Below are 51,913 nucleotides of genomic sequence, written 5' to 3'. Positions count from 1 at the left end.
ATGGCGGCCGATGTCTACCGCTTCCTGTCCTTCGACCAGATTGCCGAGTTCCGTGAAGCTGCAGCGAACGCCCACATTCCGGTCGTTCAAGCCTGACGCTGCAACGCTATAAAAAACGCCGCCCCTCGTTAGAAGGGCGGCGTTTTTTATAGCCCTGCGCCTGTAGTGCATGCACTACAACACTCTCGTGCTTCCCCGATCCTCCTCCACCCAGTCACGCCAGGAGAATGGGCCATCCGACCGATACATCCGGTCGCTGAACCCACATTGGCGCCGAACCTCGGTGCCCGAGGAGATTGATCATGAACAAGTGTTTTCGGGTGATCTGGAACAAGGCTCGGCATGCCTGGGTCGTGGCTTGCGAGTTTGCGTTGGGCAGTGGCAAGCCGGGACGTTCCAAAAGAGTCGTGGGTGCTTCGCTGGCACTGAGCATGGCGTTGCTCAGTGATCCCTCCGCCGCGTTGACCGCGGCGCTGGAAGAAGTGGAAGAGAAGAACCTCATCTGGATCATGCAGATGCACGACCCGGATGCAAGTCCGCTGGTGCAGATGGGCTTGCTCGGTGCCGGTCTGGCGGCTTATGAAGCCGGCGGCGGTTCGGCTGGCGCGCCTTACAGCATGGCCATCGGTGACGCTGCCACGGTCGACGCGGGTGCATCTGACGCCATCGCCATCGGCAAAAATGCACAGGTCACCGGTGGTGCCTACAAAAGCATCGCCATTGGTGCCGATGCCATGGTCGACGACGTCGCCGGTGGCATGATGGGTCATCAGAGCAGCAGCAGTATTGCGCTGGGTGACCGCAGCCGCGTCGGCAAGAATTCCTGGGACAGTGTCGCCGTCGGCTACGGCGCGGAAGTGGCGGACAACGCGGACTTCGGCGTCGCCCTCGGTTCCTTCGCCAAGGTGCAAAGCAGTGCCACCCGTTCCATGGCGCTCGGGCAGCATGCAACCGCCAACCATGCCAACAGCGTGGCGCTGGGTGCCTACACCAGGACCGACCGGACCAACAGTGTGGCGGTCGGTGGCAGGCAGATCACCAACGTCAACGCCGGTACCCAGACCAACGACGCCGTCAACCTCGGCCAACTGACCCAGACCAACCAGACCGTCAGCGGCCTGGCAGGCTCAGTGAGTACGCTGAATGCCAGCATGACCACCCTCACCGGCAATGCTTTGCTGTGGGACGCCGGTACCGGAGCCTACAAGGCCATGCATGGCGGCCTGCCCGGCAAAATCACCGACCTGGCGGCGGGCACTGCGGCCACCGATGCGGTGAACAAGGGCCAACTCGATAGCCTGGCCAGTACTGTAGACATTATCAACAACACCGGTACCCGCTACTTCAAAGCCAATTCTACCGGCACCGACGCCAGTGCGGCGGGTGTCGATGCCATTGCCATTGCCATCGGCGAGGCCGCCAAGGCGTCCACCACTGAAAGCCTGGCCGCCGGTGCCAATGCCCAGGCCAGCGGCATGCGCAGCACCGCAGTGGGCGGCAGTTCCATCGCCAGCGGCGAACGCGGCACTGCGCTGGGCCACAATGCCAGCGCCAGCGGTAACTTCGGCACGGCCATCGGTGCCCTGGCACGCACCAGCGCAGCAGCCTCCGATGGCGTGGCGCTGGGGTTCAACGCATCGGTAAGCAACGGCAACAGCGTGGCGCTGGGTGCCAAAAGCACCACTGACCGGGCGGACAGCGTATCGGTCGGCCATGGCCCCCTCAAACGGCAGATCACCAACGTCGCCGCGGGTACCTAGGACAACGACGCGGTCAACCTGCTGCAGCTCAAGCAGACCAACCAGTCTGTCAGCGACGTGGCCGATAGCGCCCTGCTGTGGGACGCCAGCAAAAATGCCTACACCGCCGAACGTGGCGGTGTGGCGGGTAAGATCAGCGGCCACCCGTGAGAGTGCCTGGGTTCGGATGGCGAGCCACCGCCGCCGCTGAGACCTTCAAAATCGTCCACAACTTCTCGAGTTTTTACATCAGACGTCATCAACGGGTCCGCCACCAGTACCAGCACCAGCACCAGCACCAGCACCAGCACTCGGTACTCGGTACTCGGTACTCGGTACTCAAGGATCATGCCGGCAATCTGACGAATATGGGATTCACTAAGCGGCGCATCCGCATAGAGATTCATTAGATTTTGAACCTGGGTCATTAAAAGCTGAATCGGGCCGTAGGAGCCCTACCCTTGACCTACATTACATTGCTTGGAGCTTCCATTTCAGAAGCTGCTCTTGATCGATTACCACCTGCTAACTGCAGAAATAAGCCAAACGCAGCCAGCCATGACCGGTAGAGAACGGCCAGAAGCGGTCACTGTGGATCTCCAGGGCAGTGCGAGCAATGGCCCTAATCGTCCTTCTGCAGATCAACTGCCAGTCCTGATCTTGCTCCAGAGACGGGTACGTACACGCTCCATTTTCATCGATATCGGCTCAAGCGGGAACAGAGTATCCAAAACCTGCTTCGACGGATAAACGTCAGGATTATTGCGAATATTCTCCTCGACCAGAGCGGTGGCGTCCTTGTTGGCGTTCGGATATGCCAAATAGTTGGAGGACTTAGCGATGACCTCAGGGCGAAGCATGTAATTGATGAAGGCCATTCCTTCCGCTGGATTCGGGGAATCGTTAAGCAGCACAAGGTTTTCCACCCAAACCGGAGCACCTTCGCGAGGAATGCTATAGATGATCTTGCGGCCGTTACCAGAAAGTCTGGAACTCTCTTGTGCCCCGAAAACTCCGCCAGCCCAGCCGAGCACAACACAGACGTCGCCATTGGCCAAGTCAGCGCTGAATTTAGATGAGTCGAAGTAACGGATGTACGGGCGCAGCTTCAGCAACAGCGCCTCAGCTTTCCGGAAGTCCTCAGGACTCTGACTGTTATAGGGCAGCCCAAGGTAATGCAGTACTATCGGAAAAATCTCACCCGGTGCGTCCAGCATGGCCACGCCGCATTGGCTTAACTTGGCGAGGTTCTCCTCTTTTAAAATCAGATCCCATGAATTGACCGGAGCATCCGGACCAAGGATCGACTTGACCTTGTCCGCATCATAACCAATCCCGGTGGTAGCCCACATATACGGAACTGCGTATCGATTACCTGGATCGTTAGCTTGTAACTTGGCAAGGATATCCGGGTTTAGATGGTGATAATTGGACAATTGCGCGCGGTCTATTTCCTTGAGGACACCGGCCTTTATCAGGTTCGGCAACAGCCCATCAGTAGCAATCACCACGTCATACCCGCTACGACCGGTCATGACTTTACTTTGCATGACATCGGCGTTATCGAACGAGTCATACGTCGCTTTGATGCCAGTTTCTTTGTGAAAATTTTTCGTCGCATCCGGTGCGATAAAGTCGTACCAGCTGTAGATATTCATCTGGGGCTCAGCCGCCTCAGTGCAGAGGATACTTGTACTCAACAGTGAGGCAAGGACTAGCTGTAAACCGACTTTCGGGTTCATCTGGAGACTCCGGAGCGATAGCGCTGTTTAAAAACCAGCGCTGCGCCTGCTGATTGTTAGATTTATAGGGCAGGGCCGACATCGGCAAGATCAACAACGTATTACCAAGGAAAAGAATTCGAGCGACTCAAGGAATCAGCAGCTCGCGACGACCGTCCGTATGCTCAAGTTGCACACCTGTTAGATGCAGGCGACGGTCGTTCAGGTAGTCGTAATCCCGACGGGACTCCTTGAGCTGGTCAAGGTCAAGTGTGACCACCTGCTGACACTCCTCGCGGCCGGCCTCAAACATTATTTGTCCGAACGGATTGACCACTGCGCTAGCCCCCGCGAACACCAGGCCGTCATCCCCTTTTCCCACCCGATTCACCATGACAGCAAACGCCTGGTTTTCCTGGGCACGGGCCATGATTGCCGTGCGATGGACCGGGCCATAGGGATCCATGTTGCCGTTAGTGACCAGTATCAACTCGGCGCCGAGCTGTCCGAGGGCGCGGGCGCTTTCCGGGAGTTCGATGTCGTAGCAAATCAGGATGCCTACACGCAGGCCCTTCCACAGTGCCGTGACATAGCGGTCACCCGGCTGGAACAGACCACGCTCCGATGGCCACAGGTGGGTTTTGCGATAGCGCAAGGCGATACCTTCGGGCGTCACCAGTACCGAGGTGTTGTAAAAAATGCCGCCATCATTCTCCGCAATGCCGACGACGACCGAGACATTACGTTTGCGCACCAGTTGCTCGATGGCCTGCAAGGTGGGGCCATCCAACGGTTCGGCCACACTCGCCAATTGCTCGGCATCGACAAATCCCGTCAGGTGGGTTTCCGGGAAGATCAACAGATCCGTGTCAGCCGCGCAGGTAGCGATGGCCTCCAAGGTACGCCCGAGGTTGTGAACGACATCACCATCACGGCCAGCCAGTTGCACCAACTCAATCTTCATCTCTGTTCCTTGCACAGTTAAGTAAGGGCCCAATCCGCCAGGGTTGGCCAGAGTATGGAGCGCGGTAGAGCGACGCGTAATTACCCCCCTGGGGTAACTACAAATGAGTAGTGACGTGAAAACGACATTGCAGGATAGGGGGCGACAATCAGTGAGCGCCCGCTTATCCAGACGGGGCTCGCCCCGTTTGTGATTGATTCAGTCGCTTTGCTGGATTCCACGTCCGCGTTAGGAAAGGCAGCTCCGAGTTGTTGATGTCCCTCGAGACAGGCAGCAATCGGCTAGGTCGAGAAGCAACTCGAACATGCGGCGTGCTTGAAAGGCCCTGCGCAAGGGTTAATTCAACTCAGACTGAACGCTGAGCGATTGTCAGTAGCATCCCGAAGCTCACGAGTAGGCCGCCAAAAATTCGGTCAATCCATTGTCGTGCAGCCACCAATTTCTCGCGCACCATCCCCGCTGAGAAGCAAAACGCGACGAGGCTGAACCACACCGCGTGCGCCCCAGCGATGAACAGCCCATATGCAATTTGGATTGTCAGGGCGGTGTCCGGTTGTATAACGCCCATGAACAGACTGACGATGAAGATCGATGTTTTCGGATTCAACGCGTTCGTGACAAATCCTGTACGCAGAGCTGCCAGATCTGACATGGCGGGAGGCGGTGCGTCCGGCTGTTCCATAGCTGGCTTGGAACGAAGCATTTGGATGCCTAGATAGACAAGATACGCAGCTCCAGCCAGCTTCAGCGCGTTGAACAACCAAGGCGATTGTTGAAGCACTAACCCTAGTCCGAGCAGCGTATAGCAGACGTGGACAATTACCCCCATACCAATTCCTACAGCTGTGAGAATGCCCGCACGTCGAGACAGCAGCAATCCATTGCGAGAAACCATGGCGAAATCTGGCCCAGGACTGATGCATGCGAGTATTGTAATGGTGATTACTGCTATCCATTCGCTCATGCGACACCCTTCAATTATTGGTAGTAGAAAGCGATTTTTACAGATCCTGCTCTTTGGTAATAACGATGGTTTCTGATGAACATAGTGACTTCAAATCACTAATCACCGAGGCTCGCCTGCCTTCTCTGCTCGCGTTGCGTTGCTTCGAATCCGCCGGACGGTTCGAAAACTTCGCACGCGCGGCTGACGAACTGCACCTGACACCAGGAGCCATAAGTCGAGCAGTGCGCTTGCTTGAAGAGGATCTGGGCGTTGACCTGTTCGAGCGGCGTAACCGAAGGGTTTTTTTAACTGACGCCGGCAAACGCCTGGCGAAAGCAGTTAGTGAAGGGCTTGGATTGATGAACCAGGCAGTTCGCGAGATACGCACCGACGCCCGTCGTACCCGTCAGCTTGTCCTGTCCTGCGAGCCAACGCTTTTAATGCGATGGTTGATTCCTCGCTGGAACGACTTCCAAACACAACATCGGGGGCTAGACATTCATTTAGTGGCCGGCGGCGGCATCTTTTCATTCGACCATGGCATCGACTTGGCCATTCGGCGGGACGATTTTCCTCGCCCCTCCGACTATCATGCTGAGACCCTATTCCCTGAGAAGATCGGCCCTGTATGCCGGCCGGAAAAGGTAGATCAATGGTTTGGCAAAAGCAGGAAATGCCTGCGTTCCTCGGCCCCGCTGCTTCAGACTAATAGCCGACCTACAGCTTGGGAGGAGTGGGTTATTGCAAAAGGACTGCCCGCTCCTGCCATGGAGATGCAATCTTTTGAGCACTTTTATTTCAGCATCCAGGCGGCTGTCGCGGGCCTGGGGGTGGCCATTGGCCCATGGCACTTAGTGCATGACGATATCCAGAGCGGCGTTTTAGCCGCGCCATTAGGATTTATTGAAGACGGCTCACGCTATTGCCTGTTATCTCCCAACCCCCCTCAGCCAGGCAGCTTGGAAATGGATTTACTTAATTGGTTGCAGACAGTGGGCTGAGTCTTGTCGAGGCGCAGCGCTTGTCAGCACTGGCGCCTCATCGCCAGATGGCTCGCCCCCTTCGGTGGAAGGCTATTGAAATTCCCCGTTATCGCGCGCTCTTGGATCCATCAGGTACTCCCGTGAGAAGTTGTTCACACGCTCGTATCGCTGCGTCATGGTGCGGCAACAAAGCTTGTTCCGGAAGATTCGCGACTGTGTTCATCCATGGATCCTCGACTGCGGTTCGCCGCCCTGCAAGTGTTTCAACCACGGCAAGACCGCAGAATGGTCCCATCAGCGGATCGTAGCCCCCCTCATGCACAGCGACGACCCGCGATTTGCACACTTCTTCAGCCAGATTCATCACCTGAGTCGTCAGCTCGCGATATGCCCCGGAGTACAAGAGTTGGCGGCCAAAGGGGTCCATCGCAGCGGAGTCAAATCCGCTCGCAATCACGATGAGATCCGGTTGAAAACGGCGGACCGCAGGCATTACGATACGCTCGAACGCGCCCAGGTAGGCCCCTCGGCCCGACCCTGCGGGTAGTGGAATATTCAGGTTGGCACCTAGTCCGGGACCCGTTCCGATGTCTTGTACCTTTCCGCGTCCGATGGGGTAAAGGTCGTCCTGGTGAAGAGAGATCGTCAGCACCGACGGATCGTCATAAAAAAGGGTCTCGGTCCCGTTACCATGATGAACATCCCAGTCGATGACCGCGACTCGTTTCACCGCTCCTGTTTGCTGCAGATGGCGGATTCCGACCGCGGTGTTGTGGAATATGCAATAGCCCATACCCTGATTGGCAATCGCATGATGTCCTGGCGGTCGAATGAGCGCGTAGGCGTTCGTCACAGTACCCGATACAACTGCATTGAACGCCGAGATGACAGCGCCTGCTGCAAGTCTGGCAATGTCTGCCGATCCTGGTCCGACGGGCGTTTCACCGTCGCCTGCATCGCTCCAGACAGGACCGGTCGGGTTCAGGATTCGATCGACATACTCCGGAGTGTGTACCCGCAACAGATCGGCTTCAGAGGCCGGAGTGAAGGGTAGCGGAACAAGGTATTGATCGAGGCCGCTTCGCTTGACGAGGCTTGCAAAGCGTCGCTTGGTATCGCCCTTCTCAGGATGGTCGATGGGTTCCTGCCACGGTAGGCTCCAAGCCCGCGTGTCATGAGTCATAAATCTTTCGTCCCAAATCCAGCCGGTTGTCGTCATGGTTCTAACTCTACTTTTTCGTGTCGATAGGGATAAGTTCTTTGCCCGAAACATCGGGCTGCCTTCATAGCTCGCCAGCTATTCCTTCTTTTTCCACCAGGCTTCGCTCGTAGCTCAAATCAAGAGTCCGAGATGTGAGCAAATAGAGGAGGCTTGCGACTACAAGACCTACAAACATCGAGATGTCGATATCACCCATCCGGTGAGCTATCCATCCAGTGAAAGGCTCGGTGACAAAAAACGGCACCATCGTCACCAGTGCTCCGATATAGGCGACGTTTCCTTGCCATCCCCATCGGCCGTAAATACCCGCCGGATTGAAGAGTTCGCGGATCGAATAACACCCCTTGCGAACGATATAAAAGTCCACCAGGTTTATTGCAGTCCATGGTGTGAACAGATAGGCCAGAAATACCAATACGTTGCCGTAGAAAACATTGAATTGTTCCTCCCCGACCATTGCCGCGACAACGCCTACGGACAGGGTCATCGCGACGATTGTGATGCCCCTCAAAAACAACGATGGCCGGACCCGACGGAAACAGTCAACGATCGAGATCAGGGTCAAGCTGCCTCCGTAAGCGTTGAGCGCCATCACCACCAGAAGACCGATGAACAACAATGCGACGGCTATTCGACCACCTCCTGCCATCAGGGCGTCGCCACCTTGCGCGATCGCCATGATGACGGAGACGCCGGGGGTCGCTGCCGCGAGTAAGGAGCCAAGGCCGATCACCCATAGCGCTGATATCGCTGAAGGCAGATAGGTCCACAGGAACGACGATCGAGTGGAAACGGTGGGTGGGAGGTAGCGGGAGTAGTCCGATACGTATGGCGCCCAACCAAGCTGGAAACCTGCGACGATTACGAAGGTGGTCGCGAACGAATGCCATTGAATGGGCCCCGGAGTGAAAGCCCCCGAAGGAATCCCGCCCCGCGCCACTGCAGCAAAGGTGAGTATCACGACCGTCAAGGCCAGCGGTGCGACCAGGAATCGGTTAACCCGATGGATCCACCGGTAGCCATACAGCGCCAAGGTGCCGGCGATCAATACCGCGATTGGGAACCCCCAGGAAGTTGGAATCCCGAGGAGGAAATGCAGACTCGATCCTGCAAGGATCGCGTCGGCGACGTTGTAGTTGAAGTAGTTCACAAAGGCGAAGACCCACACCGTGATTGCGGCCCCTAAAAATCCGAACTGTGCTCTGGACTGAACTAACTGCGGTAGACCCAGGTGAGGCCCCTGCGAAGAATGCAGAGCCATGAAAAGGGTTCCGAACAGTGAACCGAACACGGTGGCAACCAGAGTCCAGAACAGTGAACCGCCAAGCGCCAGTGTGGTAACGCCGGTAGCCATTGCGGTCAGGTTGATGTTGGCAACTAACCACACCGCACCGAGATGTCGCACCGTGCCATGGCGCTCCGACACCGGTACGAAATCTACAGAGCGCCGTTCCGCACCATCGAGTCGGCCCTGCTGAATAACAGGCGTCACCGTGGCTGTTTTCCCGTTTGATGTCGTTCCCATTTTCTTGTTTTCCTAATTGAGATTGATCGGGGCTGAATCACTGAGGCTTCATTCATCAAGCTTTCTGGGGCACCCTCCAATTGCTGGTCAATCGCAGTAACTTTTATTACCTGTACAGCTGAAAGCAGAACGAAAGCTCGATTATGCGAAGCTTCGTTGCCCGGTAACGCTGTGACTCAACCCGCCACCATCGGCAGCTGTTGTCCCTTGGCATTTTCCAATAACGCGGCCGCTAGCCGATTTCGCTCGCTGGAATAGTCTCGGGTGATATTGGGGCCGCGTTGCCGGGTGGCCCATTGCGGATCTGCCAGTAACTCGGCGCCCTGCGCCTCCGGCAGGTGGCGGCCACGGATCAAATCGGACAGCCGCTCGGCCAGCATCAGTGTTGGTGCCTGCAAGTCGCCAGCTGTGGCAGCGGGCATCAGCGAGGCATCTACCACCCGCAGCGCCTCCACGCCGCGCACCCGACCGTCGGGGAATGTCACCGCAGCTTCGTCGCTGCCCATACGACAAGTGCCGCAGGGATGGTAGGCGCTTTCCAACTTCTGCTTGAGAAAGGCATCTATGGCCGCATCGTCCTGCACTGCCGCGCCCGGGGCCAGTTCTCGGCCCCGATAAGGGGCGAAGGCCGGCTGGGCAAAGATCTCCCGCGTTAGGCGCACGCAGGCCCTGAACTCCGTCCAATCATCGCTATGGGTCATGTAGTTGAAGCGTACTCGCGGCAAACTTTCCGGACGGGCGTCACGCAGCCTGACCCAACCGCGGCTCTTCGAACGCTTTGTGCCGACATGCACCTGAAAGCCGTGCCCGGCGGCGAGTGTCTGCCCGTCATAGGAGATGGCCAGCGGCAGGAAGTGAAACTGGATGTCGGGATAAACGATGCCCGCCCGGCTGCGAATATGACCGCCGCTCTCGAAGTGGTTGGTCGCACCAGGCCCGCGCCGGGTAGCGAGCCACTCGATACCGATCTTGGCCTTGCCCAGAAGGCTCTGGGTGGGAAACAGGCTAACCGGCTGGGTGCACTCCATCTGGAGGTAGAGCTCCATATGATCCATCAGGTTTTCGCCCACTTCGGGTGAGTCATGGATCACCGCAATACCCTGCTGCGCGAGCTCCCTCGCAGGTCCCACGCCCGAGCGCTTGAGGATCACCGGAGACATGATGGCCCCAGCTGACAGGATGACTTCCCGCGTGGCCATGGCTCGGGCAGGCTTGCCCGCTACCGAAAACAAAACACCGGTTGCTCGTCGGCCATCGAACATCACCCGGTCAACTAGGCCGCCCTTGATTACACGTACGTTCCCCCGGGCGATGGCAGGCCGCAGATAGGCCCGGGCAGCGCTCATGCGGCGCCCGTCGCAAACGTTCATTTCCATCGGTCCGAAGCCTTCGTGCTGCCGATTGTTCATGTTGTCACTTAAAGCGTAGCCGGCCTCGTTCCCGGCTTTGACGAAGGCCCGATAGAGTGGATTGGTTTCCGGCCCCCGCTTGATGTGCATCGGCCCATTGAACCCGCGCAGAGAGCCTCCGCCCTCGACGTTTTCCAGACGCTGGAAGTAAGGCAGCACGTTGGACCAGCGCCAGCCATCGGCACCCAGCGCCTCCCATAGCTCATAATCTATGGGGTTTCCGCGAACCCAACACATGCCGTTGATCGACGATGAGCCGCCCAGCCCTTTGCCACGGGGCAGGTTCACTTGCCGCCCATCCAGGCCAGGCTCCGGCTCGGTCTTCATGCCCCAGTTGAAGCGTTTGGTGTTCATCGGGATCGACAGTGCGGCCGGCATCGACACGAAGAGCGAGGCATCGCTGCCACCCGCCTCGATCACCAATATCCGCAAGTCCGGGTCTTCACCAAGGCGATTGGCCATAACGCAACCGGCTGCGCCGGCACCGACGATGATGTAGTCATAACGCCCTTCGTCTAGCGGGCTGGATAACGATGTTTGCTTAAGAGTCGACATGGTAATGATTCCCACAGACGTAATGCTGGAGGCAGACCCATTCACCCCGCTGGGCAATGTCCGCGCCAGGTTCAGGGTCCGGGTTGGTTTAAAGGAGTGATTGCTCAGCTTGGGCTTTGCGATTGATTGTTTTGACTCGCACCCACCTCTTCAGCTGGCTAACCGACAATCACATAAAACTTCAGCATCGGAACTGGCTGACGCCACACGCCACGAAACCCCTTGGGCACCAGAAAGGAATCACCTTGGGTATAGGTTTCGCAGAAACCCTCTGCTTCGAGAGTGACCTCCCCCTCCAGTACCACCATGAACTCATCAGCCGGATAGTTCTCGTAACGCTCGATGTAGGGTTCGCAGCGCCAGATACCCGACTTCACCGGTGGTTCGCTACGGCAGAAGTAGGCATGATCCAGGCCCATCGGGCGGCCTTCGATCAGCTCGGCATGTTCAAGAGCCTCGTTTGGCAATTGCTGCCAGTCAGTCGGGCCAGTGGAAGAAAAACGGATTGGCAGGAGCATTATGAAACCTCGCAATGGCGTGTTGGGATTGACGTCCAAGCTAAAGTCAGGCTCCTATACGGGCAAGTGACAAGATTTCAGCCTGAGTCACTTGAAGTTACGGAGCGCTTACTTGAGAAAACATCAATCGCTAACCGCGCTTCGCGCCTTCGAGGCCGTTGCCCGACTTAATAGCATCTCGTCCGCTGCGCAGGAGCTGCATGTAACGCGTCCAGCAGTGTCAAAACAGGTTACGCAGTTGGAGAGCGACATGGGCTGCGCCCTGCTCCAGCGTACGGGCAATGTGATCCGCCTGACGTCGGCGGGCCGCGAGTTGTTTGCGGCCTTGCAACAAGCCTTCGAGTTGATTCAGCTGACCACCGATACCATCAGCCGCCGGGCACGGCGGGGAGAGCATCTACGGGTGTTGGTATGCCGTGACTTCGCGTCAAGTTGGCTGGCCGGCCAGGTGGGAAAATTCCTGGTTGCCAATCCCGGCATATCCGTAGAAATCACCGCCGAAAACAACTTCAGCTTCCGCCTTGATGAAGATTTCGACTTCCGAATTTTCTATGGTATGCACGGAGCCAGGGTTGGCGCAGGACTGGAAGAAACTGAGCTGTGTCGCTGGGTCGATGTTCTAGTCTGCACCCGCGCCTTTGCAGAAACCTATTTAGGTGAAGGCCACAAGCCTTGCGAAGCGCCTTACCTGATCGATGCCAATTACGATGTCTGGGACGAGTGGTGCGCTCTAACCGGGCTGGATTCTGGCGGTCCGCGTCGCCAGCAGACAGTGTTCAACGAAACCACCCTGTGCCTATCGGTCGCCGCATCAGGTGGCGGTCTGACCATCGGCGACAGCTTCCTTGCACTGCCCGCCATCAAAACAGGCGAGCTGATCGTCCCCTACCCACTGGGCCTGGTCAGCGCGCAGAACTACAGTCTGTTCAAGACCAAGGCAAGACCCAACTCACCGGCTAGCCAAAAATTTGAGACCTGGCTACGGGGTGCAATAGATGCCTACCAAGTGACAGTGCGGCAAGCGCTCGCGGAAAAAGGCATTCGAGTAGTGGAGCGCACCGATGCTATCGACCAAAGCGCCCCTATCGGCTGAGCGTGCTGGACCAATTACGGGACTCACCGTTATTGGAGCGTCGCTTCTGGCCACGCCATGTCTGGCGGGCTTCCAATTCAGCAGTTTGAGCCGTGGTGACCTAGGTCTATTTCTTTTTTCTCGCGTCACTCATTAATGCTTGATGGGTGAGCGGGACAGAGTAACTCCCGCTGATGCTGTCCCGTCAACCGTCAAAACTCTATCTGATTTTCAATTGCATAGAGACAATTCTTGCCTTTGGCGCCATGCAGCTCTGGGCAAGCCGTCGCTCATGAACGTCCGCTTCTGGCCGATTCTGTTGAAAAAATCGGTTCTCCCAGACTGCCCCCCTACTGACCGCTGAAAACGTCTTTTTTGCGCGTCGATACGCGAAATCTGAGCCCCGAATCCCATGCTCAAAGTAAAGATTTCAATCTCAAGCGCGTACTTTTCTGTCGTGGAAACCATGGCCAACTTTTTCAACAGAATCGGCCGCTTTCTGCCGTTCGTGACAGGCAAAAAAAAACGGCCAAAAGCAGCCCCCCAAGAGAGGCTGCTTTTGGCAAGCGGAATTCAATCACCGCTGCATTTCACTCGAATGCAAAAATCTTCTTCCAGTCCTTTTTCATGCTGATCACAGTCCAGCCTTCATTTGTCGCTTGGGTATATAACGATTCGGTGAAGGTGCCTACCTTAGTATCTGGTAGTCCTTGCGCCGGGCCATAGGCGTACTCACGTTCGGCGTCGTCGTGCAGCACTAGCATTGCCAATCGCGCCCCCTTGCCGGCCTTGGTGTACTCCAGCATTTGCTTGTCACCGGTGGAATTGCCGAAAGCGGCGTAGGGCTGACGCCCGACCAGTAAGTAAATATTCTCTGGCTTACCGGCATCGTTGTCGTTGAGCAATATTTTGGGCTGCTTGATCAACTGCGGCTTGCCGCTTTTGTCATAGCCATATTCGGTGGCCCCGGCACTGCCAACTACCTGTTCGGGAGGAACACCATAGATCTCTTCGGCATAGGCGCGAACGAAGTCCTGCCCTCCGCCGGTGACGATGTAAATTTTGTAGCCATTGTCACGCAGGTATTGCATGACTTCCTTCATCGGCTGGTACGTCAGCTCGGTAAAGGGGCGCTTCCAGCGAGGGTCTTTGGCGTTCGCCAGCCAAGCGTTAACCTGTTGCTTGAACTCGTCCGTGGGCATGCCGCTGAAAGTTACCATGGCGATTTTCAGATAGTCATCGAGAGTCAGTTTCGCCATGGCGGCACGATCACCTGACAGCACCGTTTTGAAGGGCTCAACCTGAGCCAACTCGGGTTTGGCCTCGACGGCGGCCGGCACGCGACTCAGGCAATAGAACAATTGACCGTAGGCTGGGTGCTCGACCCACAGGGTGCCGTCCTGGTCAAAGGTTGCGATACGCTCAGCCGGCGATACGTACTGAGCACCGCCTTGCTGGGTGGTCGCTTTGACGAACTCTACAATGGCTTGCTTGGCCGGCCCTTCATTCCAGGACGCTAAAGGGTCAGCAGCGAACACCGCCGTTGACGCGATCAGACTCATACCAATTACAAGGGGCGCGCCATAACGTCGCTTGAGGTAAGAGCAAGAACGGTTCGAAGAGGCAAGGGAGTTCCAAATACGCTGCACCAAGCTCATGAATACCATGATGTCTAGCTATGAGGGATCTGGTTGATCGTCGGTGGTTACATGGCTGCTCACTCAGGCGATGACGACAGCAGTCAGTTGGGAATTCAGTGTAGTGGGTGTGGGAATACTTGCTATTTCCGCGCTCGTAGAAGGTTTTGCTCGATGAAGGCCCGGCACGGCATGGAGGATTTCTAAGAAGTACGTCTCGAAAAATGCAATACCGGGTAATCAGCTATACCCAATAAGGTAAGTCGGTCAACCACGCGCTTGGGTAGATCATCCATGAACGCCTACTTCACCCTGTTCTTCGGCATGTTCACTACCCTGCTGGTAATCATCAACCCACTGGAGGCCATTCCGGTATTCCTGGGTTTGCTGCAGAACAAGGACGCTGCCGAACAACGCCGCGTGGCGCGAAAAGCCTGTCTTTATGCGTTGCTGTTGATGTTTTTCTTTTTGATCTTCGGCAACCTGCTGCTGCGTTTGTTTGAAGTTCCGCTGAGTATGATTCGGGTGGTCGGCGGGGTGATCCTGATGCGGATCGGCTTCGAGCTTTTTGCGCCCTCACCCAACAGCAGCCTGATTCCAAGCGGTGGCAAAGGCGACGAGGACGTATCCTTCATCCCCATGGCCATGCCGATCATGTTCGGCCCCGGCGCCATTGCCACGGTGATTGGCCTGACCAGCACCATTAAAGACTCCGACCGCGCCGTACTGTCCTTCGCCGTCGTGGCGCTGGCGATCTGCGCCACCATGCTGGTCACTTACCTCTCGCTGGCCTACGCCAACACCATCCTCAAAAAGATTGGCCCGCAAGGGATCGATGCCGCGACGCGCATCGTCGGTTTCTTCGTTTCGGCGATGGGCGTCGGCCTGATCTTTCACGGGACGGTGGAATTTCTCCAGTCGTATGGGGTGTTGCTCAACGGTGTAATAAAGTAGGACTGCAAATCATGCAGAACGGGCGCCTGTTTGGGGCGCCCCGTCGTTTAGGACAACTAACCCGCCACGATGTTAATCGTGTCCGTTATGACCGTTCTGCCGCATGGCTTTGAGAATGCCGTCCAGGTTGTAGGTTTCCGGCGCCTGCATGGGCGGGAAGTCCTTGTATGACATCAGTTCCTTCTCCCAGAGCAACTGCCCGATCGGCAGCATGTTCCAGTTGTAGACATAGGCATTGCCCGGTGAGCCCAAAGCACCGCCATAGCCCGTGATGGACTTGGCGTCGGCACCGACCGTTGTTTCGAAAGGGTCGCGCTTGAGGTTGAGCAGTTGGGTCCAATGAAACGTGGTCGCACCATACAGCCCGCCCGTCGCGGTATCCGGCACCATGGTGTAGTACATCTTCCAGTTCTTGTAGCGCACCGCCGAAGGTTGCGAGCCGGTGTAGTAGAAGAATGTATCGCGCGCCGATTTGTCGGTTTTACCCGTCAGGTAGTCAGTCTGGTCCACCCCATCGAGCTTGGTCTTGACGATGCCTGGGTAGCTGCCCGCCATGATTTGCTCGTTGAGTTCATTGCCCTTCTTGCCACCAGCGATATTGACCAGCGTCGGCACCCAGTCGAGTGAGGCAAAGATGTCAGTCAGGACGGTGCCAGGTTTGATTTTTCCAGGCCAGCGAATGACCAGTGGAGCGCGCATGCCGCCTTCCCAAGTGGTCAACTTGCCGCCCTTGAACGGGGTCGTACCGCCGTCCGGGAAGGTAATGGTTTCCGCGCCGTTGTCGGTGGTGAAGACGACAATGGTGTTGTCCAGCTGGCCCATGTCCTGAAGTTTCTTCAAGACATAACCAATGTTGTCATCGAGTTGCTTCATGCCGGCTTCGTTGGTGCCCCAGTCTTTTCCACCGGGCTCACCGACCATGGCGTCGTATTTGGGTGGCAGCACCGTGGTGATGTGCATGCGCGCCGGGTTGTACCAGACGAAGAAAGGTTTGTTGGTTTTCTTCGGATCGTTGCGGTCGAGGAAGTCGATGACCTTGGCGGAGATTTCTTCATCCACGGACTTCGAGCGCTCCAGCGTCAGCGGACCTTCGTCCTTGCACGTGGTGTTCTTCTGCGTTCCGTCGCTGGAAACGCATGACATGACCGGACGAGGTGGCGTCAGGCAGGTGCCTTCCCGCGGATCGATGGCGCCGGGAGCGTCCGGCAGCCCATTGATCGGTGTGGCCTTGCACGGTGGTGCGATGCCCTGCACTTGCGGCGTCTTGTTGATGTCGACAAAACTCACGCCCTGCATCGCGTCGAGGTGATAGAGGTAACCCCAGAACTCCTGGAAACCATGGGATGTCGGCAGTGCTTCAAAGTTGTCGCCGAGGTGGTTCTTGCCGAACTCACCCGTGGTGTAACCCAGATCCAGCAGAAACTTGGACAGTGCGGGTGTACCAGGGCGCAGCCAGGATGGGCTGCCGGGCAATTGCGGTGGGATCATGCCGGTTCGCAGCGGGTGCATCCCGGTAAAGAAAGCGTTACGTCCTGCCGTGCAACTCTGCTCGGCATAGTAGGTCATGAACTTCGCGCCTTCCTGGGCGATGCGATCGATGTTCGGCGTCTCACCGACCGCCAGACCCTGGTGATAGATGCTCGGCTGCATCCAGCCGATGTCGTCGGCCATGATGAATACGATGTTGGGTTTCTGATCGGCAGCTTGAATCACTGTCGACAGGCTGGCTCCTGCTGCCAGACTGCTCAACGCCAATCCCGTTAGTACAAGTTTTCTGAGCTTCATGTATTTGATCCTCTAGCAGTTGATTCACAGAACTACCCGTCTCGGATACGTCGTGCTCTCATCTCTCAAGGCTCAAAAACTGCAACTACCCCAATCCCTATACCGACGGTCAGCCACGTGTTTGCTGCAATCGCTCGCCTATCTGCGACCTGCGGTTGAAGTAAGGATCCTCACGCAGGACGGCCCCTCACCATCAATTGCGCTGCACCTGATGCTAGGAAATCCCTAACTTTCCCTCCCAAGTTACTTTCTCTGCCTCGAAATCAAGGAGAGATCGACCACACGGCTAGCTCATAGCAATCTGGGTCGCCTATGCTGTCTCTTCGATGAGGCAAAACCTGACCTTGAAGGACAAGGCGCGTGAACGTGAACTGGGAAGGAATGCGGCCAATCGAAGGTACGGTGATCGTTATTGAGGATGATCCTACCCTTCGAGCACTGATGACGGACATCCTGGCCGAGATTGGCGCCCAGTCTCTGGCTTTTGAGACTGCAGACGACGCGCTGACGTACTTTTTGCAAAACACTTTCCACTGCCCGCTGGTGATCGTGGATCATGCGCTACCTGGGCAGATACAAGGGTTGGAGTTTATTGAGATGATCCAGAGTCGTCTCCCCTGGATCGCCTCCATTCTCACGTCCGGTTATTTGATCGATCCTAGCGACCTACCCGTCCATACGATCTATCTGCACAAGCCTTGGTCACTGGATGACCTGGTGATTTCGGTGGCCACCCTGCTGCAGCCCGGAAACCCCATCATCAAGACGTCCCACTGAGTTGCTGGAGGTTTCTGTGACCCAGAAAGGCTTCATTGGCCTCCTCTTTGCGTTGTGTGCGCTATGGATTGCGATTGTTAGCGGGGTAATTGTTCTGGTCAGCTAGATCAGCACGACGGCTCTACAACACTCGGTGGTGTTATTGGTCTCCTAAATTCGCCCACCTTTGCCCACACGCTGCATTCACACCGAGCAAGTCATGGGAACGAACGACGTCCTACGCCTGCTGTTAACGATCTCTGCGTTGTGCGTTGCCGCCGCGCTCGCGAGCCTTGTGTTGTTCCTTTAGCCGTCTTCGCGAGCTACCGTCTTGGGCCGGTGCCTCCTGTGGCAGTCACGGCCTCAAACCAGTTCTGTGGGCTCTGGTATTTCAAAATAAGCACGACTGGGTTCGTGCTCGAGAAAAAAGGCCCCACACCTGGCTCATGTGTGGGGCCTATTGATCACGCCCCATTGTCGGTAGCGCCACCCTTAGCCTTTCGCCCAGGCGTACACACGGTGATTGATTTCACCGAGGCCGCCGTCGCGGGCGATCCACTCTTCACCGGCGCGCCGGCATTGCGCTTTTAATTCATCGACGCTGATGCCATGAAAAGCCGCGACGGCCGGGGCCAGATGCTCTGGGGCGTCGCCGCCGTCGCGCAGGGCCACAAACATCAGGTGATGCGCGGGCCAATTGGCATACAGGTTATTCGGTTCGGTCATGGTCATAGCTCCTTGTGGGAGACATCCCATTGTAGGCCTTACCAATCCCGGCATCGGATCATGGATAGATCGAATTGCTTACAGATGAGTCGTCGGTACGGAAAAAATTTCTGATTCGGGGTAAGGTTTTTCCATCACGGCCTCAGTGACAACCACGGCGGCGGATGACTCGAGAGTGATCATGGCCACCAAGGTCATCCTGACGATTGTCAGAGTGCCAAGCCCGTTGACGGCGACCCCGGCTGATCCACATGGCTCGAATCAGCTGGTGAATGCCAAAATGGCCCCCACGAAATCAAACTGGTTTTTATTCATCTTGAAGAGTCTTTCCCCATCCTGGGCTAACCTTCCATTCTTGAGTCCCATCATCCCTTTTATCCTTGCCTTTTGAGGATATGTAAACGTGAAAGGCAAAACGATTGGTACCTCTGCAGTCGTGACCTTCGGGGCTGCGGTGATGGATTTAGCACTTGGGGAGCCAGTAAGGATCAGCGAGAGGATGCACTGTGCAAGGTAGCGCAGGAGCATCTGAAGGCCGTCGAAATCCAGGCACGCGCCATGGCAACCGGTCTGTCTGTCGAAGGCTACGCCGAAGCGGAAAAAACCGAGGTGGGCAAGCTCATCAACGCGCTGGATACCGCTAAAACCAAGGAAGAGGCGGAAGCAGTAATTACGGAGCACTCCGCAAATGTCGAGGCCAAGGTCGCCGCAACCGACGCGGAAGTGAAGTCGCGAGGCAATCAACCCTTCCTAGTGCAACAGTTCAAGAAGCAGCGGATAACGACTGACGTTAAGCTGGAAATCCAACGCGCCGAGAAAGCGGTCAACATAGCGTGTGAATGAAGCTGACCAAGTGATTCGATTCGTATAACGATTGCCCTCCCCTGATCTTTCACTACATTTCGACCTGTGTACCCAACTCAATGACCCTGTTCAATGGCAAATTGAAGTACTTCAGGTTGCTGTTGGCGTTCTTGAGCAGGAACGCAAACAAGTACTCGCGCCACTTGGCCATACCGATGCGCTTGGTCGGGATGACCGTCTCCCGACTCAAGATATAAGTCGTGCGCATGGGACTGAAATCAAGCTCGGGCAAATGGCAGGCACGCAACGCGAGAGGTACATCCGGTTCTTCAGTAAAACCGAAGTGCAGACTGACCCGAAAGAAACCTTCGCCAAAAGAGTCAACTTCGAACCGGCGGTCGACAGGCACTCGCGGGCTGTCTTCGGAAACCACGGTCAACAGCACCACCTGCTCATGCAACACCTGGTTATGCAGCAGGTTGTGCAGCAACGCATGAGGAACAGCTTCGGCCTTAGCTGTAAGGAATACTGCCGTGCCTTGTACGCGGTGGGGAGGTTGTGTACGAAGGCTGCTGATGAAGAGCGGAAGCGGAAGCGCGGTTTCATCCAGCCGCTCAACAATAATCTTGCGCCCCCGCTTCCAGGTCGTCATCAAAATGAACAGGCCGATGCCGGCAATCACCGGGAAGGCCCCCCCCTGAAAAATCTTCGGCGCATTGGCCGCGAAATACAGACTGTCCACCAACAGAAAACCGAGCAACATTGGGATGGCCAACCAGCGCGGTGTTTTCCATAGGAGCAAGACTACAGCCGAGGACAAGATGGTGGTGATCAACATCGTTCCAGTCACAGCAACCCCATAAGCGGCGGCCAAGGCGCTGGAAGACTCAAAACCAATCACCAGTAGCACAACACCGACCATCAACGCCCAGTTAACTGTGCCGATGTATATCTGGCCCTGCTCTTGGTCGGAGGTGTGCTGGATAAACATTCGAGGGACGTATCCCAGCTGAATGGCCTGGCGCGTCAGGGAAAAGGCACCAGAGATCACGGCTTGAGAGGCGATGATCGTTGCCAGAGTTGATAGAGCAATCATAGGCAGTAGCGCCCAGTCAGGCGCTAACAAATAGAAAGGATTGCGCACCGCTTCCGGGTTTCCCAGGATCAAAGCGCCCTGACCAAAGTAGTTGAGGGCTAGACCGGGCAAGACAAGGATAAACCAGGCACGGGAAATTGGTTTGCGACCAAAGTGCCCCATGTCGGCATACAAGGCTTCAGCACCGGTCAGTGACAGGACGACAGCACCCAGAATCGCCACACCAATACCTGGATGAACCACAAAGAACTGCACTGCCCAAGCAGGGTTGAGCGCTTGCAGCACTTCAGGCCGCTGCAAAATCCCGTAGATCCCGAGCGCACCCAACACTACAAACCACAGCACCATGACCGGGCCAAACAAGATCCCAATTCGAGCCGTGCCGTGTTTCTGTATCAGGAACAATGCCACTAACACGATCACCGATAACGGCACCACCCAGTGCTCTATTCCGTCAAAGGCCAGCTGTAGCCCTTCAACCGCAGAGAGCACCGAAATGGCCGGGGTGATCATGCTGTCCCCGTAAAAAAGTGCCGCCCCGAACAGGCCGAGCAGAACCAGTACCTTGCTCATGTGCGGATAAGGTGCTGCCGCGCGACGAGCTAATGCCGTGAGCGCCATGATACCGCCTTCACCCTGGTTGTTGGCACGCAGGATGAACAGCACGTACTTGATGGAGACCACCCAGATCAGCGACCAGAGGATCAACGACAGAATGCCCAGTACACCATCGTGATTTAACTGAACACCGTAGTGGCCGGAAAAAACTTCCTTGAGCGTGTAGAGAGGGCTGGTGCCAATGTCCCCGTAAACCACTCCGACAGCGGCAATAAGCATGGCCACGCCTGACGTTTTAGTTTCGGAGCCGTCGTTCGCACTGGTCACTGTTTTGCTCAAGGGGGCTTCTCTCAAACTGCGAAAAGGAATTGCATGCCATCCTTGGGCAATACGGTTTGCCAGAGCCGTTGGAGGCTCGGACATTGGGTCGATAAAAATCGCGGCCAGTATCGTTGCGAACCAAAACAGCTACCGTAAAAAAAACGTAAAAAAATCTAAGGTGCGTACCTCGCTTGAGGAAGGCGGATTCAGTCGCTCGGTGAAAAAACCGACTTCGCTCAGCGAACGCAAGCCCACCAGACACCCGACGCAGCAACGAGCCAGGTCAAAACAACAACCATCGCAGCAAATCTGTTCACTGGCCGCTTTTCATGGTTTGCCTCCCACTCACTCGCCTTAACCTGACACGCCTGGAGCACTAGCTCAGGCATGAGCCGAATAGCGAGTAGAATGCCAAGCGGTAAAATAATCACATCGTCCAGATAACCCAGCACGGGAATGAAATCGGGAATAAGGTGGATTGGGCTCAACGCATACACCACGAGTATGAAAAATGCTAAACCGTCCCGACAAAGACTCGCTTCGTGCGATGCTCGAATCTCAGGTTCAACAAAAGCTACTGGACGATCCGGACGCGCTAACGACTTATGCAGCGCATCGAAACCCTGAGCGGAAGCCCTACGTTAGCAAACGCACAGTCCAGGATAAGGCTTTTGACAGAGAGCTCGAGCAGATGCGTGCAGACGCAGAGGCTGGAGTGATACATACGCCTAAGCGCGAACCGGAGGACGGAGGCGCTCCTAGCCTTAAGCTTGATGATTATCCTGATCTGTAAACGCGCCGCTGAGAATCTACAGACGGAAGCGGCTTGCCGGCTCATAGCAACGGAGACCAAATGTGAAAAAGCCACCTATGAAAATCATTATCGAAGAATGGGATGGTGACGGTGCGATTCGGATTCCGGACGAAGCGCTGCAGGAGCTCGAACTGGATGTCGGCGACGATGTGTACCTGATAGAAGAATTTGTCGGCAACACGCGCTGCCTTGTCCTATCAAAAACGCCTCAGATTGCGGATCGAATAGACGAGCTCACTGAAGCTTGGGATAGCACACGGCTTGGTAACGCCCAGGAGAAATGAGACAGCCGCAATGCGTTGTCTTGATCCACTCACAGAAGGCTGCGTGCAGTCGATTACCCGCCTAGGCGATAGCCGGGCCCAGCAGGCCCGAAGCATCGACTATTGGGAAAATGGCTCATTGAACAGTCATTCCTGCGATGAGAAAGCACGGTGCACCGTCATAAAAATTGTCTCAGCTTAAGCCCTCCCATTCTTGAAATCATCTCCTTTTGCCGGTACTTCTAAGTCACCAATGTCATGCACGGAAAGCAACCATGCACGAAAGATTCAGAGTGATTGAAACCACCACACTGGACGATGGCAGCAAGCGATATAGGGTCGTTGATCTTGTAGAGGGAGGGTCAGCCAGCAAACATGGCGTGTTCAAAGTCAGGGCGGAGGCAGAAGCTGTTTGTTCGCTCCTGAACGCCGAGCATCCGCGACAAAGTGGCTTAAGTCATACGTCCTTGAGCATCTGATCCACTCCTTGCCATAACTGGCCACCTTGTTTCTCAATGCCGTCAAACGGAATATTTTTCCTCTCCACACCTGACTGTAGCGGCCAATTCCATCCCCACTGTATCTGCTTCTGCCTGACTAACGCCGGGTAGCATGACTCCTCCACCCGAGGAGGTATTACCCTATGCCGGACGCCACTAACCTCTACCTATTCATTGTTGCCGCTTTGCTGTTGCTCCTCGTGCCTGGCCCTAACATGGCTATCGTCACCAGCCATGCGGTCGCCCACGGCTGGCGCGCCGGTTTCTCCGCCGCTCTGGGAATAACTCTGGCCGATGTGCTGATGACCGTCACGGTGAGCACCGGTCTCGGTGCACTGGTAATGAGTTGGTCTCCGGCGTTTGACTTGCTGCGCTGGGCCGGTGCTTGCTATCTGATGTGGTTGGCCTGGCAGGCATTGAAGGCTCCCTTTGCGGATACCAATACTCAAGCCACACAAGCTTCGATGCGCAAGATTTTCGCCCGAGCCACGTTCAACAGCCTGTTAAATCCCAAGGCACTGTTGTTCTTCATGGTGTTCCTGCCGCAGTTTGTTACTGTCGGGGGCAGCAGCGTCACCTCGCAATTGATGTTCCTGGGGTTGCTGCTTGCGCTGATCGCCTTGATCTTCCATTCCCTGCTCGGCTTTTGCGCCGGGCGGCTGCATGGGCGCCTTCGCGAAGGCTTTATCTTTAAACGCCTTGGCGCCTATAGCTTCGCGGCAGTAATGACGGCTCTGGCGGCGCGTTTGCTGATGCTCAACCGACCGGTTTGAAGGCACACCAGGATGGTTCGCCCTGTCTCTCACTGACTTTTTTGCATCGCCCCGTTTAACAAACGGGGTGATGCAAGTTCATCGTTACTGTTTGACCAGATCGCTGGGCTTCCAGCTCTGGTCGAAAAACGCCTGTTTCGGCCCATACAGCCGCACAATCACGAGGAAACCTTTGCCCGGAACGGTCTTGATCCAGTTCTTGCCTTCGCCCGGTGATTCGGGGCCAAAGTAGAGGTCGGTCGAGCCATCACTGTTTTGCGCCGGTTTGTCCATCTGATTGAGTGAGGGGAACGGCTGGCCGTTGTCCAAACCCGAAGCGGTGAGGTTGTCGTAAGCGGTTACCGACCAGAACAACGCCGCTGGCACATTGGCGGGTAGGTTGAGCTTGTAGGTGTGGGCACCGTCGAGGAACTTGCCGTCGGCATCGCGAGTGGTGGCCGGATACTTGGCGCCGGCACCGACCATGTTCATCACCATGCCCGGACTGTCCGAGTAGGCAGAGGTGAAGAACGCCACACGCTGCTCGAGGTTGGTGAATGTGCCGCTGGCCTGAAACTCGGTGTTTTCCCCGGCGAAGGTGTTCACGTACTGGCGATCTGTGTAGTACAGGCCGCCCGGCTCTTTCATCAGCAGATGACTGGTAACGACCTTGCTCATCTTGAACGCGATGCGCGCAGCGTCATCCAGCAGCTTGCGCCGTTGTGCATCCGGGGCGAAGGCCTTGCCCTTTTCGATGCCGATGGTGTGCAGGAAGCCGCGCATGTCCATGTCCGCCGGGTCGACCGCTTCGGCTTCAATGAAGCGCGACAGCAGATCGAAGTATCGGCCGTCCTCGGGGAACAGCATGTTGATCGGCGCACCGGTGGCATCGGGGAATCGCATCGGCAGCGCCGAATCCTTCTTGCCTAACGGATAGATTTTCGTGCGCTCGACTTCGGCCACCGGCACGCTCAGGTCTTTCGGATCCTTGAAGAAGGTGCGCCAGAACAGGAACACGTTGTTGGTGCGCGAGCGGTAGACGAAACCCTCGGTGGGTTCCGGACCGGTGTAGCCAGGCGGCAACAGCACATAGGTGCCACCCTTGCCCTTGTCGGGACCGGCCAGGCCGACGTCGCCGCGCCAGGTCTTGCCATCGATGGTCGGACCGACGATGGGCCGCTGGAAGAAATCGTCGAACATGCCCTGCACGCCGGGCGGTGCTTCCACCACCAGCGGACCGTACTTCGCTAGGTCCAGATAACTCATGGCGTAGACCAGGTCGGAGTTCGGCGTGGTCACCAGCGTCTTGGCGTTGATGCGTTTCTTCCAGGTCGGCAGGATGTTGTAGCCGGCGCCGAATTGTTTCTCCGACGCCTCCTTCATCGACCAGATGTTGATGGCCGGCAACGACCACAGATACGACTGCACGGCACGCTGGAAAATCAGCTCGTCGATCATGCTGCGTGCAGTGGCTTCGGTCGGGAAACCGTTTTCGAAGGGCTGGTTGGCAAGCTCTTCGTAACGCGTGGCGGCATCGGCGACGCCGCTGAGGGAGACCGCCACTGCCAGGGCGGTCAGGGTGTTGCGCAAGCTGCTCATGGGATGTCCTTATGGTGGCGCAGTTTGAAGGTAAATCTGGGCACGGCTTTCAGTTTGCCTTGACCACTGCCGGCGGCGTCCACTGGCCGTTCAATGCCGCCGCGTCAGGCCAGTAGGCTCGAACGTACAGCGAGAAGTCGGCCCCCTTCGGCGCGGGCAACCAGTTGCTTTCCTTGTCGGCACCTGGCGATTCGCTCTGCACGTACAGCGTCAGCGAGCCGTCGGCATTGGGTTTGAGCGATTTGTTCTTGGTGCCCAGGGAATAGCGGCCCAGTGGGTTATCCGCGAAAAAGTGCTGTTCGTTATACAAGGTCAGCGACCAGAAACCCTTGACCGGCGGCAAGGCATCTTTAGGGAAGGTCACGCTGTAGCGCTGGCCGCCGTTGAGCCGCGCACCGGACTGATCCAGGTCCTGGTAGAAATACTTGGTCTCGATCTGCTTGTTGACGAAGATGTTCGAGCGGGCCACCGCTGTGCGCAGGAAATAGTCGGTGCCGAACGCCGCGCCGTTGTCGATGGTGCTCCAGTGATTGGGCAACTGCTTGCCATAGTTGCGAAACTGCAACAGCGGCTTGACCACCTCGGCATCGGACTTTTGCGCCTCGTCGATCATGGCCTTTTTCAATTCTGGATCACGCTGGGCGATCTGCGCCAGCACCGACAGTTGCGCGTAACGCGCTTCTTCGCCGGGCAACGGCTTGGCGTCCTTGAGAAGTGCCGGCAGTTCATCGAAGAATTTTTCCGGGAGCACCCAGCGAGTTTCTTCCGCGCCCGCCGCTTCTGCCGGGAATTTCGGCGACTTGCTCCAGTCACGCTGTTTGAGTTTGCCGTCGTACTGGGACACCGGGTACATATCGATCCCGGACAGGTACGGCTGAATCGCTTTGCGATCCGCGGCGGTATCGTCCTGGAACACTCGTGGAATCACGAAACCGGTGTTGGTTTCGGCGCGAAAAACCTTTGTGATGCCTTCAGGCACCTTACCGTTCCAGTCCGGCCCGACCAGCAGGTAGAAACCGGGCTTGGTGCCATACATCTTGCCCAGCTCGGCGAAACTGTCGGAGCGCAGATCCACGACTTGATACACCCAGAACCGGTCGCCGAAATCCGGTACCTGCAAGACCACCGGTTCCAGATCCAGCGCAATGCTGCCGGCGCCGTAGACCACATCCTGGTTCGGACAGGCCACCAGGCGCTCCCCTGGCGAGATGTAATCGGTAAGCATCGACAGATGATTGATCGGCGCCACGGGCACGATGCCGCCCATCAGGCCGGCTTCGGGCAGATCCTTAAACTTCAGCCGCCGGTTATAGATATTGGCCATCGGCCAACCCCAGAAATACGCCTCGCGCGCCATCATGCGCACATAGGTTTCGGTCACCTTCACATCCGCTTCAGGGCCAGACACCTGAGCCACCGGCTTGCTCTGCGCCTGCACAGCAGGCGCACCGAGCAACACCGCCGTCGTGAGCAGGCAAAGAGTAAATAAAGGGGACTTATACATGAAGACGCTTCCTTGCTTGGAATTTTCGAAAGACCTGTTCTTGGCAGTAAACACATCGATAGAAAATCTAGCAGAGGAACCCGATTCGGCCAGAAGAGGCATGCAGTCGGTGACCGCGCTTCTCGCCGGCGCACTCACATTCACCAAGAATGGGGATTTAAATCAGGGATACTGCAATGATTCAGTTAGTAAACGGGGCATTGCTAGGCATCGCCCCTGATGGAAAGTTTATAAATTTGTCCCAGCTTTCGTAGGCATCGTGCTGCCTCTTGCTCGCAGCGTCCCAATCGGGGCCGGAAACACATCTGGCTGACACCAGCATCATCATTCTCATGGTGGCGGCATCCAGTTCCATTAAGAGATTATGTGACTCGATTCTGAAGTCATCGATAGATGCCATGATCTTTGCCTTGGGCGGATCTCACCGCCATTGAAGAACTGATGCTCCTCAGACGGTTGAGTGGGCTGCACAGAGATAGTTCACACTGGCTTGATCGCCGCTACCTCTGCACGCAAGATTCAGAGTGATGAAACTAGGCGACCTGGCTGTCCAACTCCGACCAACGCATCATCACAGCCTTCTTCCGCCAAGCGTTCTACAAGCGCGTCCATATCGCTCTCATCAGACGTCAGTTCGTGATTCAGGGTGAAGGTGAATACCATCTCTAACACTCCGCATCAGCAAGATCCTACGTGGCTTCGATTGTCGCACGACGCGTCGAGCCGGGCTTAAGCCCGAAGGAGCGATAGCCGTAATAGCTTCACTTCACAGCCTAACAAGGCGCCTATCGAATCTCACACAAGAACCACCGCTGCATTCGACCGATAAGATCGAGCACAGCGTTCGTCTCCACCCTCGTCCTCAGCATCTTCAGTGGACGCTTTGAACCGAGCCCTCAAGCCGGCGAGCTCATCATTCTGTTGCAGCGGCGACGTTGTCCTCGAACAGGGACATGCTTGCTCAAAGACAGCAAAGCGTATCGGAAGCGGAGTGAAGAACCGTAGTCATCAGTGATCAACGCGGCTGGCTTCGCCTTTTGCTGGCCACTCACCATCCGTAGCTTGACGAGTGGCCTCCGTCTCAAGCTGTTCCTGCGCAAGTCGCCAATAAAACTCTTCAGATCCTTCCCGACGACCATCTTTTTCCCACAACTCATATGCCCTTTCTCGGACTTTCGAATCGTCAATCATTGTCATTCCTCTCTGAGTCTCTAATTGATCCTGGTTCTTAAACTGGCTGATCCCAAAGGTATGGGCTCATAGCTCATCCTCAGCTTTGGCTAGCAGAGCGTCATCCGCGAGGGGTTCAAGCAGCGTCTCGGCAATCTCGCCGAGCTTGCCCAACGGGTGATCACAATTGCCCAGCAGTTCTGCTGTTGCAATCTTGTCGGCATGTCCTCGCTCGGTGGTAATGATCAGCCAGCCCAGCGCCGGGGTATGTACCTCGTTATCGGCAAGACGGTTGTTCACGTACTCATCCACTGCCAGGGCGAACTCTTCAGCAGTCACACCTTGCTGAGGATGCATGCGACGTTGGAATGACACGCTGTTGCCGCGCAGAAGTTCTTCCGCTGCGTTGTAGAGCCAGTCCGCTCGAGCGGCGTCCTGTGGGCTCTCGCTCACTAGAGGGGGATGATGACGAACATGTTTTAACGGGGAAAAATGTGTTGTGTTCATGATCGTATCCAGAGCGAGCAAGAAGGTTTGTCGCGCGTGGCTGACTGCTGAGGAATTAAATACCCCATATCCATTTGACCGCAGACGTTGCGGCAGAGTCCATCGGCGATGCGCCCTTACGTCAGTCCAATCGGCTGCCAAAACGATGCATACACACTCTCTAAACACCCTTTTACTGGTCGTCCTCTCCCTCGAACTCACGGATTCCATGGGAATCTATCAAAGCACACACCTAATGGTCTTTCGTGATGAACGACATTCGCAAAACCCAAGCACTGGCAACGTGGGAAAAACTGTTTAACCAGCCTGAGATTCGGATGGACGCAGAGGAGCAGTACGAGGCACTGCTGCATCTCGCGGACGAATTTGAAGATCAGGGCTTTATCAGTTCACAAGAACGAGGAAGGCTCATCGAGAAGGCAACGACCCTCTACACGCGATCTATCGAGGGTATAGGCGAAGGCACCTAGCGCTCGCCTAACTGAACTCCCCTGCCCCGACAAAAGGCTCGAAATAATTCGAACGTCAAATGCGGCCTGGACTGATGAGGCGCCGTACTGAACGGTGCAAACGGAATTTGCCAATCCGTCCTAGATCTTGGGGGTACAAGAAAGCAGCTTGGATTAAGGATGATGGGGTCGTCACTTGACGCCTGATTAGATGACCAGGTGCCTACCAAGCTGCTGTTATGAGAGCTAGGCCACATGCCTCTCTGTCTGCTTGAGACTAATCGCGAGCCGCCTTGCACACCCCACACCCCAGGCTAAAGCACGAGTCATTGATTCACCCGGTCTGGAATCAAATGCCTCTTCATGCAAAGCCATGCCGCTCGCCGCATACACTCCGATGAACATCTGGGTGCATCCCGAGGGCGATGGCCTCACTTGGACATCAATGAACGTGCCATCGTCTAACGTCTCATCGTGTGTCCGATGGTGAAGTGCTAGATCAGCCCATTGCCAAAACACATCCCCACGAATTCGCATTCCGCCTCCTCCTACGACTTTAGTCTTAGTTATCGGAAAACTCACCATAGCTCAGCGAGGCGGTGACGCAACGGGGTGCGTCAAGATTGATTTATAAATCGGACAATTGGCCATGATTCCTGTACACGGCTAGAGATTCTGTACAGGTCATCTGCGCTTCTTTTTTAAGGTCGAGGGCATGAGAGGGTTATGCCGAAAACTTCGGCATTAGGATCGATGGCAGCGTCAGTACCTCCATCAGTAAAATCTAAATCTTAGCCGGGCCCTGCTGGCCCGAAGCATCGACTATAGGAAAAATGGCTCAACGCGGATCCTGCTGTTTGTACCGTCGTTCCTGCGATGAGAAGCACAGTGCACCGTCATAAATTGTCTCAGCTTAAGCCCGCCCCGTTCTTGAAATTGTCTTGGTTTGCCGGTACTTCTAAGCCACCAATGTCATGCACGGAAAGCAACCATGCACGCAAGATTCAGAGTGATTGAGACCACCACACTGGGCGATGGCAGCAAGCGATTCAGGGTTGTTGATCTTGTCGAGGGAGGGTCAGCCAGCAAGCATGGCGTGTTCAAAGTCAGGACGGAGGCAGAGGCTGTTTGTTCGCTCCTAAATGCCGAGCATCCGCGTCAGGGTGGTGTAGGTCGTACGTCCCTGAGCATCTGATCTACGCTGACCTCTTCCACGGAGGAATCACAATGTCGAACGCAGACCTACTCCCTTCCCTACTCTTCAAGATCAATCAAATCCAACTCGCGCTCGAAGCCGCGATCATGGAACTGACACTCTGGGTCGAGCAGCGTGGCTCAGCGGAGGTCGCCGGCAACGTACGCGGTGCTTTGGACACAATCAGCAAGAATGAAGAGTTCATCAACATGACGCTTGCGGTGCTAATGACGCCTGAGTGAGTGCTCTCAAACTTTGGGCCTTTCTCACTATGGTCGGAGCTGGCGCTCTCTATGCCTCAAGGCACTTCCCCCCAAATATTTACATCCAGATGAAACATGAGATGGACAGCGGCGATGTCACATCTGCCCGGGCTACGTTATATCGACTCCTGCGCTGGATAAAAATGTCGAATACCCTCGTGTGAGTTCCAGCCTCCGACTTCGCCAAAGTCACGCGCACGAGACATCCCCTCGCTACCTTCCTATCGGCAATAACCTCTGTACGGAGCAAAACCAAGCGTCAACCGGTGGTCGGCGCAGCCTGATCAATGCATTGCGAAGCCGAAGGGCCAAGGGTCACGAAGTATCGGGTTGCAGGTGCTGATGCTAAGTCTTTTTGGTGCTTTGAACTCATTGCAGTTCACCGCCATGAGTACGCTGACCTGTTGGGGCCATGCCGAATTGACCCACGTGCCGACGCAAGACTGCCCCACCTCCAAGTCGGCACAAACCCTGCCTAGGGAACGTTTTTCGAGGAGTAAGACTGGGTCAGTGACATCTCGGCATCTGGGGCAATTCGGCGTCAGCGCCTACACTCAGAAATCATAGCAAGGGTTCGCGTAGGTGTTTTTACACACTCTGGGCCGAATTCTGCCGCTGCTGACCGGCAGCTATGGATCGATCATCGCCATCGACGGCAGCAAATTCAAAGCCGTCAATAATCGCGACCGCAACTTCACTCAGGGCAAAGTGAAGGCACGCAGTCACCGAACGGTGCGTCGGCCTCCACGTAGCGCACGTCAAACCGGCCAAGCGCGGGTCAAGGCCCGGCGTAACACCCGCGCCACGCCGTACGGGTGCAGGACCTCGGTGGACAAATTGCCCCAGCGGTCGATGCCACAAAACACTGGCCCTGCCTGCAACTGGCTGAGGCTCAGCCACACTTCATAGGCCTGCACCGGGCACAGACGTATTAACACCGGCACACTGACGCTGCGCCCCTGATGTCCACGGTCGGATTTGCTGCTGGAGAGGAACAGGCTCAGCCCTTCGCCCGGCACGAGCTGATTGGTTTCAATGCGCAGACGACATAAATCGTCACTGCGAAAGGCCCATCAAACCTTCTTTCACGTGCTGATGTCCAGTGCCCTGGTGCACCTGGAGCAACACGAGTTAGGGCTGACCGTGCACTACGAAGTGACCGCGGCGGCCGAGATCGACGAAACCCAGTCCGTCCACCTAGGCCTCGCCCTGCTCGCGCGCAATTTGCGAAACGACCTGTACCCGCAGTGGTCACCCGAGCGCGTGATGCTGCTTTGCCGGGAACCGCGCAGCCGCGTCAGCTATACCCGGGTGTTCAGCCAGAATGTGTTTTTCAATCAGGAGTGCAACGGCATGCTGCTCAGCCACCAGGTGCTGGCGCATCCACTGAACGAGAAACAGCGCTTCTCCCGTCCCGCCCTGCTTGACTACCTGCGGGAAAACCAACAGCGACGCAACCGAAGCCCGGCCTCGGCGACCGAAGACTCCGTGCGCAAATTGCTGGCCAGCAGTGGCGCGCCCCTGGAGGCCGTCGCTCTCAATCAACTGCAAAGCCGCCGAACCCTGCAACGCAGGCTGGCCGGCAGCGGCACCACCTTCCAGGCCATCAAGCAACAGACCAAACTGGACCTGGCCCGCAAATACCTGAGCCAGACCGACCTGAAGCTTTCGCAGATTTCCGAGGTGCTGGGTTTTTCGAGCCTGAGCGCCTTCAGCCGCTTTTTCCACAAAGCCCAGGGCTGCGCGCCCAAGGCTTACCGGGCGCAGGCAGCGGGCATCAACGAGCGGCTCAGTGCGCCTTAGGCAGCCTTTGGATAGTCGTTACTGCTTCACTCGGGAAAATCACTTGCCAATGTTCATCAGCGCCGTGCGCAACGGCGCATCGGAAACATGGATGATCCCGATGTAAGGATGCGCCATGTCGACCACCAGAAAGACCGCCGCGGCCACCGACAGGGAGCAAATGAGCATGACGCCTATCACGGTGGGATTGGCCGGCGCCTGCAGGCCGAACGTCGCGAATAGCCAGGCCAGCCAGCAGGTCAGGATCACGAGAAATGCCGTGGGCAGTCCCTCCGTATTGCTCTCGACCAGTATCCAGTGGGCTTCCGCCAGCTGAGAGCTGACCTCCAGTGCGCGGGCCTGCAGCATGCGTTGCGGTTCGTTGCCGGGCGTCAGTGCCCGCAGCACAACCTGCACCGGTTCGATCCCCGGAGACTCGTCAAATGGATTGACCGCAGTCGACTCGGTGGACGAATTGCCCCAACCCCGGTTCAACCGCGTTTCAATCAATTGACGCAGACGAGTTCGAGCCTGCGCGGTCTCCGGTCCGTACTGGGCCATGACCCTGTCGAGCAGGACGATGCGTGCGGCCGATGTCCGCACTTCAATCTCATTACTGTCGTAAACGTTTTTTGCAGACGCAATCAGCAACCCGAGCGCCAGTGCGGACAGCGTCCCCACGACGGCCGTTGCTAGGCGAATGACGTCCTTGGACTCGACATCCAGGTGATGATTCGGTAATCGCAAGCGCAACAGCATCCCCATCATCGCGGCAGCGAACAGGCAGGCGAAAACCATTCCGCCAATGATGATGGAGCTCAATGGCTGATCTCCCTGGTCATTGCCCGAATCAGCAGTACCGACATGACTGCGTGCAAGATGACCACCGGCCACAAGAGAACCCCACTCGCGTGTCCCATGAAGCCAGCATAGGAAAGATACAGCGTAACCGCTGCGTTATAGGTCAGCATGCCGAGCATGGGGGGGCCGGGCCAACAGGCAGCGGCCAATGCAATGAGGGCGATCCCGGCTATGCGGACGATGACACCGCTTAGTTCGATGCCAAGCAGCAGATGCCCGACCAGCGACGGGATAAGCAGTAGGCCCACGCCCGCGGCGGCCTCGATGATCGCGGCGAAAACCAACAGTCCTTTCATCAGATGGGCGCTCCAACCGGGCTGTGCCGGCGATTGACTGCATTATCCCGAGGAATCATTTAATCCGATTGCGACTAATGCTTAGTTCCTATCGTGATTAGCCTCGGTGGAAAGTTCCGGCCCAGCAGCAATACTCCACTCTACTTCGAAAACCATTCGAGTATAGCGTGGGGCACCAAGTCATGAACTTGACCGTGGGTGAAGCGAAAGCGTCTCGACTTTCGTTAATCAAACGATGCCTTCGCCAGCCGTTACTGCACTTTTTAATCGCCGGTTTTGCACTCTTTGGGCTGTATGGCGGTTTGCACCGTTCAACAGTCAATCAAGACCCGCAACGCATCGAAATCACCCCTGAAGTTGTTCAGTGGATCGCGATTTCCTGGCTGGCACGCTGGCAACGACCCGCATCAGAGCAACAACTGCAGGGTCTGATCGATGAATATGTGAAAGAGGAAATTCTTTATCGCGAAGCCCTGAAGCTTGGCCTGGATAAAGACGACACCATCATTCGCCGCCGACTGGCGCAAAAAATGGATTTTCTCGCTGAGGATGTTGCGTCGCTCCGCGAACCGGCACCCGGTGTACTTGAGGCCTGGTACAACCGGCATCCAGACCAATATGCCCCACCGCCACTGGCGACCTTCCACCATTTATTCTTCGCCCTGGATAAACGCGGTGCGGATGCGCGAGTCCAGGCTCAAGCCGCGTTAAGTAGCCTGACTGACAAGCACAGCGGTGATGGCGATGCCTTCATGTTCAACAGCGCCTACTCAGAGCAATCACAGGATCAAGTGGCGCGGGTCTTTGGTTCGAAGTTCGCCGTTTCATTGTTCAAGCAGGCGCCGGGGGGCTGGGTGGGGCCTGTGGAGTCAGGTTTTGGCTGGCACCTGGTGTGGATCGATACGCTGGCCAAACCGCCGGCACCGGCCTTCGAAACCGTAGCCCAACAGGTCAAGTCCGATTGGTTGTTCGAGCAGCGCAGCAAATCGAAACGCGCGAATTTCGATGCGCTCAAAGCACGCTATGAAGTGGTGGTGACGCTGCCTGCTTCCGCCGATGGAATTGCCGCCAGTCAAACGGAGCGGCCGCAATGAGGCGCAGGGTCTGGCGACTGTTGCTGCTTTGCTTGATGGGGCTGACCGCCATGGCCCATGAGTCGCGCCCCGCTTACCTGGAACTCAACGAAACGGCGGCCGGGCGCTATGACGTCCTTTGGCGCACGCCGGTGCTGTCGGGCATGCGATTGCCGATTGTGCTGCGGTTTGCCGAAGGAGTGCGCACTGTCGTCGAGCCCGTGGAAAGCGAGCTCAACGATTCACTGATCGAGCGCCGGGTCATTGATGCCGGCACCACGGGACTGGTCGGGCAGCGCATCGAATTCATCGGTCTGCAAGCTAGCATCACTGATGTGCTGGTGCGTGTCTCACGCCTGGACGGCAGCCTGACGACCACCCTCGTCCACCCCGCGCAACCCTGGCTGGAAATCGCCGCCACACCGGGAATGTTCTCGGTGGCCGGTGCGTTTCTGATCCATGGCATCCAGCACATCCTGGGCGGTTTCGATCACCTGTTGTTCGTCTTCGGCCTCCTGCTGCTGGTGAGTAATGGCTGGATGCTGGTGAAGACCATCACCGCGTTTACCCTCGCCCACTCCATCACCCTGGCACTCGCCGCCTTGGGTGCGGTGCGGCTTCCCGGCCCGCCAATAGAGGCGATGATTGCGCTGAGCATTCTGTTGCTGGCGGTGGAAATCGCCCGCAAAAACCGTGGGCAAAGCAGTTTTACGATTCAATGGCCATGGGTCGTGGCGTTTTATTTTGGCTTGTTGCATGGCTTCGGTTTTGCCGGGGCGCTGGCGGAGATCGGCTTGCCGCAGCGCGACCTGCCCCTGGCGCTGTTCAGCTTCAACGTCGGCGTCGAGATCGGCCAGTTGCTGTTCGTCGCCGTGGTGCTGAGCCTGCGCGCGTTGTTGCTGCGCTTTCGTCTGCCACGGCCTGCGCTGCTGTATGCCCGTCCGGTTGCATCGTACGCGCTGGGTACGCTGGCAGCCTTCTGGTTTTTCGAACGGCTGTCCAGCTTCTGGACCTGAATTGCACTCTGTCACCCCCGTATTCCCAAGAGGTGGAATATGAAACCCCCTACACACACCACCGTGCCGTCACTGTTGGGTTGCGCCGTGCTTGCTGTCAGCTCGCTGGCCCTGGCAGAGGGCAACCCGGATCGCGAGGTTTACTTTGGCCAGACGCACTCGCACAGCTCCTGGTCAATCGATGCCTACCTGATCGGCAACCATCAGGTCGATCCAGAGCAGGCCTACCAATACTCGCTGGGCATGCCGGTCAAGCATCCGATGGGTTTCGAGGTGCAACTCAAAGGCCGGCCGCTGGATTTTCATGGCGTGACCGACCATTCGGAATACGTCGGCGTGATCGCCCTGGCCAACGATCCGAAGTCCGACTTCAGCAAGCTGCCGATCGCGCAAAAACTGATTGCCAAGACGCCGGAGGACTTCAACCGGGTGTTCAAGTGGATCGCCGGCAGCTTGAGCCACCCGATCAAGGAGCTGATTGATCCAAAGATTGCCGGCAATATCTGGCAGCAGAACGTCGCCATCGCCGACAAGTACTACAAGCCCGGCAAGTTCACCACGTTTGTCGCCTATGAATGGACCTCGGCACCAAACAATCAAAACATGCACCGTAATGTGTTTTTCCGCGACTCGAAGAAGGTGCCGGACCTGCCCTTCACGGCCCTCGACTCGGACAAACCGGAGGATTTGTGGGGCTGGATGGACGATCAGCGCAAAAAGGGCAACGAGGTGCTGGCGATCTCCCACAATGCCAACCTCAGCAACGGCCTGATGTTTCCGGTGGATGTCGATGACCGTGGCCGTCCCATCGATGACGCCTGGGCCGAAACGCGGATGCGTAACGAATCTCTGACCGAAATTCACCAGGTCAAGGGCACCTCCGAAACCCATCCAGAACTGTCGCCGACCGACGAATTTGCCAATTACGAAATCATGAGTTTCCTGATCGGCATCGACAACAGCACCTCGAAACTCAATGGCAGCTACATCAGGCAAGCCTGGCAAAACGGTATGGCCTTGCAGGAAGCCCTTGGCTACAACCCTTACAAAATGGGCGTAGTCGGCGCCAGCGACTCGCACAACGGGGTGATTCCGTATTCGCAGAGCAACAACTTCGGTTCCCACGGTTTCACCGACAGCACCCCGGCGGCGCGTCTTTCCGGTAAACAGAACTCGGGCATGATGGCCCTGCAGACCAGCACGTCCGGCCTGGCCGGCGTCTGGGCTGAAGAAAACACCCGCGAATCGATCTTCGATGCCATGAAACGCAAGGAAGTCTATGGCACCAGCGGCGTGCGCATCCCCGTGCGCATGTTTGGTGGATGGGGCTTCGACAGCAGTGTGTGGAACGACAAAGATTGGGTGCATGCGGCTTACGCCAAAGGCGTTCCCATGGGCGGCGACTTGCCGGCAAAACCGGGCAAACAGGCGCCGTCCTTCGTGGTGTGGGCAGTCAAGGATGCCGACGATGGCAACCTCGACCGCATCCAGATCATCAAGGGCTGGACCAAAAACGGCCAGACCTTCGAGAAGGTCTACGACGTGGTCTGGTCCGGTGATCGCCAAACGGACCCAGCCACCGGAAAAGTCCCACCGGTAGGCTCGACGGTCGATGTGTCCAAGGCGACTTACACCAATACCATCGGTGCCACCGAGCTGAAAAAAGTCTGGGTCGATCCGGCTTTCGACCCTGCCCAGCACGCGTTCTACTACACCCGCGTGCTACAGATCCCGACACCGCGCTGGAGTACCTATGACGCGGCCAAGCTGCAAGTACCACCGCCGGCCGACGTCTCGCCCACCGTCCAGGAGCGCGCGTGGACCTCACCGATCTGGTACACACCGACAGCCGAGGACAGCAAGTCTGTCGCTGGCGGCAAAACCATCGATCAACTGAAAACCGAAGGCGCCAAAGCGCTCACCAACGAGCAATTGCAAGCCTTCGTAGTGGGCAAAACCATCAAGGTGCGCAATACCGTCACCGGCCAGACATTCGAAATCGTCTATGGCACCGACGGCCAACGCCTGGTCGCCAGCGTCGATGGCAAAGCGCCCGCAGAGGGGGAATACCTGAACATGCTGCACGGCGGCCAATTCGGCGTGCCGGCCAAATACGAAATCAAGGACGGGCATCTGCTGACAACCCTCGGCGGCTCGCCCTTCGAGGCCACGGTATTCGAGCAGAACGGCAAGTACGTGGCGGCACGCAGTAACGAGTTCGGTTATGTGAATTATGAGGTCGAGGAGCTCACTGAGGCCCCTGCCCCGTAGGAGCGAAGTTCCTTTTAAGGTGCATCTTGTATGCCATTTAAGCGAGACATCACCGCAATTCAGCGTGGTCATTAGTTGCAATCTGGAGGAGTGTTGAGCAATAAATGCACTCGCGAAGTGAGCTCATTCAGACTGAAGGGTTTGGTTAGTAATCGGGTTGTCCTGTCGACCGTGACCAATCGCGAACCACCAGCAAACCCGGTAATGAAAAGCACTTTGAGCTGTGGAAATTTTTTCCTGAGTTCCGCAGCCAGGCTGATCCCGTTCATCAATCCTGGTAAGCCTACATCGCTCAGCAGCAAATCCAAGTGTTCCAGCTTCTCTGCCTTTTTTGTTGCAGAAAGGCTATCCACGGCTTCAATGACGCGATAGCCAATTTCGGACAAAAGCTCCGACGCCATTTGCCGGATAGCCGCTTCATCGTCCACCAGCAAAATAGTTTCGTTCTGTCCCGATGTCATAAGCTGCTGAGTGTCGTCCAGCTCTACGTTTAGTTCTTCTGGCTGCGAATCATCTACCGGAAAATACAGCGTCACGGTGGTGCCGACACCAAGGCTGCTGTGGACTCTGACCTGGCCACCGGATTGCTGAGTGAAACCATAAATCATTGACAGACCCAGCCCGGTACCTTGGCCCAATTTCTTGGTCGTGAAGAACGGATCGAAGATGCGCGATAAAATATCAGGACTGATGCCAGTTCCGGAATCCGTGGCAGAAATGCCCACATATGATCCAGGCGGTAGCATTTTTTCGGATGAAGATGCCTCATCGATAATGCATCGCTCAACCTGAAGGTCGAGTCTTCCTCCATTGGGCATTGCATCCCGTGCATTGATCGCAAGATTAAGCAGCGCGTTTTCCAATTGGTTAAGGTCACACCTGATACAGTCGGTTGTTCTGAATGAGCACTCAACAACGATGCTCGGCCCAACAGAACGCCGAATCATTTCCTCAAGATCTGCTACCACTTTCCGAGGATCAAGGAGTTCAGGTTCGAGTGATTGCTGTCTGGAGAACGTAAGCAGTCGTTGCGTTAAGGCCGCCGCGCGAGATGCTGAGGTCATGGCCACCGAGTTGTATCGACCCAAATCATTGTAGCGACCCGCATCAATGCGTCGCTGCATCAGTTCCAGGCTGCCGATGATGCCCGCCAACAGATTGTTGAAGTCATGGGCAATTCCGCCAGTGAGTTGGCCGACCGCCTCCATTTTTTGGCTTTGCCTTAACTTGGATTCCGCCACAGCGCGTTCTCGCTGCTCCTCTTCCAGTTGTTGGGTGCGTTGTGCTATCCGTACTTCAAGCAGGTCGTTCCAGTCACGCAGCGCACTCTCTAGTTGCACCCTGTCGTCTATGTCCTCGATGGTGCCATACCATTGTTCGCATTTCCCTGCGCTGTCGAGACTGCACAGCGCACGGACTCTAAACCAACGGTAATCGCCCGTATGTTTTCGTAATCGGACTTGGAGGTCGAAAGGCTGCAGTGTGCCCAGAGATTGATCCCAAAGAGCGGCAATCGACACCTGATCCGCCTCATACGCAGCACTGGCCCATAGACGTCCCAGTGTCTGCTCGAGCGACAGGCCGGTGTATTCGTACCAACGCGGATCGATAGAAATAAGGTTGCCGCCCCTGTCGGCAGTCCAAGGCCAGAGTGGATTGAGCTCAGCTGCAATGCGGTAATGCCTTTCGCTTTCACGCAGCCGCTTTTCCGTCGTGCGCATAGCGTCCAAGGTTTTGAAGCGCTTCAAAGCCGCACCAAGTAGATTGCTATACCCCCGGAGGAAGTCGATATCGCTGTCCGTAAATTGACGAGGACTTCGACTGTCCACCTCAAATATTCCGAAAGGACGCTCTCCGTTGGCGCCGTGGACTAGAACGTTGACGAAAGCTTTTACCCCATTGTTCTTTTGAAAATCGTGATAGCGAAATCGTGATTCCGTTGAAATATCTGTCGAAATGACGGGAGCGTTGGTGTTGAGTGAGAATATTTCTGGACTGCCTTCGCATGCTTGCACCCGAACCTTTCCGACTACATCTGGTGCCCAGCCCACACCGTTTCTCACGAAGAACGTGATGCCGTCCTCTTCGAGCAGCATGAATTTGGCCAGATTGGTTTCGAGGGCATCACCGACTAATCGACATGCCTCGTCGAGGATTTGCTCAAGGTCATCTGACGTCAAGGCGAGCTCGCCAAACTTGGCAAGCACCTTACGCTGGCGCAGCAACGTATCCTCGATTTTCATAGATTCACCTGAGGCGGTTTCAATATCCGAGGTCTGGGTTGCAGCTAGGTTCAATCAGTCTGATTGAGCGCAATTTTCGCTGAACCACAGGGTAGTGTAGCGACAGGCTGCTTTTGGCCGATTCTGTTGAAAACGTCGGTCTGCCCAAACTGCCTGATCATTGACTGCAGAAATCGCCTTTTTTGCACGCTGCTACGTGAAATCTGGGTCCGGATCCCTCCGCAAAAGTAAAGATTTCAATCTCGGACGCGTACTTTTTTGATGCGCAAACCGTGGCCGACTTTTTCAACAGAATCGGCCGGATAGCGACGGTCTGGCTCAGACCGTCGCAAAGTTGGTCAAACTTCTGTCTGCTCTGCCATTTCCAGAGCGTCATCGACCTCGATGCCCAAGTACCTGACAGTGCTTTCGAGTTTCGTATGACCAAGCAGGAGTTGGACTGCTCTCAGATTCTTCGTCCTGCGATAGATCAACGATGCCTTGGTTCGCCGTAGCGTGTGAGTACCGTACATCGTTGGGTCAAGGCCTATGGCTGTCACCCACGCTTTGACTATTCGAGCGTACTGTCTGGTGGAAAGATGGTCTGAGTCGTGCAATCGGCTCGGAAACAAAAAGTCCTCGCTTCGGAGACGCGCCCGATGCATCCAAGCTTCCAATACCGTTCGGGTTTTCTCAGTGATTTCAAATTGCACTGGATGCTGAGTTTTCTGCTGCATCACGATGGCCCGTGACGACACATGCTCCTCATGGGCGATGTCTCGGACTCGCAGCTTGGTTAAGTCACAGGCACGCAGTTTGCTGTCGATGGCCAAGTTGAAAAGCGCCAAATCACGTGTTTTCTCTGCGAGCTGGAGTCTTATCCGAATGGCCCAAATATCTCTGACTCGGAGCGGGGCCTTCTGCCCGACAAGCTTTCACTTGTTCCAAGGCTGACGACGGGATCTAGTAGCTGTATTCATGGCGTGTCCTCCATGTTGATGGAGGACAAGGGTGGATCAGTCAGAACGAGCGGTGGTCGCAGTTCGACCCTAAGCGGCCGGTGGGAACAGGCAGCAACCGACCCAGGCTGTGTGAAAACGCACTGAACACTTCGAAAGCTGAGAGCTACGGGCGTTGCCTGCGAAACCAGCAGACGTAATCGCGAATTGCCCTAGTCAGTTACATAGGCGTTCGTTAATGCTGTTTGGGCCGCGTCAGCGGCCCAAACAGCAACTCACGGACGATCACGCGGGTGGATCACGCCCTGATCGCTTCAAGCAGTCCTGAGATACCGAAGATGCTCATCATTCGTTTGAGGTGTAGGCCAACACATGAAGGCTCATCTCGGTGCTTACCCTCGGCAGGGTTTTGGTCAGGAAGTGGGTACTCCCCATCCAGTATTTGAGCGTTCCAAATGGATGTTCAACGGTCTGTCGGCGGCGCCTCATCATCGTTGGATCATTTTCAAGCCGTACCTGCATTGCATCGGCTACGGCTTCATGTTCCCAGCGCTTTACCCGGCGCTCCTTACCAGTCGTACATTGCTTGTGCATTGAGCAGGACTGGCACCCCGAGAAGTAGTAACAATGCAATAACATGCCGTCTTCCACTGAAGAATGCCGCCGGGTCAGCAACTGTCCCGCAGGGCATCGATACTCGTCCGATGCGGCAAGGTAGATGAAGTCCTGCTTACCAAATCGGCCTTCGGCTTTGCTGCCTGATGTCAGAGGTTTCGGTACGAAGGTGGTGATGCCAGCCTGCTCGCAGGCAAGGATTTCCAGACCCTTGTAATAACCTCGGTCGGCTACCACCGTCAGCGACTCGGCACTGATCTCCTCACGCGCCTGGTTCGCCATATTGCTGAGTTGCGTCCGGTCATTGCCAACGTTGGTCACCTCATGGGCAATGATCAGATGGTGTTTGTCGTCGACGGCCGTTTGTACGTTATAGCCAACCGTTCCGGTGCCTCGGCCGCTCGTGGCCATTGAGCGTGCATCTGGATCGGTGAGGGAGATTTGCTGGTCTGGGCTGTCGTGAAGCTGCGCCTCGATGTCTTTGAGTTTCTGCATCTGCTGTTTCAGGGTTTCAATCTTTTCTTTTAGCCGCTCGGCTTTGGCCTCAGCCACTTCGGGCGTTGCCCGATCCGCCGAATCCATTGCCGCCAGATATCGATCAATGCTCTGCTCGATCTGCCGCATGCGTGCCTTCACTTTGCCCTGGGTGAAGTTGCGGTCGCGATTATTGACGGCTTTGAATTTGCTGCCATCGATGGCGATGATCGATTGAGAGAAGAGATTGAGGTTACGGCAAAGCACCACGAACTGGCGGCAGACGCTGCGAATGGCTTTGCCGTTGTCCTTGCGAAAGTCGGCAATGGTTTTGAAATCCGGAGCCAAACGCCCCGTTAGCCACATCAACTCGACGTTGCGCTCGGCCTCACGCTCAAGCCGGCGACTGGACTGAATACGATTGAGGTAGCCGTAGATATAGATCTTCAGCAAGACCGCTGGATGGTAGGCGGGGCGACCCGTTGCAGCAGGATCGACGCCCTCAAAACCAAGTGCACCCAGGTCGAGTTCATCGACGAAAACGTCGACCACGCGCACTGGATTTTCTTCGGCTACGTAATCGTCCAGGCACTCCGGCAGCAAGGTGACTTGCGTCCGAGACTCACCTTCGATGAATCGCTTCATGATCGTCCCCACCACGATCTAGACGATCAGAAGATTAGACAATCGCAGGAGTTTTCACACAGCCTGGGTCGAAAGCAGTCGATCGTGAACGACCGCTTTGGGTCGATTCTGTTGAAAAAGTCGGCCATGGTTTCCGCAGCTGAAAAGCACGCGTCCGAGATTGAAATCTTTACTTTTGGCAGAGGTTTCCAGACGCAGATTTCACGTAGTAGCGTGTAAAAAAGGGTTTTTCACCGGTCAATGATTAGGCAGTTTGGGATCACCGACTTTTTCAACAGAATCGGTCGGAAAGCGACGGTCTGGCCCAGACCGTCGCAATTGAAGATTACACGTCTGTCTGCTCTGCCATTTCTAGAGCATCGTCTACCTCAATGCCCAAGTACCTGACAGTGCTTTCGAGTTTCGTATGACCAAGCAAGAGTTGAACTGCTCTCAAGTTCTTGGTCCTGCGATAGATCAACGAAGCCTTGGTTCGCCGTAGTGTGTGGGTACCGTACATCGTCGGGTCAAGTCCAATGGCTGTTACCCATGCTTTGACTATTCGAGCGTATTGCCTGGTGGAGAGATGATCTGAGTCATGCAATCGCGTCGGGAACAGAAAGTCCTCACTGCGAAGATGTGCCTGACGCATCCAAGCCTCCAGAACTGTTCGTGTTTGCTCAGTAATTTCAAATTGCACTGGATGTTGAGTTTTCTGCTGCATCACGATGGCCCGTGACGAAACATGCTCCCCATGCGCAATGTCACGTACTCGTAGCTTGGTTAAGTCACAGGCACGCAGTTTGCTGTCGATGGCCAAGTTGAAGAGAGCCAGATCCCGTGTCTTCTCCGCGAGCTGAAGTCTGACCCGAATGGCCCAGATATCTCTGACTCGAAGCGGGGCTTTCTGCCCTACAAGCTTTCCTTTGTTCCAAGGCTGATGGCGATGTAAAGCGATAGTGTTCATGGCTTGCCCTCCAGGTTGAGGAAGGACAAGGGTGGATCAGTCGCAATGCGTGGAGGTCGCTAATCGTCCAAAAGGTGACTGCTTAGCTTGAACTGGTCGCGACACTTCGACGCGACCGTGCCGATCACTTTCTGGCGCTACGACATATACCAATCTTCCAGGTCGCCGGTCTGCTGGTGAATAGCGAACCGAGCGTATTCGCGTTCGCCGACGCTGGTTTCCAATGTCGCCAGGCACCAGGCGGTGTCAATTGCTTGAGTGAGGTTCAGACATGTAATGCCTGCCCTACTCCGGCCAGGGACGACCTCGGGTAAGGTCGCCCCGTTTTAGCGGGTTTGATCAATTACCGTTTGGCAGCGACAAGTTGATACCTTCTTTCTTCAGCGCATCACGCACGTATTGGAATTTCTGGTACTGCGACAGTTCGATCGGTCCGTCATAGCCCATGCTTTGCAGTTTGCGTGGTGGGTAATCAATGTACGTTTTCATCAGTTTCATGATCGCTGCCGAGATCGGCACCATTGTCCAGGTGCGCTCGGTGAAGTTGTTCATGAACAGGTCATAGCGCTCTTGCGGGTCCTGCCACAAATCAAAAACCTGTGGCACGGTAGCCACGTATTTTTGTGCGCCTTTCCAGCCCAGGTTCGAGTCCACGGCGAGACCACCGGTCTGGGCGCCATCATCGCCCCGCAGGTTGAATACCGCTTTGTAGTTCCCTACACGGGCCGCGCCTGGCGACAGTTCATTCTCGGTAAAGTAGAACCACTCCTTCCGTGGCGAAGGGGCGCTGCCGGTGAGTACGGGCGTCATGTCGTAACTGTCGAAGATGATCGGCTGCCCCTCGCGATCTTTCTCTGGCAGTTTCACGCCAGCCACAGAGGCGAAAGTCGCCATCAAATCCAGGCCGCCGAGCATCTCGTGATTTTTCGTGTTCGGCTTGATCTTTTCTGGCCAGACGGCAATCGCCGGTACGCGGTTCCCGCCCTCACGCACGGTGCCCTTGGTGCCGCGAAACGGGGTGTAGCCGGCATCCGGGTAAACGTCCTGCCAGGCCCCGTTGTCAGTGGTGTAAACCACCAACGTGTTCTTATCCAGACCGAGCGCTTTGAGCTTGTCCATGATGCGGCCAATATGGGTATCGAGTTCGACGACCGAATCGGCATATTTGGATTTTGACATCGACTTATGAACGAACTCCGGCGCCGGCATATTCGGCTGGTGTACTTTCATGAAGTTGACGTTGATGAAAAAAGGCTTGTCCGATTTTGCCGCTGTGTCGAGAAACTCCAGCGCTGCCTTTTCGACATAGTTATCAAAGAACGGAATGCCCACCACGCCTGGCTTGCCATCGACCACCGGCGTGTCTACGTATTGGCCGTTGATCTTGAATTCTTCAACCGGTTTTTCGCCGGCCTTGCCGGACAACGCACCTTTGGTCACCTTCTGGAACATCTCGCGGGTCTCCGGATCCATGTCGGGGAACCACGTCGGGTCGGCATAGGTATAGGCATTGAGGTGATACAGGCCGACGTACTTCATCACGTCATAACCCTGGGCATTGGGCAGCGCGTAGTCGGCTTCGCCCAAATGCCATTTGCCGGTGAAGTAGGTGTCATAGCCGCCAGTCTTCAACACGGATGCCAGCGTCCATTCGGCTGCCGGCAAGCCACCGCCCTGACCTTGAAACGCCACGGTGGTCATGCCGCTACGATTGGGGATGCGCCCGGTTTGCATGGCCGCCCGGCCAGGCGTGCAACTCGGCTGGGCATAGAAGGAGTAAAAGGTCACACCTTCTGCCGCCAGCTCATCGATTTTAGGCGTAGGCATGCCACGCCCGATCCCGCCTCCGTACGGCCCCAGATCGCCGTAGCCAGTGTCATCGGAAACGATGAACAGGATATTGGTTTTTTCTGTTTGAGCAGCGTGGGCAAGCCCGTTCAATGACAACAGTGCAGCAAACACGACAGACAACTTGAAACGATCCGATAGCTTATCCATACCAGCAACCTCGTTGTTTCATAATGTTGGCCGGTGATAAGTGCACAACTGCATTGGTCCTTGGTGCATTGACCACCGTGTAATTAACCCAGGTACTGCATACAGAATCATCCCCCCTTGTTGCATGAGCCCGTACGAATCAAGGCGCTCGAACGAGTCTAGTGCGGTTTTTGTCGCTCAGCGGTGTATTGCTCAAAGGTTGAATGCACTTGAAGCTGCAGTTCACTCAAACGCAAATACCTTCTTCCAATCCTTTTTCATGCTGATGACCGTCCAGCCATCCCGTTTTGCCTGGTCATAAAGGGGCTGGGTAAAGGTACCTACCTTGGTCTCCGGCAATGCTTGAGCCGGGCCATAGGCATATTCGCGCTCGGCGTCGTCATGCAGCACCAGCATCACCAGGCGCGCGCCCTGCCCGGCCTTGGTGTATTCCAGCATTTGCTTGTCACCGGTGGAGTTGCCAAACGCCGCATTTGGCTGACGACCCGTCATCAGATAAATGTTCTCTGGCTTGCCGGTATCGTTGTCGTTGAGCACTACTTTGGGTTGTTTGATCAACTGCGGTTTTCCGCTCTTGTCGTAGACATACTCGGTGGCACCGGCACTCCCGACGACCTGTTCAGGAGGCACGCCATAGATCTCCTCGGAATAGGCGCGAACGAAGTCCTGACCACCCCCGGTAACTATGTAGGTCTTGTAGCCATTGTCACGCAGGTACTGCATGACTTCCTTCATCGGCTGATAGGTCAGCTCGGTGAAAGGACGCTTCCAGCGAGGATCACGGGCTTCGCCCAGCCAGGCACGAACTTGCTGCTTGAACTCATCCGTAGGCATGCCGCTGAGGGTCACCATGGCGATTTTCAGGTAATCATCGAGGGTCAGTTTCGCCATGGCGGCGCGGTCGCCCGACAGTACCGTCTTGAAGGGTTCGACACTGGCCAGCTCCGGCTTCGCCTTGACCACCGCCGGGACGCGGCTCAGGCAATAAAACAATTGGCCATACGCGGGATGCTCGACCCATAGCGTGCCGTCCTGGTCGAAGGTCGCGATGCGTTCGGCGGGTGAAACGAACTGGCTACCCCCTTCCTGGGTAGTCGCCTTGACGAATTCCACGATGGCTTGCTTGGCGGGCCCTTCATTCCAGGAGGCTAAAGGGTCAGCCGCAAACACCGTCGTTGAAGCGATCAGGCTCAGCCCGAGTACGGCAAGGGGGGCGCCATAGCGACGTTCGACGTGCGAGCGAAGGAGGTTCGTAGTGACTGCGGAGTTCCAGGTGCGCTGCACCAGAATCATAAGCTTCATGGCGTTCACCTACGTGGATGGGGTAATCATTGGCGGTTACATGGCTGCTCACTCTGGCAATGACTACAGCAGTCAGTTGGGAGTCCAGTGTAGTGTGTTTGGGAAAAGTTGCCGTATGAGCACTCGTATTGAAGCTTTACTCAATGCCAGGCTAGCGCGGCATGGGGCGTTTCTGAGCGGTGCATTTCTCGACAAGTACAACTTGGAGTAATCAGCTATACCCAATATTCCATCCAGCGCTGCCGCCACCGATCGAGGCTGTCAATGAACTATACCGTCCCACTGACAGCACTACTGATTACCCTGAGTCTCTCGGGCTGTACCCGTTCATCCAACCAATCGGTGACAATTCCCCTGAAAGCCACCCACCAGAATGTCGGCCAGATCGCCAACGCGACGCTGACCGCCGTGAACAACGAAAGCGATTTCAACTTCTACATCTCTGGCGTCCCGACAGGAACCACCATGCCGTTGCGCATTTACACCTTCGTCAACAGAGGCAACTGCCAACAGCCCGGCCCGGTTGCCTACGAGATGAATGACAGGATTACCACTCAACGAACTGCACAGGCAGGGTGGACGTTCGAGCGGGTTGCACCGGTTTCTGTGGCGGATCTGTTGTCCGGTAAATATTCCGTGGTCGTGCGCACGACGCCAGAGGATGGCAGCGTCGATCTTTTTTGCGGGGATATCGCACAAGCGGCTCAGTGAACGTTTTCGCTGATCAGAAAGTCACGCGCCGCGTGTGTAAGTGCCGCTTAGTTTCAGCGGCACTTGCTCGGGCTTATGCAACCAGCTGTCTCTTCAGGACCTTACCCACCGAACTGCGGGGCAACGAGTCAATCATCTGTACCGATTTCACGCACTTGAAGCCAGCCAGGCGCAGGCGGCATGCCTCAATGATCGCGGCCTCACTGGTAGCACCTGGGGACGCTGCAACGACGAAGGCTACGGGTACCTCGCCCCATCGCTCGTCAGGCTGGCCGACCACGGCGACCTCGGCAACACCTGGCAACGAGGCAATAACCGCCTCCAGTTCTGCCGGATAGATATTCTCGCCCCCGCTGATAATCATGTCCTTAAGCCGATCCACAACGTGGAGAAATCCATGCTCGTCGATACGGCCAATGTCACCGGTTCTGTACCAACCTTTTTGAATAGCTACCTGGGTGGCTTGCGGATTACGCCAGTAGCCGGAAAACATCATCGGCCCTCGACACCAAACTTCGCCTTCCAGGCCGGGGGCCAATGGCTCCAGGCTGCATGGATCGACAATTCTGACCTCACCAAACATCAGCACCTTGCCGTGGGAGTGGGCATGGGCAAGGCCCATTTCGTGGGTCCAAAAGGTCACCGCGCCACAAAATTCGGTAATGCCGTACACCTGCTGCACTTTCACGCCAATGGCCAGACAGTCTTCGATCAGCCTGTAGGGGACCGCCGAGGCGCCGCAGGTCACGGAAACCAGGCTGCTGCTATCGACTGCCTGATTTTTTGCCAGGGCCAACAATGCCTGAAGCATCACCGGCACGGTCATCAGGCTGGTAATGCGTTCGCGGGCGATCATCTCCCAGACCTGTGTCGGGTCGAAGTCAGGCAGCAGCACCGTGGTGCAACCTTTGAACACGTTGGTCAGCATGGGTGAAAGGCCGCCGATATGGAACATCGGGGCGATCAGGAGAAAACGGTGGTCCTGGTTCCATTCCAGCGTGGCGCTGTTGCTTTGCGCGGTCCAGATCAACGCTGCATGGGAGAGCATCGCGCCCTTGGGTTTTCCGGTAGTGCCCGAGGTGTACATGATCACCGCCGGAGCATCGCCGCCACTGCCCAGTAATAACGGCGCGTCCAGGCTGGTATCGGCAGTGATGCGCTCGTAGGGACCTGGCGCTTGTTCGGTACCCGTGTTGATCAGGATCAGGCCTGGACGATCAGTTACCAAGTGCCGGACAGTCGGCGCGAACACGTCCTCGAACAGCAGCGCTGCCGGTTCGCTATCGGCCAGGATATAGCTCAGTTCGGGCGCCTGAAGACGCCAGTTGAGTACCACCAACGTGGCGCCGACCTTCGCTACGGCAAACAGCGCGCAGGAGAGAAATTCACTGTTCTTCGAATAGACCGCTACGCGATCGCCTTCGGCCACGCCCTGTGCAAGCAGGTAATTGGCCAGGCGATTACAGCGTGCGTCGAACTGGGCGAAGGTCCATCTTCCCGTGGGTGAAACCAGCGCTTCCCGGTCCGGCGTCAAGGCGGCGCGCTGCGCCAGCAACCGACCTAAATGTACGCTCATGGCGCTCTCCTTTTTATTGTTATGGCTGACAGGTGCCCATTCAAAGACGGGGCATGGCGCGCTCGATCAAGATGCTCAGCGGTGCAGTGGAATCGAGGCTGCCAAAGGCGAATCCACACTCGCCGCCCAGGCGTGCCCGGCAGTAGATGTCGGCAATCTCGTTATTGCCTGACTTCAGCAGCAGCCCCGCCTGGATTGCCAGCGCGGTGCGCTCCACCACCAGACGGCTTCGAGCCTCGAGGTTATCAACGTCCTGAAGTGCGTCGAGCAGCCACTGCAGGTGGCTGTCGTACAGCGGGTGCAGGCCTGCGGCGCTGTGCAATTCGGCAAACAAGGCCTCGCTGACCGCCGGGTCTTTTTGCAACGAGCGCAGCACATCCAGGCATTGCACGTTACCGCTGCCTTCCCAGATGGAGTTCAAAGGTGCCTGACGATACAGGCGCGGCAGGATGTTTTCTTCGACAAAGCCAATCCCGCCCAGACATTCCTGGGCCTCGTTGACGAACGCCGGGGTGCGTTTGCAAATCCAGTACTTGCCGACTGCCGTGGCGATACGAGCGAAGGCCGCTTCCTGCGGATCGTTCGGCGAGGCATCCACGGCGCGGGCGATGCGCATGGTAAAGGCCACGGCGGCCTCACTCTCCAGCGCCAGGTCGGCCAGCACATTGCGCATCAGCGGTTGTTCGAGCAGCACATGACCGAAGGCATGTCGTTGGCTGACGTGGTTCAGCGCCTGCACCAGGGCCTGGCGCATCAATGCCGAAGAGGCGATCACGCAGTCCAGACGGGTCAGCGCGACCATCTCCAGAATGGTCGCCACCCCGCGACCTTCAGCGCCAACCAGATAGGCAGTGGCGCCCTGAAACTCCACTTCGGACGAAGCATTGCTCCAGTCACCCAACTTGTCTTTGAGGCGCTGGATGCGCACGGCATTGAGCGAGCCATCGGGCAGGATTCGCGGCATCAGAAAACAGCTCACGCGCCCATTGAGCTGCGCAAGTACCAGGTGCGCATCGCACATGGGGGCAGAGAAGAAGAACTTGTGACCGACCAGTTTGAAGCTGCCATCGGCTTGAGGGGGGGCCTGGGTGGTGTTGCTGCGTACATCCGAGCCACCCTGTTTTTCGGTCATGCCCATGCCCATGGTGCAGGCGCGTTTTTGCTCGACGGGTAGCGGACGTGGGTCGTAGTCCCGGGCGGTCAGTTTGGGTATCCAGATTTTTGCCAGCTCAGGGGTGTTCAACAGTGCCGGAATCGCGGCGTGGGTCATGGTCAGCGGGCAGCAGGTGCCTGCATCTGCCTGGCCATTGAGATACAACAAGGCCGCGCGCACCACATGGGCTCCGGGTTGCCCCGAGTGGTTCCACGAAAAACTGTGCACCTCGCCGCGCATCGCGTTGAGCATCAGTTGGTGATAGGCGAGATGGAACTGCACTTCGTCAATCCGCCGGCCATAGCGGTCGAAAGCATGCAGTACGGGTTTGTTGCGATTGGCCAGCTCGCCCAGCTCCATTTGCTCGCCGCCACTCATGGCGCCATGGGCCGATAACTGCGCTTGAGCCCAGTCACCACCGTTCACTCGCACTGCCTCGCGCAGTGGGACATCACTGTCCCAGGCGTTGTAAGCTGGCAACGGCTGCGGCTGATTGAAGACTTCGTGAGTGGAAAACGGGGTGTCGATCTTTGGCTGGGTTGCGGCAGACATGAGCGGGTTTCTCCCTGATAGGTCCGGGGAAAATTACACTCAATGCATTTTTTATGTCAATCACTGTAATTTGCGATGAGTCATCAGGCGCGTCAGAATCGTGCCTGGAGGGAGGACTGTTTCTTGTTAGAACCCGCGTCAGACGAGCTCGAAAATCCGACGCCTACGCCGCGTCAGTTGATCCTCAAATTGCTCCTGGTTGTCGAAGGTGGTGAGCTGGATGTCACCAGCGCCGTGCGCGCCTGTGCTCTGTTTGGCCTGACTGCAAACAACACCCGCGTTGCGCTTGCACGGTTGCAGAGTGCCGAACTGATCGAAACTGTCGCGCGCGGGGCCTACCGCCTTGGCCAGGCTGGCAGGGCGCTGGGGGAAGAGATCGGCGCCTGGCGTCAGGCTGAAACACGCCTGCGTGAGTGGGATGGCAGCTGGGTGGTGGCGCTTACAGCGGCCCTGGGCCGCAGCGATCGCAAAGCATTGCGTGCCCGAGAGCGTGCGTTCGGTCTGGTGGGTTTGCGCGAACTGGATGACGGGTTGTTTATCCGTCCTGACAACCTGGTCGGCGGTGTGGTGCAGACACGCGAACGTCTGTTGTCACTTGGCGTGGAGAACTCCACGGCGGTGTTCCAGGCACAGCAGTTCGATCCGCAGCGAGACGCGCGAGCCCGTTTGCTCTGGGATGCCAACGAATTACACAATCGCTACAACGACGGCCAGCACACGCTGCAAGCGTCGATGGCGCGCTTGCCAGGCATGCCGATTGAAGAGGCTGCCCGTGAGGCGTACCTCCTGGGGGACCAGGCCATGCGTCAGATCGTGTTCGATCCGATGCTGCCCGAGCCCTTGGTGGATGCCGCGTACCGCCGCTCATTCCGTGAGCTGGTCAAGCAGTATGACGATATCGGCCACCAAATCTGGCGCGAGTTTTTCGCCAAATAAGCGGAGTCCTCATGTCGTTACAGAAAACGGGCGCCTGTAACAGGTGCCCGTTGTTGACCAGTCACGGCGTTAATCGTGTCCGTTATGACCACTCTGCCGCATGGCTTTGAGAATACCGTCCAGGTTATAGGTTTCCGGGGCCTGCATGGGCGGGAAGTCCTTGTATGACATCAGCTCCTTCTCCCAGAGCAACTGTCCGATCGGCAGCATGTTCCAGT

Annotated in this window: 46 protein-coding genes and 3 pseudogenes; 18 read left to right on the top strand and 31 right to left on the bottom strand. The window is 56.5% G+C overall.

Going from position 1 to position 51,913, the window contains the following annotated elements:
- The coding region (locus PMI35_RS35925) for a hypothetical protein (protein WP_008060391.1) at nucleotides 1-96 on the top strand (96 nt) is incomplete at its 5' end.
- A gap of 206 nt (nucleotides 97-302) precedes the next feature.
- Nucleotides 303-1,760, top strand: coding sequence for an ESPR-type extended signal peptide-containing protein (locus PMI35_RS14560; protein ID WP_008060386.1), 1,458 nt, complete (start codon nucleotides 303-305; stop codon nucleotides 1,758-1,760).
- 98 nt (nucleotides 1,761-1,858) lie between these two features.
- Here PMI35_RS14560 and PMI35_RS14565 read toward each other — a convergent pair whose 3' ends face one another.
- The 4 genes from PMI35_RS14565 to PMI35_RS14580 all read right to left on the bottom strand — a co-directional run bounded on the left by PMI35_RS14565 (nucleotide 1,859) and on the right by PMI35_RS14580 (nucleotide 5,388).
- Nucleotides 1,859-2,167, bottom strand: coding sequence for a hypothetical protein (locus PMI35_RS14565; RefSeq protein WP_157295698.1), 309 nt, complete (start codon nucleotides 2,165-2,167; stop codon nucleotides 1,859-1,861).
- A gap of 213 nt (nucleotides 2,168-2,380) precedes the next feature.
- Entirely contained in the window at nucleotides 2,381-3,481 is a 1,101-nt protein-coding gene (locus tag PMI35_RS14570; protein WP_008060383.1) for a polyamine ABC transporter substrate-binding protein, read from the bottom strand.
- Nucleotides 3,482-3,608: 127 nt separating this feature from the next.
- Entirely contained in the window at nucleotides 3,609-4,424 is an 816-nt protein-coding gene (locus PMI35_RS14575) for a carbon-nitrogen hydrolase family protein (protein ID WP_008060382.1), read from the bottom strand.
- A gap of 346 nt (nucleotides 4,425-4,770) precedes the next feature.
- Nucleotides 4,771-5,388, bottom strand: a complete 618-nt coding sequence (locus tag PMI35_RS14580; protein ID WP_008060381.1) for a LysE family translocator — start codon at nucleotides 5,386-5,388, stop codon at nucleotides 4,771-4,773.
- Nucleotides 5,389-5,453: 65 nt separating this feature from the next.
- Between PMI35_RS14580 and PMI35_RS14585 the strand changes: the two genes are divergently transcribed.
- Complete coding sequence (locus PMI35_RS14585) at nucleotides 5,454-6,371, top strand: LysR family transcriptional regulator (RefSeq protein ID WP_008060380.1); 918 nt, start codon at nucleotides 5,454-5,456, stop codon at nucleotides 6,369-6,371.
- 88 nt (nucleotides 6,372-6,459) lie between these two features.
- Here PMI35_RS14585 and PMI35_RS14590 read toward each other — a convergent pair whose 3' ends face one another.
- The 4 genes from PMI35_RS14590 to PMI35_RS14605 all read right to left on the bottom strand — a co-directional run bounded on the left by PMI35_RS14590 (nucleotide 6,460) and on the right by PMI35_RS14605 (nucleotide 11,582).
- Nucleotides 6,460-7,572, bottom strand: coding sequence for a class II histone deacetylase (locus tag PMI35_RS14590; protein WP_008060378.1), 1,113 nt, complete (start codon nucleotides 7,570-7,572; stop codon nucleotides 6,460-6,462).
- Between the two features lie 64 nt (nucleotides 7,573-7,636).
- Nucleotides 7,637-9,100: a purine-cytosine permease family protein gene (locus PMI35_RS14595; RefSeq protein WP_008060375.1), complete on the bottom strand. Its 1,464-nt coding sequence runs from the start codon at nucleotides 9,098-9,100 to the stop codon at nucleotides 7,637-7,639.
- A 176-nt stretch (nucleotides 9,101-9,276) separates the two neighbouring features.
- Nucleotides 9,277-11,064 (bottom strand): choline dehydrogenase, encoded by a 1,788-nt coding sequence (locus tag PMI35_RS14600; RefSeq protein ID WP_008060373.1) that lies wholly within the window; start codon nucleotides 11,062-11,064, stop codon nucleotides 9,277-9,279.
- A 158-nt stretch (nucleotides 11,065-11,222) separates the two neighbouring features.
- On the bottom strand, nucleotides 11,223-11,582 hold the full coding sequence (locus PMI35_RS14605) for a cupin domain-containing protein (RefSeq protein WP_008060371.1): 360 nt from the start codon (nucleotides 11,580-11,582) through the stop codon (nucleotides 11,223-11,225).
- 112 nt (nucleotides 11,583-11,694) lie between these two features.
- On the opposite strand from PMI35_RS14605, the gene PMI35_RS14610 reads away from it, so the two are divergent.
- Nucleotides 11,695-12,675 (top strand): LysR family transcriptional regulator, encoded by a 981-nt coding sequence (locus tag PMI35_RS14610; RefSeq protein ID WP_081504829.1) that lies wholly within the window; start codon nucleotides 11,695-11,697, stop codon nucleotides 12,673-12,675.
- Between the two features lie 569 nt (nucleotides 12,676-13,244).
- Here the strand turns inward: PMI35_RS14610 and PMI35_RS14615 are convergent.
- Nucleotides 13,245-14,216: an HAD family hydrolase gene (locus PMI35_RS14615; protein WP_238543176.1), complete on the bottom strand. Its 972-nt coding sequence runs from the start codon at nucleotides 14,214-14,216 to the stop codon at nucleotides 13,245-13,247.
- 369 nt (nucleotides 14,217-14,585) lie between these two features.
- On the opposite strand from PMI35_RS14615, the gene PMI35_RS14620 reads away from it, so the two are divergent.
- Nucleotides 14,586-15,245 carry a MarC family protein gene (locus PMI35_RS14620; RefSeq protein WP_008060362.1) on the top strand — a complete coding sequence of 220 codons (660 nt, stop codon included), beginning with the start codon at nucleotides 14,586-14,588 and terminating at the stop codon, nucleotides 15,243-15,245.
- Nucleotides 15,246-15,317: 72 nt separating this feature from the next.
- Here the strand turns inward: PMI35_RS14620 and PMI35_RS14625 are convergent, their stop codons facing one another.
- Complete coding sequence (locus PMI35_RS14625) at nucleotides 15,318-17,030, bottom strand: arylsulfatase (RefSeq protein ID WP_008060360.1); 1,713 nt, start codon at nucleotides 17,028-17,030, stop codon at nucleotides 15,318-15,320.
- Nucleotides 17,031-17,390: 360 nt separating this feature from the next.
- Between PMI35_RS14625 and PMI35_RS14630 the strand changes: the two genes are divergently transcribed.
- Nucleotides 17,391-17,807: a response regulator gene (locus PMI35_RS14630; RefSeq protein WP_008060359.1), complete on the top strand. Its 417-nt coding sequence runs from the start codon at nucleotides 17,391-17,393 to the stop codon at nucleotides 17,805-17,807.
- 471 nt (nucleotides 17,808-18,278) lie between these two features.
- Here PMI35_RS14630 and PMI35_RS14635 read toward each other — a convergent pair whose 3' ends face one another.
- Both PMI35_RS14635 and PMI35_RS35720 read right to left on the bottom strand, forming a co-directional pair.
- A complete protein-coding gene (locus PMI35_RS14635) occupies nucleotides 18,279-18,512 on the bottom strand; it encodes a hypothetical protein (protein ID WP_008060358.1) in 234 nt (77 codons plus the stop codon).
- A 261-nt stretch (nucleotides 18,513-18,773) separates the two neighbouring features.
- Complete coding sequence (locus tag PMI35_RS35720) at nucleotides 18,774-19,040, bottom strand: hypothetical protein (RefSeq protein WP_032831640.1); 267 nt, start codon at nucleotides 19,038-19,040, stop codon at nucleotides 18,774-18,776.
- A gap of 30 nt (nucleotides 19,041-19,070) precedes the next feature.
- On the opposite strand from PMI35_RS35720, the gene PMI35_RS14640 reads away from it, so the two are divergent.
- The gene (locus PMI35_RS14640) at nucleotides 19,071-19,355 is read left to right on the top strand and encodes a hypothetical protein (RefSeq protein ID WP_008060357.1); all 285 of its coding nucleotides are present in this window, start codon (nucleotides 19,071-19,073) and stop codon (nucleotides 19,353-19,355) included.
- A gap of 52 nt (nucleotides 19,356-19,407) precedes the next feature.
- Here PMI35_RS14640 and PMI35_RS14645 read toward each other — a convergent pair whose 3' ends face one another.
- Entirely contained in the window at nucleotides 19,408-21,249 is a 1,842-nt protein-coding gene (locus tag PMI35_RS14645; protein WP_008060355.1) for a potassium transporter Kup, read from the bottom strand.
- Here PMI35_RS14645 and PMI35_RS35320 point away from each other — a divergent pair.
- Nucleotides 21,248-21,649 (top strand): hypothetical protein, encoded by a 402-nt coding sequence (locus tag PMI35_RS35320; protein WP_238543177.1) that lies wholly within the window; start codon nucleotides 21,248-21,250, stop codon nucleotides 21,647-21,649. The genes PMI35_RS14645 and PMI35_RS35320 overlap by 2 nt on opposite strands.
- A gap of 15 nt (nucleotides 21,650-21,664) precedes the next feature.
- Here PMI35_RS35320 and PMI35_RS35920 read toward each other — a convergent pair.
- Nucleotides 21,665-21,797: pseudogene (locus PMI35_RS35920) on the bottom strand (YkvA family protein); the annotation flags it as partial.
- Nucleotides 21,798-22,161: 364 nt separating this feature from the next.
- Here PMI35_RS35920 and PMI35_RS14655 point away from each other — a divergent pair.
- Entirely contained in the window at nucleotides 22,162-22,389 is a 228-nt protein-coding gene (locus PMI35_RS14655; RefSeq protein ID WP_157295688.1) for an AbrB/MazE/SpoVT family DNA-binding domain-containing protein, read from the top strand.
- Between the two features lie 622 nt (nucleotides 22,390-23,011).
- Entirely contained in the window at nucleotides 23,012-23,641 is a 630-nt protein-coding gene (locus PMI35_RS14660) for a LysE family translocator (RefSeq protein ID WP_008060350.1), read from the top strand.
- Nucleotides 23,642-23,725: 84 nt separating this feature from the next.
- Here the strand turns inward: PMI35_RS14660 and PMI35_RS14665 are convergent, their stop codons facing one another.
- From PMI35_RS14665 to PMI35_RS14680, 5 genes are all read right to left on the bottom strand, one after another.
- The gene (locus tag PMI35_RS14665; protein WP_008060349.1) at nucleotides 23,726-25,219 is read right to left on the bottom strand and encodes a DUF1254 domain-containing protein; all 1,494 of its coding nucleotides are present in this window, start codon (nucleotides 25,217-25,219) and stop codon (nucleotides 23,726-23,728) included.
- Between the two features lie 49 nt (nucleotides 25,220-25,268).
- Nucleotides 25,269-26,723 (bottom strand): DUF1254 domain-containing protein, encoded by a 1,455-nt coding sequence (locus tag PMI35_RS14670; RefSeq protein WP_008060347.1) that lies wholly within the window; start codon nucleotides 26,721-26,723, stop codon nucleotides 25,269-25,271.
- A 181-nt stretch (nucleotides 26,724-26,904) separates the two neighbouring features.
- Nucleotides 26,905-27,123, bottom strand: a complete 219-nt coding sequence (locus PMI35_RS14675; protein ID WP_008060344.1) for a hypothetical protein — start codon at nucleotides 27,121-27,123, stop codon at nucleotides 26,905-26,907.
- 608 nt (nucleotides 27,124-27,731) lie between these two features.
- On the bottom strand, nucleotides 27,732-27,914 hold the full coding sequence (locus tag PMI35_RS33970) for a DUF2934 domain-containing protein (RefSeq protein ID WP_157295685.1): 183 nt from the start codon (nucleotides 27,912-27,914) through the stop codon (nucleotides 27,732-27,734).
- A 66-nt stretch (nucleotides 27,915-27,980) separates the two neighbouring features.
- Complete coding sequence (locus PMI35_RS14680) at nucleotides 27,981-28,400, bottom strand: hypothetical protein (RefSeq protein ID WP_008060342.1); 420 nt, start codon at nucleotides 28,398-28,400, stop codon at nucleotides 27,981-27,983.
- Between the two features lie 248 nt (nucleotides 28,401-28,648).
- Here PMI35_RS14680 and PMI35_RS14685 point away from each other — a divergent pair, with 248 nt between their 5' ends.
- Nucleotides 28,649-28,870: a hypothetical protein gene (locus tag PMI35_RS14685; protein WP_008060341.1), complete on the top strand. Its 222-nt coding sequence runs from the start codon at nucleotides 28,649-28,651 to the stop codon at nucleotides 28,868-28,870.
- 225 nt (nucleotides 28,871-29,095) lie between these two features.
- On the opposite strand, the gene PMI35_RS35310 is transcribed toward PMI35_RS14685, so the two are convergent.
- Nucleotides 29,096-29,386, bottom strand: coding sequence for a hypothetical protein (locus PMI35_RS35310; protein ID WP_008060340.1), 291 nt, complete (start codon nucleotides 29,384-29,386; stop codon nucleotides 29,096-29,098).
- A 690-nt stretch (nucleotides 29,387-30,076) separates the two neighbouring features.
- Here PMI35_RS35310 and PMI35_RS14695 point away from each other — a divergent pair.
- The gene (locus tag PMI35_RS14695) at nucleotides 30,077-30,286 is read left to right on the top strand and encodes a hypothetical protein (protein ID WP_008060339.1); all 210 of its coding nucleotides are present in this window, start codon (nucleotides 30,077-30,079) and stop codon (nucleotides 30,284-30,286) included.
- Between the two features lie 779 nt (nucleotides 30,287-31,065).
- Here PMI35_RS14695 and PMI35_RS34835 read toward each other — a convergent pair.
- On the bottom strand, nucleotides 31,066-31,326 hold the full coding sequence (locus PMI35_RS34835) for a hypothetical protein (protein WP_008060338.1): 261 nt from the start codon (nucleotides 31,324-31,326) through the stop codon (nucleotides 31,066-31,068).
- 16 nt (nucleotides 31,327-31,342) lie between these two features.
- On the opposite strand from PMI35_RS34835, the gene PMI35_RS14705 reads away from it, so the two are divergent.
- Nucleotides 31,343-32,110 (top strand): helix-turn-helix transcriptional regulator, encoded by a 768-nt coding sequence (locus PMI35_RS14705; protein ID WP_008060333.1) that lies wholly within the window; start codon nucleotides 31,343-31,345, stop codon nucleotides 32,108-32,110.
- Between the two features lie 39 nt (nucleotides 32,111-32,149).
- Here PMI35_RS14705 and PMI35_RS14710 read toward each other — a convergent pair whose 3' ends face one another.
- Both PMI35_RS14710 and PMI35_RS14715 read right to left on the bottom strand, forming a co-directional pair.
- A complete protein-coding gene (locus PMI35_RS14710) occupies nucleotides 32,150-32,911 on the bottom strand; it encodes a bestrophin-like domain (protein WP_008060332.1) in 762 nt (253 codons plus the stop codon).
- Complete coding sequence (locus PMI35_RS14715; protein WP_008060331.1) at nucleotides 32,908-33,246, bottom strand: hypothetical protein; 339 nt, start codon at nucleotides 33,244-33,246, stop codon at nucleotides 32,908-32,910. Before PMI35_RS14715 ends, PMI35_RS14710 begins: the two co-directional genes overlap by 4 nt.
- A 182-nt stretch (nucleotides 33,247-33,428) precedes the next feature.
- Between PMI35_RS14715 and PMI35_RS14720 the strand changes: the two genes are divergently transcribed.
- The 3 genes from PMI35_RS14720 to PMI35_RS14730 are packed head-to-tail and all read left to right on the top strand — an operon-like array spanning nucleotide 33,429 to nucleotide 37,606.
- Complete coding sequence (locus tag PMI35_RS14720; protein WP_008060330.1) at nucleotides 33,429-34,340, top strand: peptidyl-prolyl cis-trans isomerase; 912 nt, start codon at nucleotides 33,429-33,431, stop codon at nucleotides 34,338-34,340.
- Nucleotides 34,337-35,335 carry a HupE/UreJ family protein gene (locus tag PMI35_RS14725; RefSeq protein WP_008060329.1) on the top strand — a complete coding sequence of 333 codons (999 nt, stop codon included), beginning with the start codon at nucleotides 34,337-34,339 and terminating at the stop codon, nucleotides 35,333-35,335. The genes PMI35_RS14720 and PMI35_RS14725 overlap by 4 nt, the downstream gene beginning before the upstream one ends.
- Nucleotides 35,336-35,374: 39 nt before the next feature.
- Complete coding sequence (locus PMI35_RS14730) at nucleotides 35,375-37,606, top strand: DUF3604 domain-containing protein (RefSeq protein WP_008060328.1); 2,232 nt, start codon at nucleotides 35,375-35,377, stop codon at nucleotides 37,604-37,606.
- Nucleotides 37,607-37,677: 71 nt separating this feature from the next.
- Here the strand turns inward: PMI35_RS14730 and PMI35_RS14735 are convergent, their stop codons facing one another.
- The 6 genes and pseudogenes from PMI35_RS14735 to PMI35_RS14755 all read right to left on the bottom strand — a co-directional run bounded on the left by PMI35_RS14735 (nucleotide 37,678) and on the right by PMI35_RS14755 (nucleotide 46,767).
- Complete coding sequence (locus tag PMI35_RS14735; RefSeq protein WP_008060327.1) at nucleotides 37,678-39,849, bottom strand: ATP-binding protein; 2,172 nt, start codon at nucleotides 39,847-39,849, stop codon at nucleotides 37,678-37,680.
- Between the two features lie 338 nt (nucleotides 39,850-40,187).
- Nucleotides 40,188-40,808: pseudogene (locus PMI35_RS0132685) on the bottom strand (tyrosine-type recombinase/integrase).
- Between the two features lie 277 nt (nucleotides 40,809-41,085).
- A pseudogene (locus tag PMI35_RS14740) lies at nucleotides 41,086-42,521 on the bottom strand (IS1182 family transposase).
- 325 nt (nucleotides 42,522-42,846) lie between these two features.
- Nucleotides 42,847-43,467, bottom strand: a complete 621-nt coding sequence (locus tag PMI35_RS14745) for a tyrosine-type recombinase/integrase (protein WP_008060324.1) — start codon at nucleotides 43,465-43,467, stop codon at nucleotides 42,847-42,849.
- A 339-nt stretch (nucleotides 43,468-43,806) separates the two neighbouring features.
- Complete coding sequence (locus PMI35_RS14750; protein WP_008060322.1) at nucleotides 43,807-45,465, bottom strand: arylsulfatase; 1,659 nt, start codon at nucleotides 45,463-45,465, stop codon at nucleotides 43,807-43,809.
- 222 nt (nucleotides 45,466-45,687) lie between these two features.
- A complete protein-coding gene (locus PMI35_RS14755) occupies nucleotides 45,688-46,767 on the bottom strand; it encodes an HAD family hydrolase (RefSeq protein ID WP_008060320.1) in 1,080 nt (359 codons plus the stop codon).
- 264 nt (nucleotides 46,768-47,031) lie between these two features.
- On the opposite strand from PMI35_RS14755, the gene PMI35_RS14760 reads away from it, so the two are divergent.
- Complete coding sequence (locus PMI35_RS14760; protein WP_008060317.1) at nucleotides 47,032-47,478, top strand: hypothetical protein; 447 nt, start codon at nucleotides 47,032-47,034, stop codon at nucleotides 47,476-47,478.
- A gap of 73 nt (nucleotides 47,479-47,551) precedes the next feature.
- Here PMI35_RS14760 and menE read toward each other — a convergent pair whose 3' ends face one another.
- On the bottom strand, nucleotides 47,552-49,054 hold the full coding sequence (gene menE, locus PMI35_RS14765; RefSeq protein WP_008060315.1) for an o-succinylbenzoate--CoA ligase: 1,503 nt from the start codon (nucleotides 49,052-49,054) through the stop codon (nucleotides 47,552-47,554).
- Nucleotides 49,055-49,094: 40 nt separating this feature from the next.
- The gene (locus PMI35_RS14770) at nucleotides 49,095-50,759 is read right to left on the bottom strand and encodes an isovaleryl-CoA dehydrogenase (protein WP_008060313.1); all 1,665 of its coding nucleotides are present in this window, start codon (nucleotides 50,757-50,759) and stop codon (nucleotides 49,095-49,097) included.
- A 123-nt stretch (nucleotides 50,760-50,882) separates the two neighbouring features.
- On the opposite strand from PMI35_RS14770, the gene PMI35_RS14775 reads away from it, so the two are divergent.
- Entirely contained in the window at nucleotides 50,883-51,695 is an 813-nt protein-coding gene (locus PMI35_RS14775; RefSeq protein WP_008060312.1) for a PaaX family transcriptional regulator C-terminal domain-containing protein, read from the top strand.
- Nucleotides 51,696-51,913 lie beyond the last annotated feature (218 nt).

The sequence above is a fragment of the Pseudomonas sp. GM78 genome (assembly GCF_000282475.1).
GTDB lineage: Bacteria > Pseudomonadota > Gammaproteobacteria > Pseudomonadales > Pseudomonadaceae > Aquipseudomonas.
The sequence above is the reverse complement of the archived record's forward strand: the minus strand, read 5'-3'. Positions and strand labels throughout refer to the sequence as shown.

Coding starts and splice junctions, on each gene's coding strand:
- PMI35_RS14560 (WP_008060386.1), top strand. CDS start 303: ATGAACAAGTGTTTTCGGGTGATCTGGAACAAGGCTCGGCATGCCTGG.
- PMI35_RS14565 (WP_157295698.1), bottom strand. CDS start 2,167: ATGACCCAGGTTCAAAATCTAATGAATCTCTATGCGGATGCGCCGCTT.
- PMI35_RS14570 (WP_008060383.1), bottom strand. CDS start 3,481: ATGAACCCGAAAGTCGGTTTACAGCTAGTCCTTGCCTCACTGTTGAGT.
- PMI35_RS14575 (WP_008060382.1), bottom strand. CDS start 4,424: ATGAAGATTGAGTTGGTGCAACTGGCTGGCCGTGATGGTGATGTCGTT.
- PMI35_RS14580 (WP_008060381.1), bottom strand. CDS start 5,388: ATGAGCGAATGGATAGCAGTAATCACCATTACAATACTCGCATGCATC.
- PMI35_RS14585 (WP_008060380.1), top strand. CDS start 5,454: ATGGTTTCTGATGAACATAGTGACTTCAAATCACTAATCACCGAGGCT.
- PMI35_RS14590 (WP_008060378.1), bottom strand. CDS start 7,572: ATGACGACAACCGGCTGGATTTGGGACGAAAGATTTATGACTCATGAC.
- PMI35_RS14595 (WP_008060375.1), bottom strand. CDS start 9,100: ATGGGAACGACATCAAACGGGAAAACAGCCACGGTGACGCCTGTTATT.
- PMI35_RS14600 (WP_008060373.1), bottom strand. CDS start 11,064: ATGTCGACTCTTAAGCAAACATCGTTATCCAGCCCGCTAGACGAAGGG.
- PMI35_RS14605 (WP_008060371.1), bottom strand. CDS start 11,582: ATGCTCCTGCCAATCCGTTTTTCTTCCACTGGCCCGACTGACTGGCAG.
- PMI35_RS14615 (WP_238543176.1), bottom strand. CDS start 14,216: ATGAGTCTGATCGCGTCAACGGCGGTGTTCGCTGCTGACCCTTTAGCG.
- PMI35_RS14620 (WP_008060362.1), top strand. CDS start 14,586: ATGAACGCCTACTTCACCCTGTTCTTCGGCATGTTCACTACCCTGCTG.
- PMI35_RS14625 (WP_008060360.1), bottom strand. CDS start 17,030: ATGAAGCTCAGAAAACTTGTACTAACGGGATTGGCGTTGAGCAGTCTG.
- PMI35_RS14635 (WP_008060358.1), bottom strand. CDS start 18,512: ATGACCGAACCGAATAACCTGTATGCCAATTGGCCCGCGCATCACCTG.
- PMI35_RS35720 (WP_032831640.1), bottom strand. CDS start 19,040: ATGCTCCTGCGCTACCTTGCACAGTGCATCCTCTCGCTGATCCTTACT.
- PMI35_RS14640 (WP_008060357.1), top strand. CDS start 19,071: ATGGCAACCGGTCTGTCTGTCGAAGGCTACGCCGAAGCGGAAAAAACC.
- PMI35_RS35320 (WP_238543177.1), top strand. CDS start 21,248: ATGGCCACGCCTGACGTTTTAGTTTCGGAGCCGTCGTTCGCACTGGTC.
- PMI35_RS14645 (WP_008060355.1), bottom strand. CDS start 21,249: ATGCTTATTGCCGCTGTCGGAGTGGTTTACGGGGACATTGGCACCAGC.
- PMI35_RS14655 (WP_157295688.1), top strand. CDS start 22,162: ATGAAAATCATTATCGAAGAATGGGATGGTGACGGTGCGATTCGGATT.
- PMI35_RS14660 (WP_008060350.1), top strand. CDS start 23,012: ATGCCGGACGCCACTAACCTCTACCTATTCATTGTTGCCGCTTTGCTG.
- PMI35_RS14665 (WP_008060349.1), bottom strand. CDS start 25,219: ATGAGCAGCTTGCGCAACACCCTGACCGCCCTGGCAGTGGCGGTCTCC.
- PMI35_RS14670 (WP_008060347.1), bottom strand. CDS start 26,723: ATGTATAAGTCCCCTTTATTTACTCTTTGCCTGCTCACGACGGCGGTG.
- PMI35_RS14675 (WP_008060344.1), bottom strand. CDS start 27,123: ATGGCATCTATCGATGACTTCAGAATCGAGTCACATAATCTCTTAATG.
- PMI35_RS33970 (WP_157295685.1), bottom strand. CDS start 27,914: ATGATTGACGATTCGAAAGTCCGAGAAAGGGCATATGAGTTGTGGGAA.
- PMI35_RS14680 (WP_008060342.1), bottom strand. CDS start 28,400: ATGAACACAACACATTTTTCCCCGTTAAAACATGTTCGTCATCATCCC.
- PMI35_RS14685 (WP_008060341.1), top strand. CDS start 28,649: ATGAACGACATTCGCAAAACCCAAGCACTGGCAACGTGGGAAAAACTG.
- PMI35_RS35310 (WP_008060340.1), bottom strand. CDS start 29,386: ATGCGAATTCGTGGGGATGTGTTTTGGCAATGGGCTGATCTAGCACTT.
- PMI35_RS14695 (WP_008060339.1), top strand. CDS start 30,077: ATGTCGAACGCAGACCTACTCCCTTCCCTACTCTTCAAGATCAATCAA.
- PMI35_RS14705 (WP_008060333.1), top strand. CDS start 31,343: ATGCGCAGACGACATAAATCGTCACTGCGAAAGGCCCATCAAACCTTC.
- PMI35_RS14715 (WP_008060331.1), bottom strand. CDS start 33,246: ATGAAAGGACTGTTGGTTTTCGCCGCGATCATCGAGGCCGCCGCGGGC.
- PMI35_RS14720 (WP_008060330.1), top strand. CDS start 33,429: ATGAACTTGACCGTGGGTGAAGCGAAAGCGTCTCGACTTTCGTTAATC.
- PMI35_RS14725 (WP_008060329.1), top strand. CDS start 34,337: ATGAGGCGCAGGGTCTGGCGACTGTTGCTGCTTTGCTTGATGGGGCTG.
- PMI35_RS14730 (WP_008060328.1), top strand. CDS start 35,375: ATGAAACCCCCTACACACACCACCGTGCCGTCACTGTTGGGTTGCGCC.
- PMI35_RS14735 (WP_008060327.1), bottom strand. CDS start 39,849: ATGAAAATCGAGGATACGTTGCTGCGCCAGCGTAAGGTGCTTGCCAAG.
- PMI35_RS14745 (WP_008060324.1), bottom strand. CDS start 43,467: ATGAACACTATCGCTTTACATCGCCATCAGCCTTGGAACAAAGGAAAG.
- PMI35_RS14750 (WP_008060322.1), bottom strand. CDS start 45,465: ATGGATAAGCTATCGGATCGTTTCAAGTTGTCTGTCGTGTTTGCTGCA.
- PMI35_RS14755 (WP_008060320.1), bottom strand. CDS start 46,767: ATGAAGCTTATGATTCTGGTGCAGCGCACCTGGAACTCCGCAGTCACT.
- PMI35_RS14760 (WP_008060317.1), top strand. CDS start 47,032: ATGAACTATACCGTCCCACTGACAGCACTACTGATTACCCTGAGTCTC.
- menE (WP_008060315.1), bottom strand. CDS start 49,054: ATGAGCGTACATTTAGGTCGGTTGCTGGCGCAGCGCGCCGCCTTGACG.
- PMI35_RS14770 (WP_008060313.1), bottom strand. CDS start 50,759: ATGTCTGCCGCAACCCAGCCAAAGATCGACACCCCGTTTTCCACTCAC.